Consider the following 41,293-nt stretch of genomic DNA (forward strand, 5'->3'; position numbering starts at 1 on the left):
AGGAACTGCGGGCGAAGGCCGAAGTCGCCGCCGAGATGGCACCCGCCGCCCCGTTGCCGCAGCCCGTGTTCGACGAGGGCCCGGTCGACGCGGAGGTCGAGCCCGAGGGTGGCTGGCCGAACGAGCCCGACCCGAACTGGCCGGCGTCGTGATGGCCGCGAACCTCATCCACCCGACCCGCCCCCGCACGGTCACTCGTCTCGCCGACGCACTCCCGGCCTGGCCGGACGGCTACTCCGAGGCCCCGTGCGCGGCGGAGATGGGCGCGGTCCACCTGCACCGCGACGGGGCGTGCTGCCACTGCCTGGGCCTGGCCCTCGACGCGGCCCTGCACGCCGGGGACGGCGCGTGATCGTCGGCGTCGCGACCGCGAGGGCCCGGTACACGCCGGGCCCTCGCGCCACCCGCGACCTCCGCCGCGAACTCGCCCACGTCGCCACCGACGACGCGATCGACCGCCACCTGCGCGACCTCGACCTGTACGTCCGGCCCGGGACCTGGGCCGCCCGCCTGATCGGAGAGGCATCGTGACCACCCTGATCGTCCTGGCCGCCATCGCGGCCGGAGCCGTCACCATCGCCGCCACCGCACTCGTGCTGTTCCTGCGCGAGGCCCGCCGCCGGGCCGAGCAGTACGTGCCGACCGACCCGGCCTGGGTCGCCGCCTGGTTGCGCGCCAACAACGCGTTCACGGAGGCCGTGGTCGCCGAGATGGCGATCATCGACCACCGCGCCAGCATCGACGCCTGGACGGGGGAGCTGTGATCCGCCTGATCACCACCGGCCGCCTCGCGGACTTGGAGGAGGTCACCATGGAGCGCGACGCCCACGCGGCCGAGAGCCGGCAGCGCGGATGCGACGCCGCCAAGTGGGCCGGACTGTACGAGCAGACCATCGCCGAGCGTGACCAGGCCCGCGCAATCGCCGTCGACTTCGAGCAGGGGCTCGCCGCGCAGGCCGACGTGGTCACCGGGCTCCGTGCGACCATCGCCGCCCGCCTCGAGTCCACCCAGCGCATGGGCGCCGAGTACGACGTGCGGATCGCCACGCTCACCGCCGACCGCGACCGAGCCCTCGCCCAGGCCGAGACCGCACGTGCCGCCGCCGAAGCCGCGGACATCCCGATCGTCGACGGGCTCGACCCCGACGACTACCGGGCCGCCGTCAAGGCCGTCCTCGCCGACATCGCCGCGCGGAAGAAGGTCGCGGCGGACCTGCGCGCCCTCACCGAGACCGACCCCGAAGCCGCATGCCGCGCCGGTGAGGCGATGGCCGACTGGGCAGCACGACCGGAGGCGCTGTGACCACCCGGACCGTCGGCCAGATCCGGTCCGACATTGCCATCCGCGCCGCGGGCATGTCCCGCGCCGCACTCCAGTACAAGACGCAGACCGCCGACCAGGACACGGCCGAAGCGCTCGAGGTGGTCAAGGCCGCGGCCAGGCGCCGCAAGGCGCGCAAGGGCGGTGGGGCGACGCTCGCCGAGCTGGACATCGCGCGCGCCTACGTCGACGCGGCGATCATCGCGGGCGAGTGGCGGTACGCCGCCGAACAGCGGGACTCGGAGCGGAGGGCGGTCGCGTGATCGCCGGACAGCTCGACCTCCTCGCCGAACCCGGCGTCACCACCGTCCGCTGCACCTGCGGCCGGCCCGCGACCCGCGCCCTCGTCTGGGCCACGAACCTCCTCACCGACGCCTACGCCGGACCCCGCGCCCGCGAGGAATACCGGGCCGAACACGGCCACTACCCCGCCCTCGTCGGCGAAGGCCTGCCCGTCTGCGGCGGCTGCGAGCCGTACTACCGCGGCGGGTGGGAACACACCGCCGCCGTCCACACCACCGAGGTGACGCCGTGAGCCGCCTGCCCGCCGTCCGCTACGACACGTCCACGACCTCCACCGACCCCGGCTACCGCTGGTGGGAACACGCCGCCTGCACGGGCGAGTCGCTGCGGACGTTCTACCCCGACCGCTCCGAAGGGACCGCCGACGCCCTCAAGGTCTGCCGGGCCTGCCCGGTCCGCGGCGACTGCCTCGCCGAGGAGATCCGACTCACCGCGCCCCTGGACCGGCACGGCGTCCGCGGCGGCCTGCCCCAGGACAAGCGCCGCACCTACCAGCTCCGAGCCGACACGAACGGAGCGACGCCGTGAGCGGACGACCCACCCACACGCCCCTGCAGCGCATCCTCGCCGCCATCGACACCACCGGCCCCTGCTGGCTGTGGACCGGCCGCCCCTGCAGGCACGGCGGCGGCACCATCTTCATCGACGGCCGCCGGTGGCGTGCGCACCGCGCCGTGTACGCCTGGCTCGTCGACGCCATCCCGGCGGGCCACGACGTCATCCACACCTGCGGCCGGCAGATGTGCGTCACGCCCGACCACCTGCGCGCCGTGCCCCGCTACACCCGCCTGAACACCAGGCCCGCTGCCGAGACCGCGCGGGCGGCCCTCGCCGACGCCACCGGCTCCGGGCCGATGCCCGACGCGGACGCGGACGTCGACTGGCGCCACCGGGCGGCCTGCCGCGGCAAGGACCCGGAGCTGTTCTTCCCCCTCGGCGACAGCCCCGCCGCACGAGCCCAGGCCAACGAGGCCAAGGACGTCTGCCGGCGGTGCCCCGTGATGGAGCGATGCCTGACGTGGGCCCTGGAGTCCGGCCAGGACGCCGGGGTTTGGGGCGGCACGACCGAGGAGGAGCGGCGCGCACGCAAACGCCGCCGTGCCCGTAGCCGCTCCGCCGCCTGACCGCGGGGTCCGGCGGCGGCACCAACCCGCCGGACCCCGCACCAACCACCGACCGACCCGAGTACGAGACGAGCCGCACATGCCCTGGGTCCGCCTGGACGACCGCTTCCCGTCGCACCGCAAGGTCGCGCTGCTCTCGGACAAGGCGTTCCGCTTGCACGTCTCGGCCCTGTGCTGGTGCTCCGAGAACCTGACCGAAGGCAAGATCCTCGACACGGAGTTGCGCGTAATCGCGCACGTTCGCGGCATGAAAGCGGCGGCAAAAGAGCTGGAAAGTCGCCAACTTTGGGACCGTGTTGATGACGGTTGGGTCATCCACGACTTCCTCGTGTACAACCCGGATCGCGTCAAGGTCCAGAACGGGCGTGAGCGCAACGCTACACGTCAGCAGGCATATCGGGACCGGCGCAAGGCGGAGAAGGAAGCCAAGGCGGCGGCCGAAGCAGCCGCCAAACCCCCGGTGCGTAACGGCGTTACGCCCCCTGTTACGTACGCCGTGAGTAACAGTGCCCCCAAGCCCGTCCCCCCTCTTCCTACGGAAGAGGGGAAGCTAGCTGGCCGCGCGGGCGAGACCGACACCGTCGCCCCGAAGCTTCGATCCCTCGCCAACGCCCTCCACCACGCCGGCCTCGTCGGACTCGGCTGGGACCTCAAGGGCGACGAAGCAATCCGCATCGAAGCGCTCATCACGGCCAAAGGCATTCCCGCGATGGTCCAACGCGCCCGCAGCGCCGCCGGCCGAGCTACCCAACCCGTCGGCCACGTCCGCTACTTCCTCGGCCTCGCCGGATCCGGCGGCCCCTGGATGGACCTTCCGACGATCACCGAAGGCCCCGACGCGCCAACCCTGCGCGCCGTCTCCGCCCCCGGCACCTCGAGGTCCGCCGGCCAGCGAGCCGGCCTCAACCGCCTCCGCGACAAGCTCCAGCAGCAAGGAGACACCGCGTGACCCCCGACGAAGTCATCGACCTCCTCGACAAGATCGCCCTCGTCGATCACCGCGTCGTCCGCGAAGACCCCGAAGAGCAGGAAGCCCAGGTCGCCCTGTGGGCCGGGATCCTCTCCGACGTCCCCGCCGCCTTCGCCGGCCAGGCCATCGGCCAGCACTACTCGGCCAGCCCCTACCCCGTGCTGCCCGCCGACATCGCCGCCCGGTGGAAGACCCGCCGCACCGACATCATGCGCCGCGACGCCGAAACCGAAGCCCCGCCCGTCGACCCCGACCGGCCGGTCGACTACGCCCGCGCCCTGCGGGCCGGACGCGCCGCGGTCGCCACCGGCACCGTCCGGCCGCGGGCCATCGAACCCCCGCGCCGGCTCACCGAAGAGGACGCCTACGCCTGCCTCCGCGAAGGAGACATCCGCGAACTCATGCGCCTCGAACAGGCCAACCGGCAGCGCGAGAACGCGTCGAACGCCGCCGCGCTCCGCCGGCACCCCGAGCTGTACCCGCGCCTCGCCGAACCCCCGATCGGATTCACCCAGCCGAAGCTGTGGTCCGGGTTCATCCCCGACGGCAACCCCGCCCGCCGCGACGCACTCAACGCCATCGTCGCCGAGGCCAGGGCGCTGGACCGGTGATCCCGCCCGCGGCGCTCGCCGTCATCCGCGCAGCCCTCCAGGACGCCGCCCGCCTCGGCCAACTCCAGGACCCCACGGCCACATCCCGCCGGATCCTCCACGACCTCCGCCAGGCCGGCTACCACCTCTTGCCCGACCCCACCGCCCAGGACCCGACATGACCAACCACCAGGTGATCCGCCGCGAACTCCGCCGCCCCGGCGGGCCGACCCTTGAGCACCTCGTTGCCTGGAACAAGGCGCTCATTCGCTGCATCGAGCAGCACGTGCCGGCGCTGCTGGCCCTGGTCGCCGAGCAGGCCGCCACGATCGCCCGCTACGACACCGCGCTGATCAAGGCCACCCGCGACGCCGACCAGGACGACGACGGCGAGCCGACCCGCGAGGCGCTGATCGAGACGATCACGGCAACGGACGAGGAGCGGGACCGGCTGGAGGCCGCGCTCGCCGATGCCGAACACCGCGTCGCCCTCGCGCAGCGCCTCGCCCGGCGGGACGACTACGACCTCGACGTCGACCTGGAGGGCATCGTCGGCGACGGCCTGTGCGGGGCGGCCGACTGGGACGGCGACGACCGGCCGCCGCAGTGGCTGGTCGTCCGGGTCGTCGCGATCGTCCGGCCACACCTGGCGCGGGCAATGGAGCGGGCAGCTGGCTTGGTCGAGACGGTCGACGCGCTCCGTCGAGGCTCAGACCGGCTGGACGCAGAGGCCGAGCGGCTCTTCGTCGAGCGGAACGAAGCGCGGGCCGAGGTCGAGCGGCTGCGGGCCGACCGCGACCGGATGCACCTCGCCCTGGCCCGGGAGCGGCACGAGCGGGCCGAAGCGGCGGAGTGGCCGGACGACGAGCCGACCGCGCAGGAGGTGGTGACGATCACCCCGGACCTGAGCCGCTGGGACGCCACGATGCAGCGCTTCCGGGACGACGCAGCACGCCGCAACGCCACAGGTGCCCCTGAGAGCCCCGCAGACGCATCGACCCCCAGCGAGGGACCGACGCCCGCCCCCGATCGCTCCTAGCCCCCGCCACGGCCCGCCGTGACGCCACGGCGGGCCACCGACCAGACCCACCGACAGGAGCACCATGCGCATCACCATCGGCGGAGAGCCCGGCGACCGCTGGTACCCCCGCGAGTCCCGCTCCGCATCCGGCACCCGCCTCGAACCCGGCGACATCGTCATCTGGGACCGCGAACCCCACCACGTCATCGAGATCAAGGAGCGTCCCGACGACCTGTGGGGCGAGCGCTACGAGACCCGCTGGGCCGAAGAGTCCAAGTGGCGGCACGCCACCACCCGGGAGGCATGGGAAGGCCGGCCCCTCGTGTACGTCCTGCGCCACGTCGACCGGCCCCAAGCCGAGTCGCTGCACCTCATCGGGCCCGCTCGCCACATGTGGGACGTCCTGCCCGAGCACTACTCGGTGTGCCGGATCTGCCGCGAACTCCCGCCCTGCCGACACGAGATCACCGAACGCACCGTCGCGTACCAGGTGAAGCGCACCGCCGAGCTCATGGCCATCCCGCGTGGTCACTGCCTGAGCTGCGGCGAGTACGTCACCCCGCGCATGCAGGCCGCCCGGTTCCCCGGGCCGAACCTATGGCGGCCCGACCTCGGCGAGAACAGCGCCCTGTTCCACGCCCGGTACTCCTGCTCAGGCGACGTCGAGCAGTACCGCAGGCAGTGGGAGGTCCGCAACGCCAAGGCGGACGAACAGCTCGCGCTCGACGACCGGCCCTGAGGCCCGCAGCCCCCGCCCCGTCCACGGAGACACCCGACGCCCGATAGGCCCGCAGACGGGCGCACAGAGGCCCGCACGGGCCACACCGCAGCGACAGGAGACGCAACCGATGACCGATCCCACCGCCGCCGACCAGTGGAACGCCCTCCACCCCGTCGGCACCCCCGTCCACGCCTGGCCCGCCCACCGCGACACCGAGCCCGTGACCACCCGCACCCGCACGGCCGCCTGGACCCTCGGGCACGGCACCGCTGTCGTCTCCGTCGAGGGCTACGCGGGCGGCATCAGCCTCGGCCACATCGAACCGCGCAACGCCCCACCGGCGGGCCACGGCCGCACCGCCGACGGCGTACACCTGCTCGACCTCGTCAGCCAACTCAGCCCCGAGACCCGCGCCCGCATCGCCCAGCGACTCGACGACCGGTTCCACGAGATCACCGGCACACCGCGCGACCCGGCCTGACCCACCCGCCCGGCCGGGGCCACGCGCCCCGGCCCCACCACCGGAGACCACCGTGGACCGCCGCCCCCCGCCAATCCGCGTCTACCGCACCCGAGACCCCGAACACCCACGCCCCGCCGGCCGCTGGTCCTGGGCCTGCCGGCCGTGCATCGCCATCGACTGCGCCCCCACCCAGCCCGCCGCGCTCACGGCCGGCCTCGCCCACCTCGCCACCCACGCCTCGGAGCCGCAGCGATGACCGAGCCCGCCGTCCGCCGCTTCCGCCGCGGCCCCGTCACGGTCGACGCCGTCCAGGTCGCAGGCGACGACACCGGCAACACCGCCCGCGCCATTGCCACATGGTGCGACGGCGCCCCCGCCGGCACCTGGGACCAGCCCCGCATCCACGTCTGGGAACACCCCGACGGGCCCGACGACGCCATGACCGCACGCGTCGGCATGTGGATCACCCGGGAGCCCGACGGGCGGTACCGCGTTCACCGGGACGCCGAGTTCCGCGCCACGCACGAGGAGGTCGACATGACCGAGCCCACCTACGGCTGGAGCGGCGACGCCGCCGCCCGCCCCCACGAACTCGCCGTCAACGTCGGCCTGGAGCACGACGGCGCAGAGGCCGGCCACCTCCGGCTCGACCTCGACCAGGCCCGCATCCTCGGCGTCACCCTCCTCGACCTCGTCGCGCCCGACACCGCCCGGCGCACCGCCGACACGATCACCGACGACGACCTCGACGCCCTGTATGCCTCCCGGGACGCCCTGTACGCCGAACGCGACCAGCTCGCCGCCGCCGCACAGCGCGTGCGGGACCTGCACCAGCCCATCGGGGACGGCCTCGGCTACGTAGACGGCGGCAGCGACTACGGCGACATCGCCCCTGCCTGCTCGACCTGCGGCACACACGACGAGTACGCCGTCCCCTGGCCCTGCGCGACCATCCGCGCACTCGACAACCAGGAGCGAGCGTGAGCGGCCCCGTGATCAACCTCGCCGGCCGCCGGCCCCCGCCGGCGACGAACCCGCCATCTGCCCCTGCGGCTCCTGGTACTGGGTCCTGCGGTCCAACCACGAACGCTGCCCCGAGCACGGCGCACTGACCCTCCGCAGCAACGGCACCGTCTCCGGGTACGCCGGCTGGCCGCACTGCCACGCCTACGGGCTGCGCTGGACGCCCGCCTGACACGGCCGAGGGCCCGCGCTCGACCGTGGGGAGCCGGGAGCACGGGCCCGCACCGGCCTGGGGGGGGGTGGGCCGGACCAGGGACAGTACGCCCGATGCCTGACATAAGCCACACCTAGATCGTTTCGAGATCACGCCGAGACAGGAGCGACATGACCCACCTGTGGGAAGTCGACCACCCGTACTACTGCGCCGACGGCAACTACTGGGCCACCGACGGCGCCAACCACGAGACCTACGACTCCTGGGCCGAGTTCACCGAGGAAACGCTCTGGTTCTCCGGCGACCGCGACCTGAACCTGCTGTTCCGCTGGGACTGGAAGTCCTACCGCAACGACCCCGACCCCGACGACCGCAGCATCCCGGACCAGCTCTGCCTGTACTTCGTCCAACAGCGCAAGGCCAACCAGTACAGCGTCGCCATCCAGGTCACCGACGACGACGAACCCGCCATCCGCGCCTGGCTCGACGAGTGCGCCCGGACGATGCGCGCCCTATGGGAACCGCTCGACCTCGCAGCGGCCTGACGCGGCGGCAGCCCCCGGTCACCCGGGGGCCACGGTCCACCACTCACCCCGGACCGTACCGCCCAGGGAGCCGACCATGCAGCACGACACCACCGCCACCTGCCCCAGCCACCCGACCCGGACCGGCGAGCCGGTCTGGTGCGCGGACTGCCGCAACGACCTCGCCACCACCCTCTGGCGGCTGCCCGCACTCCGCGACCGACTCATCGCCGCGGCCGACGGCCAGGCCACCCACACCGCCCTCACCCGCGGCGGCACCCGCATCGACCCGCCCAGCCCCAGCCCCGAATGGGACCAGGCCGACGAGATGGACACCACCCTCGCCGAGTGGGCCGCAGCGTGGCTCGACCACCTCGGCAGCACCGAGGTCCGCGGACGCACCACCGGCTGGGCCGCCCGCGTCCTCGGCGACACCCGCGGCGGCCGCGACGCCTGGGCCTGGCACGAAGCCGAGGGCCTCGGGCGGGCCGTCCGCATCCTCGCCGGCCGAGCACGGCGGCTCCTCGGCGGCAGCGGCGACGTCGAGCACATCCCGCTCGGCACCCCCTGCGGCGGCTGCGGGCGCGGCCTCGTCCGCGAGGACGGCACCGACCGCGTCACCTGCCGCGGCTGCCCGCGCACCATGACGTGGACCGAGTACCAGGGCTGGCTCGTTTGGCTGATCGAGCAGCGCCGGGCGGCCTAGCTCCGCGGCTTCGGCCGCGAGACGCCCTTGGCGATCTGGTCCACGCGGGAGACCGACAGGCCGACCATGTCGGCGATCCGCTGGAGCGTGTGGCCGGCGGCGCGCAGTTCGAGGACGGCGGTCTGCCGGCTCTGCTGGAGGGCGGGGCCGGCGGCGGTCATGGCGTCCAGGGCGGCGGTGACGGCGCGCGCTCGGGCGGCGGGGTCGGCGGTGGCGGCGGCCTGCTCGGCGGCGGTGCGGATGGCCTGTGCGGGGTCGGTGGTCATGGGGTGATCGTAGGCGGTTCCAAGATCTTTTTCCAGGGGCCTTGACATGTCTTTCCAGGGCCCTATAAAGTCTGTCGTGTCAGCAGGGAACACCGACATCGGGGAGCACACCATGCAGACCACCACCGAGATCACCACCCGCATCGCCGAGCTGAAGCAATCGGTCGGCACCCACGAGTTCGCCCCCGTCTGGATCCCCGCCGCCATCCGCGAACTGGAGACCGCCCTCGGCTGGGCCCGCCACCTCGAGCACATCGATACCGCCAACCCCGGCCAGGACACCGCCGAACGCGCCAACGCCGCCCGCTGGATCGCCGACCACGTCGAGCGCGGCGAGCGCATCGCCCGCGAAGCCGGCGCCCACATCCCCCCGGCGGCCACCACCACCGCCGACAGCGAGACGCCCGCCCACCCCGCCGCCATCTGCTGGGACAGCCCCGCCGGCACCCACCGCATCTCCCTCGCCGACCGCACCCTCGACGGCATCCTGCGGACCATCGACATGGCCCGCCGCCAGGCCGCCAAGGGGAACCTCCGCAACCTCCGCATCCACGCGGCCGACGGCACCCCGATCCCCCTCCACCGGATCCCCCAGCCCACCACCGACCCGGCCCCCTACACCGTTACCTACGCCAACCGCGGCGGCCGGCGCACCGAGACCGTGCCGGCCGACCGCATCCGCCAGGCCAGCCGACTCCTCATGCGGCGCGCCGACCTCGGCCACATCTGGAGCATCGAGGCCCACCGCAACGGTCGGGACGTGACGTTCGACATCCCCGCGTTCCGGGCCTGATGCCGGCGTGGCCTCCGGTCCCGGCTCGCATCCGGGGCGGGAGGCCACGCCGGACCAGCCGGCGTACACAGGGGAGCACCATGATCACCATCACCACGTTCGGCTACCTCCACGCGCCGCCACCGGACGCCGAGGTCGTCATCGACCTCCGGCGCCACTACCGCGACCCGCACGTGGCACCCGAACTGCGCTACCTCACCGCCCACGACCGCGCCGTCCGGGCAGCCGTCCTGGGCACGCCCGGCATCCGCGAACTCGTCGCCGCCACAGCCGACATGGCCGTGGCCTTCACCGCCGGACCGAGCGCCGCCGACCACCGGACCCGGGTCGCCGTCGGATGTGCCGGCGGCCGGCACCGCGCAGCCACCGTAGGGATCATGCTCGACGCCGCGCTCCGCGCCCGCGGACACGACGTCACCCTCATCCACCGCGACCTCGCCCGACCGGTCGTCGAACGCTGACCCCCTCCGGGACACTGGCCCCATGCCGCCCGCGCAGCCCGACCACCGCCCACGCGTCCGCGTCACCCTCCCCGACGACCAGGGCGTCATCGTCGCCCGCCTCATGTGGTGGATCCAGCGCGAGCACGGCGGCTGGGAAGCCGTCGTGGCATGGAACCGGTGGGCAGCCACCCACCCCGCCGACCGCGCCGGACCCGTCGTCACCCAGGCCATGGGCGACGTCATGTCCGCCCCGCGGGCCGCCGTCGAGCCCATCCGCGGCGAGGACTACAGCCGTGTCGAGCGCAAGGTCGAGACACCCAGGTACCGCCGCTCCCAGCCCCGTGACGAGCCGTCACGCCCCGGGCTCGGCGAACGCGTCGACCGCATGCGCCGGACCTGACCCGCAGCGCACCCCGTCACACCCACCAAGATCGCCAACTCCCTTACAAGGCACGCCAGGACGGGTGTCACGTCACGCCCGCGAATCCGACACAACTCATGACAGAACGTGATATAAAGACCGGGCACGACAGCAAAACGGCCCCCACCCGGCGCTACCAACGCCGAACGAGGGCCTGACCGCCGCAGGCAGCAACCTGCGGACGGCTACCAGTCCAGAGATCAGAGGTCTCCTTCGTGGCTTCGCTGAAATGTATCCCCAGGTGGATCACCCGGCGCATCAAGGCCCGGCGTGTCCCGCCCACCTCACCCCCGCGTGACACCGTCACGGCCCCGCCGCCCCTGTGGGTTCGCGCGTTCACCGCCGCCGGCCGACCCGCCGTCGCCGTCACCGTCCTCGTCATGTGCGCCCCCGGCGAGCACCACCTCGCCGTCCTCGCCGGATGGGACACCCGCCTCGCCTGGGGCATGGCCGCCGTCCTCGCCGCCTACGCGGGCATCGCCGCCGTCGTCGCCGGCACCCGCCCCCGCAGCGCCCCCGGGCACCGCTCCGCCGTCGCCGGCGCCGCCCTGTCACTCGGCCTCGCCATGAGCGCCCAGCCCGTGTCACACATGTTCGTCACCGGCCACTGGACCGCTACGCCCGCCGCCCCCGTGTGGCTCGTCTGGGTCGTCTCGTGCATTCCGCCGCTTGTCCTGGGCCACCTCCTCCACCTCGCCGCCACGCCCGTCCAGCGGCAAGTGGAGCGGCGCGTGACAGCCGTGACGGCCGACGCCACCGCCGCCGTCACACCCCCGCCACCGGCTGCCCCGGCGCACCGGCCGACCATCCACGGTCCTGCCGCGATCCCGCTGTCCGTCCCGGTGGTCGTCACGCCCCGCGTCACAGCGGCCGCCCCTCAGAGGGCGCTCACGACGGCCATGATCGCCGAGCGGTTCAAGGTCAAGCCGAACACCGTCCGCCAGTGGGTTGCCCGAGGCACCCTCGTGCCGCTGCCGGAACGGGACGCGAATGGCGGCTACCTATTCGCGCCCGATGCAACCCCCAAGCTCACCGTCGCCACCGGCTGATGCCCGCCGCCCTCACGGGCGCGCTCCTGGCCATGCTCGCCCTCATCGGCCTCCTGGCCGTCTCGCCGAGCCTGCCCCCGCGCACCGTCCACCGCCTCGCCCTCGAACTCGCGTGCATCTGGGCGGCCATCGCAGCCGCCGCCGCGCTCTACACCCACTGAGGACCCGCCATGCACCTCTACCTCGTCACCGCCGACATGCTCGCCGCCGCAGTCCCGCCCCAGCAGCAGCCGCCCGCCGCCCCCGGCACCGCCACGCTCAACGGCACCGTCGCCATCTCCGCCGTCGCCTTCGCCGGCCTCGGCGCCGCCGTCTGGTACATCTGGAAGCACAAGAAGGGCCACGCCAGCCACCTCTTCGTCGCCGCCCTGTTCGGCGTCGCCGCCGGCGGCGGCACCGTGATCGGCAACCTCTTCCGCCAGATCATCGCCGCCGGTATCAACGTCGCCGTCACCCTCTCCGGCTCCCTCTGATGCACCCCGTCGACCGCGCCGCGGCACACGTCCACCGGGCGGTCGACGGCCACCACACCCTGCTCGACCGCATCACCACCTGGGTCGCCGCCGAGACAGCGGGCGCCGTCGAGCGGCGCCGGGCCATCGCCACCCGCGGCGGCATCCTCGCCGGCGGCGCACTCCTCGGCTGGCAGCTCGGCCCCGGTGCCCTCGCCGCCGCCACCCCGGCCTGGGTCGCCGCCGCCTGGTGGCACGGCCCGAAGGCAGCGACCGAAGCGACCGACGACCCCAACCCGGCGGCACCGCCGCTCGACCCGGCGGCCGCCCGCCACCGCGACCTCACCGCCATCCGCCGCGCCATCGGCGACCGGCGCGGCATCCACCTCGCCGAGATCACCACCCGCGTCCAGGCCGCCGGCATCGACTGGGACACGGCCGACGTCCGGGCCTGGATCACCGGCCACGGCGTCCCCGTCCGGGCCAGCGTCCGCATCGGCGGCAAGGCCGGCCGGGTCGCTGCCGGCGTCCACGTCGACGACCTGGAGGCCGCGCTCGACCCCGCTCCCCGACCCGACCCCGACCCCTCTCCGGCCGGTGTAGCCGCAGGTCACAACGCGCTACACCCGCCGCTACAGGCAGAGCTACACCCGACCCGACAGCAGTGCTACACCCTGGACGAAGAGCCCGAGTGGCCTGGATCCGCAGCCACCTGACGCCAGGAGACAACGACATGACCACGTACCCCGCAGGCAGCCACCGCGTCACCGTCTGGTTCAAATGGGCGACCGGTGAAACCGGCGACTACGGCATCGACTTGGCCCACGCCGTGGACGTCACCCGCGAGCAGCTCGTTGACGAGGCGCTCCGGGTGATCACGACCGAACGCGGCCACGAATTTCCGCCTGGGCCCTACACCTGGCAGGCCGGGATTCGCTGACCCACCCCAGCCAGTCGGCCCGATACGAGAGGATCTGTCCATGGACACCACCACCCGGTACTCCTGCCCCCTCGACTGCGGCTGGCACCACGACGCCCCCGCAGTCGCCGACCTGGGCGTCCTCGCCGACGTCGAGCGGTGCGCCGCCGAGCACCTGGCCACGCACACGACAGCCCAATGGGCGGCGGAAGTGGGGCGCCTGAAGCGGAAGCTCGCGCTGGCCGAACAGGAAGGGTGGCGACCGTGATCCGCGCTCCTGTGGCGATCATCCGCGACTGGTGGTCCGACCCCGCCTACCGGGCCAGCGTCACCGTCGCGGGCATCATCAGCGTGCCGCTGGTGGTCCTGGTCGTGGTCGGACAGATCCTCGGCCGGTAAGCCCACCCGCGCGGCGACTTGCACGATGATCACGCAAGGGTGCAACATCGGTGCAGCACCACACGTGTGCCCACAGCCACCCGAAGCCCCCTCCCAGCGAGGGGGCTTTCGCGTTGGAGGTGACCCGTGCGCCGCGACATCGACCCCCACGACCTCCGCCCCGGCGACATCACCACCGGCGCAGCATTCGCCCGCCGCCACGGACGCCACCGCTCCGTCGTCAACCACTGGCGCAAGCACGGCTACATCAACGACCAGGGCGAGCGGGTCTACGTACAGCCCATCGCCGGAGCAGGCACCCGGCGGCCCATCTACCTCACCGCCGACCTGGAGGCCGCCGAACTCGCCACCCGGCTCCGGTCGGTCGAGAGCACCAACCCCGCCATCGCTGGCTGGCAGAGGCTCAAGCGGGCCGAACGGCAGCAACGGTCGGAGGCGGCATGAGCGACGACAGCATCGCCAACGTCCTGCCCGAAGGACACATCGCCCTCGGATACGCCGTCTCGATCAAAGCCCTGGACGAGCACGGCGACGTCTGCCTGATCAACTACCGCACCCACGACCTGAACGCCTGGGAGGCCCTGGGCATGCACACAAGCGCGGCCGACGACATCCGCCGGTGCATGCAGGAACGCGAAGGCGACGGATAACCAACGGACGGCGTGTCGAACACCCCGTCACGGATCTGTGAACTCAGCCACCCCGGGCGCCCCGCGGGCGTAGCGTCCCCCGCACTCGACCCGTGGGGGGACCATGAGACACCGCACCACCGCAGCCCTGGCCGTCGGCGCCGCGCTGCTCGCACTCGCCGGATGCTCCGACAGCAGCGGCGACAGCAAGCCGGCCATGCCCGGAGGCCAAGGCGTCGACGCCGTCAACCAGGACGTCAAAGCACCCGCGCCCGTCAAGATCGGCACACCCGTCAAGATCGTGCGCGGAGACTCGGCGATCGAGATGACCGCCGTCCAGGTCGTCGACCCCGCGACCACCACCTCGTTCAGCAAGGTCCTTGCCCCCACCGAGCGCCTGATCGCCGTCCAATGGCGCATCACCGCCCCGGGCCCCGGACCCGTCTCCGAGTACCCCGCCATGCAGTCCGGCGTCTACGACGACCAGGGCCAGCGCTACGGCGCCGACCCCGTCCGCAAGGTCGCCTCCGGCCCGGCGTTCCCCGACGGCACATCCATCCCCGCTGGCGACACCGCACTCGGGTACGTCGCCTACATCGTCCCCGCCACCGCCAAGATCACCAAGATCCAGTTCTCGCCCGGCATCAGCCTCCCGCAGAACGCTGGCACCTGGACCCTCTGACCCCGACGCTCGGGCGGCGTCGGGATGCAGGTGGGGCCGTCGAGCCACGCTCCGGCCCCACCAGCAACCCCACCGGAGGGAGGCGCCATGACCCTCACCTCCGGCAACGTCCCCCGCGTCGACCTCGCCTGCGCCCGCGGCGAAGCCATCACCCGCACCATCCGCATCCGCACCGACGGCACACCCCGCCCCCTCACCGGCGTCGACGTCCAGGTCGTCGTCGAGAGCCACGGCACCGACGCTGCACGGCTCGTCCGCGGCGGCACCAGCACCGGCGGCAGCATCAGCGTCGACGACGCCGCCGGGGCCGTCACCTTCACCGTCAACGCCACCGTCACCGACGCCCTCGACTACACCGCCACCTGGGCCCTGTGGCTCCAACTCGCCGACGCCACCGCGGCCGACGCCATCGTCCACGGCAGCATCCAGGTAGAGGACGTCCCGCGGTGACCGACACCGAGATCATCATCGAGACGCCCGTCACCCAGGTCACCGTCGAAGCCACCGGGCTGCCCGGCCCGGCCGGGCCGACCGGACCACAGGGTCCCGCCGGACCGACCGGTGCAACCGGAGCCACCGGGCCCGCAGGACCCCAAGGCCCCACCGGAGCCACCGGCGCACAGGGGCCCGCCGGAGCGGACGGAGCCACCGGCCCGGCAGGTGCGGCGGGAGCGACCGGAGCCCAGGGCCCAGCCGGCCCGGCGGGCGCTCAAGGGCCACCCGGAGCCGACGGCGCACAAGGCCCCTCCGGGCCAACGGGAGCCACCGGGGCGACCGGGCCGACGGGAGCAACCGGGCCCGCGGGCGCGTCCTTCGCAGCCGCCTGGCGCGGCGACTGGGACAACGGCACCACCTACACGGCCGGCGACCTCGTCCGGGTCCGCGACACCGGCGTCCTCGCCATCGCCCTCCGCGGCAACACCAACGTCGCGCCGCCCACCACCCTGGCCGCCGGCGAGCACGGCGTGTTCTACCCGACCACCCCGACGAGCCCCACCGAGTCCGACCCCGGCGACTACGAACTCGGCACCAGGTTCCGCATCCTGGTGGCCGCCACGATCACCGGCATCCGCTGGTACCGCGGCAGCCCGGCCAACACCGCAGACACCGTCCACCTCTGGCGGCAATCGGACGGCGCCCTCCTCGCCACCGCCGTCACAGCGGCGCCCGTCAACGGGTGGAACCTGGCCACGTTCACGACCCCGTTCACGCCCGTCGTCGGCGTCGACTACTGGGCTTCCTACGCCTGCCCCGCAGGCGCATACAGCGTGACCACCGGCGCCCTGGCCAGCCCGGTCGACAACGGCGTCGTGCGGGCCACGCTCGGCGGATTCAACGCCAGCCCGGGCGGCATGCCCGTCAGCACCGGAACCAACTGGTACGGCGTCGAACCCGTGGCCGCCGTCGAACCCGTTGGCCTGGACGACTGGGACATCCTGGTCAAGGGCAACCCGCTGTAACCCCCTTCATCCGGTAAAGGGGTTCGCATGGCATGGGCAGGCAGCACCAGGCGCGCACGCCTACCCCGCGGATGGACCAGCACCGTGGTACCCCGCATCACCACCAGAGACCGCGGCCTGTGCCAGTGGCCCACCGACCACGGCACCTGCGGCCAGGCCGGCACCGAGGTCGACCACCGCACACCAGGCGACGACCACAGCGACGCCAACCTGTGGCTGCTCTGCCACTGGCACCACGCCCGCAAGACAGCCCAGGAGGCTGCAGCTGCACGCGGACCAGGGGTCACCGAGCGCAGGCCCGCAGAGCGGCACCCAGGGCTGGCATGAGGAGGCGGCATGGACGCGGCACCAGGCGGAGGCGCCGAGCTGAAGGTGTACTGGACCAAGGGCAAGGGCGCGGCCAAGATCAAGTGGGGCACGCCAGGTGACTTCAACCGGTGCGTCAGGCATCTATCCAAGTACTTGGTTGACCCTCAGGGCTACTGCAACGTCCTCCATCGCCTCGCCCTGGGCGTCGCGCCGGGCCAGGAGGGCGGCGGCAGGCGCGGCAGGTAGGCCGGCCGAGCATCCAACCAGGGCGTGCGACGGGTCGACCAACCAACCCGGTCGGGCCGAGCCCAAGGGCACACCCAACCAGTACGACAGGCCAACCGTGTTGGCATATCCAACCGGTCGTTCACGCCAACAGAGGTGGCCTACCCAGGCGGCCACCTGGGGGGTGCCTCCCCGCCCCCCTGGACACGAGGACCGAAGGAATGCTGCGAGGCGCGGCGCCGGCAGGCCTGGGACTTCGGGTCCGAGACGGCATCTGGCCACCCGACTGCGGCGCGCACAGGCGCGGGTTGACCATCGCAGCACCCTCGACCGGCAGATCGGCGTACAGCGAATCGCATTCGAATGGCTGATGTAACGCCTTGACCTGGCATTCTTCGGTATAGTGGGGTTATGGCGGAGCGGCTGTGCGAGCGATGCGGCGGAATGCTGGCGAAGCACGCCAGAGTGGATGCGCGGTACTGCGGCGGTGCCTGCCGGGTGGCTGCCCTCCGAGCCCGCCGTGCCGCTGCGGCTCCTCGATCGACTGTTCCGCGTGAGCTGGCCGAGGCCCCGAGGTGGGTGCGCTACTCCGGCACGAAGGTTCCGCTCCGGTCGGACCGTCGGGGCGTTGCTTCCTCGACAAACCCGCGGACGTGGTCGACCTACGAGCAGGCCCGCACCTCGACCGAGGGCCGTGGCGCGGGCTTCGTCCTGAATGGGGACGGCATCGTATGCATCGATCTGGACCACTGCTTGACCGGCAACGTCCTGGCTCCTTGGGCTCAGCGGATCGTCGATCGCGCAGGCAGCACCTTCGTTGAGATCTCACCCTCCGGCGACGGCCTCCACATCTGGGGGCGCGCCCAACTGACTTCCGGCCGTGTGGTGAACACGGCGGACGGCGGCAAGGCCGAGGTCTACGGCAACGGCCGGTACATCACTGTCACACACCGGCGATTCGGCAACACGCCAGCGGTGCTTGGCGATCTGGCCGACGTCATTGGTGAGTTGATCAGCAGGTAGAGCCGTTTCGGCGGCCGACTCCCAAAGGGGGCGGCCGGTGGATCGACTGTGTTCAGGGTGCGGCTCTCCATTGCCGCCGATGAAATACCAGGGCAATCCACGCAAGTGGTGTAGCCAGGTGTGCAGGCAACGGTTCCTGCGTCATGGCACTGGCTTGGTCCAGGACAAGCGCTGTCGTCAGTGCGACTCGCTTTTTCGGCCTTTCCGCTCCGACCAGAGGTTCTGCTCTGGCAAGTGCTCGCAGGCATGCCGGCGAGCGCCACTGAAGGTCGTCGTGATTGCGCGGCGATGCGCTGGCTGCGGAGTTGAGTTTGTACCGAGTCCGAACAATGCCGCCAAGGCGATGTTCTGCTCGATGCGCTGCTGCCGGCCGTACTACAACCACATTCGACGGGCACGTGAGCGGGCCGCATTCGTCGAGGCGGTCGTGCCTTTGGTGGTGTTCGAGCGTGACGAATGGGCGTGCCACATATGCGGCGATCCGGTAGATCGGTTGCTGTCGTATCCGGACCCCAGGTGTGCCACGGTCGACCACGTGATCCCTCTATCCAAGGGCGGTCTGCATGCCTATGCGAACTGCCGTACCGCTCACATGTTGTGCAATTCGATTAAGCAGGCGCGCGTCAAATACCCGACACGGGTCGTAGGCGCCGTTCCCGACACGGGAGGTGGCCGACATGGCCGGATACGGACCGGCTCCGAAGGCGAAGTCGCATCGGGGCAAGGACAATCAGGGCCTGGAGCGCGTTCGGCTCACTGAGGACAACGAGGTCCGCGGCTTCGAGTTGCCGGACGACATCGAGTGGCATTCCCGCACGCTTGCGTGGTGGGAGACGTGGCGCCGGTCGCCGCAGGCACAGGTGATGACGGCCACCGACTGGGACTTCCTGCTGGACACGGCGCTGATGCACTCGGCGATGTGGACGAAGGAGCAATGGGCGCTGGCCGCCGAGGTGCGGCTGCGGGTCGCGAAGTTCGGCGCCACGCCGGAGGACCGGCTCAGGTTGCGGATCCAGGTGGATCTGCCGGAGGTCGGGACGCCGGAGGATGTGCCTGCGGGCACGGTGACGAGCATCAAGTCGCGGCGTTCGCGGCTGCTTTCGGACTGAGCCCGAGGTGCCGCGCACGTTGGTGCGTGCGCCCGCGCATGACCGGAAGCGGTCGCTTGGTTGGCTCGCCGTGGAGTGGATGGAGTACTTCACGCTGCACGGCCGTGGCGATGTCCGCGGGGAGCCGGTGGAGCACGGCGACGAGATGACATTGTTCGTCGTGGACTGCTACGCGGTCGGCGACTCCGCGCAGAACAACCACCTCCTTTACGACAGCGCGTTCTTCAGCCGGCCGAAGGGCTGCGACAAGTCGGGCCTGGGCGCGCGGTTCGCCTTGTTTGAGGCCCTGGGTCCATGCCGGTTCGCCGGGTGGGCCGAGGGCGGCGAGACGTACACCGACCCATGGGGGTTGGGGTTCGTCTACACCTACGAGCCGGGCGAGCCGATGGGCGCGCCGGTCACGGACCCGTACATCCGGATCATGGCCACCGAGGAGGGCCAGACCGGGAATGTCTACGACTCGATCCACTACAACCTGACGGATGGTCCATTGTCGGGTGTGCCGGGGCTGGATGTCGGGCTGACGCGGGTGATGCTGCCGTTCGGCGGCGAGATCACCCCGTCGACCGCGTCCTCGTCGTCGAAGGACGGCGGGTTGGAGACGTTCGTCTGCTTTGACGAGACGCACCTGTACACGACTCCCGAGCTGCACCGGATGTACGCGACGGTGAAGCGCAACAGCGTGAAGCGGAAGAAGACCGCGGGCACCTGGTATCTGGAGACGACGACGATGTTCGCGCCGGGCGAGGAATCCGTGGCGGAGTCGACGTATGGCGAGGCAGAGGCGATCCGCAAGGCCGGCGAGGCCGGGCGGCAGCGGCCGGTGCGGTTGCTGTACGACCACCGGTGGGGCGAGTGCAAGGACCTCGCGGACGAGCCCGCGCTGCGGGCCGCGTTGGTGGAGGCGTTCGGGGACGCGATCGTTTGGCAGGACCTGGACTCGCTGGTTGCGACGTTCATGGACGTCCGCAACTCGGTCGAGGACAGCCGCCGCTTCTTCCTCAACGCGCGCACGGCGGCGGGCAATGCGTGGATCACGCCGGCCGCGTGGGCGGCGTGCGAGGACGCGGGCAAGGCCCTGCGGCCCGGTGAGCGGGTGACGCTCGGCTTCGACGGGTCGATCAACGAGGACTCCACCGCCCTGGTGGCATGCCGGCTGTCCGACGGCCACTTGGTGCTGCTGGGCTGCTGGGAGAAGCCGGACGGCCCGGACGGTGCTCATTGGCGGGTGCCGAGTCCGGCGGTGGACGCCGCGGTGGCGAAGGCGTTCAAGGACTACGACGTGGTCGGCTTCTATGCGGACCCGGCGTTGTGGCAGGACTACGTGGACGCGTGGACTGCGGAGTTCGGCGAACGGCTCCAAGTGGCGGCGACTCAGCGGCATCCGGTCGAGTGGTGGACGAATCGGCCGACGGCGATGGTGGCGGCTCTGGAGCGGTTCGAGACCGCCGTCAAGACCGAGGCGCTGACGCACGACGGCGGGGCGACGTTGACGTCGCATGTGCTGCACGCTCGCCGTCAGGTGTCGCGGGCGGGTGTGCAGATCCGCAAGGAAACGAAGGACTCGCCGCTGAAGATCGACGCTGCGATGGCGGCGACGCTGGCCTACGAGTGCCGTTCGGACGCGGTCGCGAAGGGCTTGTTGGCGGCGCCGGAGGAAATGCTCGGCTGGACTTTCTGATCGGTGAGGGGGTGGCGTTGTGGCGCTGGAACCCGAACCGGGCTCGCCCGACTGGTGGTTGCTTCGGTTGAGCCGCAAGCTGTGGGCTCGGAGGCGTGTGCTCGATGAGTACTGGGACTGGTACACGGGTAACCATCCGCTTCCGAACGGTCCTGCCAAAGCGGCCCAGGCGTACAAGGACTTCCAGCGGAATTCGCGAACGAACTTCCTCGGCATGGTCGTTGACGCGAGCGTGTTTCGCCTGTTGGCGATCGGGGTCACCGACGCGGACGGGAAGCCGGACGAGGCTGCATGGCGCTGGTGGCAGGCGAACAAGCTCGACTCGAAGCAGAAGCAACTCTTCCGCACGGCGCTAGCGCAGAGCATCGCCTACATGCAGGTCGGTGAGCATCCGACCATCCCCAAGCAGCCCCTGGTGACGGTGGAGCATCCCCGGGACTGCATCACCGAGTCGGATCCGGCGACGGGCCGTGTGCTGGCCGGCCTGAAGGTTTGGTACGACGACGTCCAGGGTGAGGCGTGCGCCTTGGTGTCGCTGGACGACGGGCGCATGGACTACCGGCGCGAACAGGCCGGGCGCCGGTTCTCGATCTCCGCGAAGACGTGGGAGTCGGGCATCTGGACGAAGCACGACTACGGGCGGCCGGCGATCGTCCCGTTCGAGTGCCGGCCGGAGCTGGGCGAAGATCCCCAGCCCGAGTTCTGGGCAGGGCTCCCCGCGCAGAACCGGATCAACCTGGGTGTCCTGAACCGGATGACGGCGGCCAGGTACAGCGCGTTCCGTCAGCGGTACGTGACCGGGCACAAGTTCGCCACACGGACGATCATGGTCCCGGATACGGATCCCGAGACGGGCCTGCCGATCATGCGGGCGAAGAAGATCCCGGACGGCGAACCGTTCGTGCCGGACCCGGCCTCGACCTGGGCGAGTGAAGGGGAGAACACCCGCTTCGGGGAGTTCTCGCAGACCGACCTGCAGGGCTACCTCAGCAGCCACGACGTGGACATCCGCGACCTGCTGGTGCAGACGAACACCCCGACGTACTCGGTCGTGAATGAGCTGGTGAACATCGCGACGGAGACGATCGTCGCGTTGGACGGCCAGCACCTGGCCAAGGTGGCCGAGCACCAGACGCATTTCGGCGAGCAGCTCGAGGAAGTCCTCGGCCTGTGCGCGGTGGTGGCGGGCGAGAAGCGGGACTTCACCTCCCACGAGATCCGGTGGAAGGATCCGCGGTCGCTGAATCCTGCGGTCTTGGCGGACATGGGGACGAAGTTGTCGGCGATCGGCTACCCGCTGGGCATCCTCGCCGAGAACATGGGCGAGTCTCCTCAGCGGATCAAGCGCATCGAGGCCGGCGCCGCTGGCGAGACGATGCTGCGAGCCGGCGCCGAGCAGGCCGCCCGACAACCCGCACCGCCGCAGCAGTTGCAGCTGCCTGACTTCAGCCTGGACGGGGCGTGACGACGCCGGCTCCGCCGCGGACCGTCACGGTGACCGCCGCGGCCGCGTACATCGCCGCTTCGGCGAACCTGCGGGCCGGCCTGCTGGGCTACATCGGGCGGGCGTTCATGCTGCGAGCGGCGTGGAACCGGCCGGACGCCGCGTGGTTCGCAACGACGGTCGCGCCGACGGTGATCGGTTCGCAGCGGTACATGGCCACGTTGACGGATCGGTACATCGCAGCGTCGCTGGCAGAGCAGACCGGCGCGGCGGTGGATCCGGTCGGTGTCGAGTTGCCGGAGGATCTGCGGGGCGTGCCGACACGGGACGTCTACGAGCGGCCCTACGTGCAACTGTGGACGGACCTGAAGCACGGCAAGCCATTTGACCAGGCCCTTGATGAGGCCACGCGCCGGGCAACGGTGCTCGCCGACACGGACCTGCAGATGGCCCGGACGCACGCGTCCCGCGCGGCAATGCAGGGGCAGCCCGGCGCGGCCGGGTGGAAGCGGGTGCCGACGGGGCCTCGCAACTGCCTACTGTGCCTAGTGGCCAGCACGCAGCGCTACAGGCGCCAGGATCTGGCGGCGATCCACCCGCAATGTCACTGCATTGTGGAGCCGATCCCCGGCACGCGTGACCCGGGCCAGATCATCGACCCGGAGTTGCTGGCCAGGGTCCACCAGGCGGTCGAGGACGCCGGATTGAAAGCGGACCGCGGCGGGCGGAACCCGGACTACCGGCAGTTGATCGTCACGAACACTCACGGCGAGCTGGGCCCGGTGTTGTCGCGGCGCGACCAGCAGTTCACCGGCCCCGATGACCTCAACGGCGGCGGCTCCGCCACCTCCTGAGACTTCCGCGACCCGACACGGGCGCGGCACACCCGACACGGGAGATACACGCATGCAGCGCATCACGCGGCTGACGCACGCCCCGGGCACGTTGCTCGGCTACGTCAACGGCCGGCCGATCTACCCGATCGCGGGCGGCTCGGGCGAGGGCGAGGAACAGGGCGGCACCGGCGAACAGAACGACACCGGCGGGGCGGCCGACACGGACGCCGACGCCGACAAGGACTGGAAGGCCGAGGCTCAAAAGTGGCAGGCGCTCTCAAAGAAGCACGAAGCGCGGTCGAAGGAGAACGCCGACGCGGCCCGTGAGCGTGACGAGTTGCGCAAGCAGTCACTCAGCGACACCGAGCGCGCAGTCGAGGAAGCGAAGGCGGCGGGGCGCTCCGAGGCCACCACGACTTTCCGGTCCAAAATCGGCCGCCACGCGATCGCAGCGGCGGCGGCCGAAGCGCGTGTGGTGGTGCCGGCTGCGGCCCTGGACCTGATGGACCTGTCGTCGCTGACGGACGACCAAGGCGAGGTGGACGCCGACAAGGTGGCCGCGCTCGTCACGGGCTTCGCGCCGGCGACCCAGCAGCAGGACGAGCGCAGGCATGTCACGGCGGGCCAGGGCCCGCGCAGCAGCAGCAGGGACCGATCCACGGGGTCGGTCGCCGCCGGGCGGGACCTGTACGCCGAGCGGCACAACAAGACCTAAGACATAGGAGAGGGCATGGACCTCAGCCTGAGGACCGAGACCTGGGGGCAGGACGATCAGTCCTGGCTGGGGTCCCAGCACGGCACGGAAGCGGCGCGGAGCATCACGCTCGACGTCAGCAAGTTCACCGCGAACACGCACTACCCGAACGGGTACTTCCTGAGCGGGATCCCGCTCGGCAAGGTCACGGCGACGGGCCTGTACGGGCCGTATGCGCCGAAGACGTCCGAGGTGCAGACGGTGTCCATCACCGGCGGCCCGACCGGCGGCACGTTCACGCTGACGTACAGCGGCCAGACGACGGCGGCCATCGCCTACAACGCGTCCGCGGCCGTGGTCCAGGCGGCCCTGGAAGCGTTGAGCAACATCGGCGTGGGGGACGTCGTCTGCACGGGTGGCGCGCTCCCGGGCACTGCGGTGACGGTGACGTTCGGCGGGACGCTGGCGTACACGGACGTGGCCGCGATGACCGCGAACAGCGGCAGCCTGACCGGCGGCACGTCGCCCACCGTGGTGATCGCCACGCCCACCGCGGGCGGCGCGGAACCGTCGCTCGGCGGCCTGGAGACGCTGGTCGGGTTCCTGTTCTGCGCGGTCGCCGCACCGTCGGTGTACAGCACGAACACGAAGATCCCGGCGGCGCTGCTCGACCACGGCAAGGTCGTGGCGGCCAAGTTGCCCGTCCCCGTCGACTCCGCTGGCATGACCGATGTCGCCGGCCGTATCCAGTTCCTCTGAGAGGGGTGATCGACCATGTACCTGAACACCGAATACATCACCCCGACCGAGCTCACCGGGTATGCCCGGGAGGCGCTGCGTGATCTGGAGATCAACAGGCTGACGCTGTCGCAGTACCTGCCGTCGGTGCAGGTCGACGACCTGATCTACCGGTTCAACCGGGGCGGCGGGTCGCTGCTGGAGGCGGCTCCGTACCGGAGCTACGACACCGAGGCGTCCATTTCCGGGCGTGAGGGCATCACCCGGGTGACCGGTGAACTCCCGCCGATCAGCCGCAAGATGCGGCTCGGCGAGTACGACCGCCTGCGGCTGCGGCACGCGGCCAACGACGAGATCACCAACGGACTGCTGACCGACGCGGAAAAGATCACCCGCGAGATCGCGACCCGCGTCGAGAAGGCGCGTGCGGACGCGCTGGTGACCGGCCAGGTCGTGATCAACGAGAACGGTGTGCAGGCGACGGTTGACTTCGGCCGGAGCCCGGCGCACTCCGTCTCGGCGGCGATCCCGTGGTCGTCGGTGGCGTCGGCGACGCCGGTCACGGACATGCTGTCCTGGCGTGACACATACGTGGACACCAACGGTGAGGAGCCGGGTGTTCTGCTGACCAGCCGCCGCGTGCTGGCGTACCTGCTGCGGAACGCGGAGATCCGGGCGCTCGTCGCCACGGTGAACGGGGCGCCCGACATCGTCAGCGAGGCGAACCTGCACGCGACTCTCGCGGTGTACGGGTTGCCGGAGATCCGCACCTACGACGCGAAGTACAAGTCGAACGGTGTGGCGACGCGATTCATCGCGGACGATCTGGTCCTGATGCTGCCGTCGGATTCGTCCGAGCTCGGTGGGACGTTCTGGGGCACCACGGTCGAGGCGCTCGACGGGGGCTACAGCCTGGGTGCGGGCGAGGAGGCCGGGATCGTGTCCGGTGTCTACCGCGTGGAGGAGTCCCCGGCGCTGTGGACCAAGGCCGCGGCGATCGTGCTGCCGGTACTCGCGAACCCGGACTTGACGTTCGTTGCCGACGTGGCCTGAGGAGGCTGATCATGGGCAAGAAGTTCACCGCGTTCGTGCACGTCGACAACGGTGCGGGCCGGTCCGGGGTGTTCAGCCCTGGTGACCCGATGCCGGAGTGGGCCGAGGCGCACGTCGCCAACCCCAAGGTGTGGGCCTACGACAACGCGTCGGTCTCGGAGACCCCGCAGGGCGAGGGCCCGGACGAACCTCCGCGGTCCGGCCCGGGGTCCGGCAAGTCGGCCTGGGCCGAGTACGCGCTCAGTCGCGGCCTCGAGGTGACGGACGACATGTCCCGCGAGGACATCATCGCCGCCGTCGACGCGGCCCGGGAGGAGTGACCGTGGCCGCGTTCGCGACCGTCGAGCAGTACGGGGCGCGGTCGGGCGGCACTCCGACGGGTGCGGACGCGGTCAGGGTGCAGGCGATGCTGGACGACGCGACCGCGCTGATCCGGTCACGACTCCCGCGGGGGTTCGCGCCGGATCCGGCGGTTGCCCTGGCGCTGACCGTGGTCGTCGCACGACGGGCGATCACGAACCCCGGCGGCTATCGACAGAGGACGATCGGCCAGTACTCGGAGACGATGGGCGAGGCCGGTGGTTTGTACGTGACGGACGGGGAGATCGAGTCCCTGCTCGGTGACGCGATGGGCGACGGCGACGCCGCCTATTCGGTGATCTGTGCGGACGAGGGCCCGATCTGGTCCCGGCCGCCGCACCATCACCACGGTCGGGGGCACTGGTGATCGGCCCGGACCTGCTGCCGCACACCGTGCTGTGGCAGACGCCGACGATGACCCGCGATCCGCTGGGCAACGACGTGCGGACCTGGTCGACCGGGATCTCGATTCCTGCGTGGGTGCAGCAGTTCAGCACCGCCGAGGACGGCTCGGGGTCGAGCGGTCAGCTGTCGGGGATCGGGTCGAACCAGATGGTCACGTGGACCTGGCTGATGATCTGCAACACGGACGGCATCGGGGCAGGCGACCGTATTACCTGGCGGAGCACAGTGTTCGAGGTCGACGGCCTCCCCGCTCCCGTGTTCACACCGGCCGGGTTCCACCACTGCGAGGCCAAGCTGAAGGCGGTGACCGGCTGATGGCGCATCGCTCAACCTTCAGGATGTACCCGACCGGCATCTCCGCGCTGTTGGCGTCACCGCAGATGATCGCCGGGATCCGGCTCATCACCGAGACGCACCTCAAGCCGACCGCCGAGTCGATCGCTCCGATCGGCACGCCGCCGGACGACCCGCATCCGACCTTGTATCAGAGGTCGTTCCGGGTTGTGGACAGGTCCCATTGGGTTACCCGGACCCGGTACTACGGGTCCCAGCCTCGCGCCCAGATCTCCTTGATCAACACGGCGCCGCACGCGCTCGGGATCGAGTTCGGGAACCGGAACATCACGGCCCGGCACACGATCCAGCGGGCGTGTGCGCTTGCGGCGGTGACGCCGTGAGGACGCGGCCGATGGTGGACGTGGAGCTGCTGCTTACCGGCTGGCTCGGCACGCAGCTCGATCCGATCCGTGTGCTCACGAACACGCCGGCGGACCTGGAGCGGATCCTGCCGGTGGTGCAGGTTCAGCGGATCGGCGGCCCGACGCTCCGGTTTCGGGACGGGCCGCTGGTGGACGTGTACACCTACGCGGCCGACCGCGTCTCGTCGCAGGCGCTGGCGATCCGCGTGCAGGACCTGATGCTGCATTACCTGCCGGGCGTGACCGCCTCGGGTGGTCGTGTGCAGCGGGTGGAGTGCACGGTCGGCCCGCAGTGGCTGCCGTATGACGACCCTGCCGTGAGCAGGACCCAGGCCACGTATGCGCCGGCCGTATGGCCGGTCGCTACCGGCTGACTGACCCCCTTCTTCCGCTTGGCCTCCCGCGTGGGGGCTCAGTCACCCATGGAGTGAGTGACGCATGACCGATACCCGAAACGCGGATCTTTCCTACGGCGCCGATGACTTCTTGGTCTTCGTCGCGCCGCTCGGGACTCCGAAGCCGACCGACTTCACCGCGCTCACCTCGCCCTGGGTCAACCTGGGCTGGATGGCGAAGAGCGGCGGAGAGTGGACGCCGAACGAGGAGCGCAAGGAATTGGAGGCGGCCGGCTCGCTCGGCCCGATCGCCACCAAGATCACCAAGGCTGACAGGACCATGAAGTTCGTTGCCGAGGAGGCGATGAACCCGCTGGTCCGGGCGCTCTACGACAACGTGTCACTGACCACCCTGGCGCCGGGCACGGGCGGGTTCATCGCCTATGACCTGCCCGACCGGCCGTCGCGTCACCGCTACGCGTTCCTGTTCTGCTCCGAGGAATCCGGCGGCAAGCGCATCTGGCGGTACATGTCGAGTGGTGAGGTCACCGGCCGCGGTTCCGACAACAACCCGACGGACGACTACACCACGATCGAGCTGACGATCACCGGTTACCCGGGCGCGGGCGGTGTCCCGGCGGTGTCGACGCTGATCGACCTGGCGGGTGCCGACATCGGGCCCTTCTTCACCAGCGAGGTGCAGACGGTCACGATCACGGGCAGCCCCACGGGCGGCACGTTCACGCTGACCTATGACTCGCAGACCACCGGGGCGATTGCGTACAACGCGACCTCGACGGTCCTGAAAGCGGCCCTGGAGGCGTTGTCGAACATCGACGTCGGGGACGTGACCTGCGCGGGCGGTCCTCTGCCTGGCACGGCGATCACCGTGACGTTCGGCGGTGGACTGTCGGGTACGAACGTCGTGCAGATGACGGCGTCCGGCGTGGGGCTCACGGGTGGTACGACCCCGGCGGTGACTGTGACGACCACGACCGGCGGCGGTACGCCGGGCCTGGTCTGATCCCTACGACTGGTGGGCGGGTCGCTTCTGCGCGGACCCGGCCCGCCCACCTACTCCAGGTCCGCGCAGAAGAAAGAGGTCCGCGCATGGACGCGATCGAAGGCAAGGTCGTCAACAGGGGCGACGAGGACGACGGGGTGTTCGACCTCGACGTCTGGCTGCGCGAAGCGGCCGAGGATGCCGAGGATTCGGCGTACTCGTTCTCGCTCGGGGGGCGGATCTACACGCTGCTGTCGCCGGACGATTTCGATTGGCAACAGCAGTCGAGGGGTGCCGCCGACCCGAACAAGGGTGACCTGCGGCCGTTCGTGCAGATGCTCCTGGGTGAGGAGCAGTACGAGGAGTTCTGCACGAACAGCGTGCCGGCCCGGGGTATCGAGAAGATCGTCTCCGACTGGCAGGATCACCACGGCATCACAGCCCCGGAATCCAGGGCCTCGCGGCGCGCCTCCGAGCGCACCACAAAGAAGCCGAGGCCGACCTCCAGGAAGCGTTCCAGGTAGACATCCGGGACCTGTACCGGCCGGGCCAGCGGCTGACGTGGCGCCGACTGCGGGACCTGCTGGATCAGTTGCCGATGGAGTCGCGGTGGCAGACCGCGCTCCGGGTGAGCATCCCCGATGCAGTCCTCGCCGAGATGGTCAGCGATGCCCGCCCTGAGGACGCGCGTTGGTCGCAGGTCGAAATGCTGTTGTCAGCGGTCGCTGATCTCCAGCAGCAGATCCTGCACGTGCTGATCGCAGCGAATGGCGGGACGCCGCCCGAGTTCAGGCCCATCCGCCGCCCCGGGCATGTCCCGTCCGAGGGGCGCCGGCAGCCCGAGACGCCCGACGAGAAGGCCGAGCGGCGGGCAGCGATGCGGGCCCGGATCGACGGGACTGGCTCCGCACCGACATAGCCGATGGGGGTGACCATGCCCTCGATCATCCCCATCGGTTCGGTGGGTGTCGATGTTGTCCCGAACGCTAAGGACATTTACAACCGGCTCGCCGCGCAGATCCTCCCGGACGCGGACCGGGTGGGCACCGACGCCGGGAAGCTGATCGGCCAGCGAATCCGTGAGGGCATCCGCGGCTCGCTCACGGACCCGATCCGCATCGAAGGCAAGCTCGCGACGGTGCAGGCCGGCCGGGCGGGCGGCGACGCGGGCGGCGCGTTCGGCCGGCAGATGCGGACCCGCCTGGAGGCGGCTCTGCGGGCCCTGCCGGACATCAAGGTCGGCGCGAACACATCCGAGGCCGACAGCGATTTGCAGGCGCTTCGCGTCCGCCTCGAATCCCTGCGCAACAAGCGCATCGGCATCGATATCGACACCGAGGCCGCTCGCGCCGAGGCCGAGGACATCGAGCAGCAGCTCCGCCGGATCGGCGCGATCAGCCCGAACGTGCAGGTGCGGGTGGACACGGCGGCGGCGATCGCCGAGCTGGAGCGGATGCGCGAACAGATCCGACAGGCAACGCTGCGGCCGTGGGAGGTCAAGCTCGAAGTCGATGGCTCCTTCGGCGCCCGGCTGCGGGCTGCGGTCCAGGCGGCCCAGGAGTCGCTGCCGAACATCAACATCGACTCGAACACGGACCCCGCGCGCGCCCGCATCCAGGGGCTTCGCGCAGAGCTGGATGCGCTGCGCGACGTGCGCATCGGCATCGACATGGACGCAGGCACGGCCCAAGCGAAGATCGACTTCATTCGCGCGGAGCTGGCCAAGCTTGCCCGAGACACGAACATCGACATCGACATCCGCGTGGATGCGAGGCGAGCGCGGACCGAGCTGCGGGCGGTTCAGGTCCAGGCCGACATCCTCGACCGCAAGCGGATCAACATCGAGGTCAGCACCGGCTCAGCGATGTCCAACATCCTGGGCTTGGTCGCGATCCTCGGAACGCTGATCGTGCCACCGGCGATCGGGGTGACAGCGGCCGCGTTGGGCGCGTTGACCGCCGCCACGGTGACGGCCGCCGTCGGGTTCGGCGCCCTGGCGCTGGTCGCCGTCCCGTCGATCATCAAGATCACCAGCGCGTTGCAGGCACAGAAGGCCGCCACCGACGCCGCCTCGACCGCGACCGAGAAGGCCGGCCGGTCCGGTGCGCAGGAGGCAGTCCAGGAGGCACAGCGGGCCCTGCAGATGGAGGGCGCCCAGCAGTCCCTGACGCAGGCGTATCGGCAGGCCGCGACCCAGCGCACGCAGGCACTGCGCGCGGTGGCCGACGCCCAGCAGGGGCTCGCCGATGCCCAAGCTCAGGCGGCGGACCGGCAGCAGCAGGCCATCGCCCGCGTGAGCGAGGCCGAGCGCAAGGCCGCGAGCGCCGACGAGGACGCGCGCATCGCCCAACTCGACCTGACGAAGGCCCGCAAGGACGCCGCGGATCAGCTCCAGGACCTGAACGACCAGCTTGCCGGGTCGGAGATCTCCCAGCGGCGGGCGGTGCTGCGACTCCAGGATGCGAAGGCGGCGCTCGACAAGGTCCTGGCGCCAGGATCGAAGGCGTCGCAGCGCGACCGTGACGAGGCCCAGCTCGACTACGACGAGGCGGTACAGCGCCTCAAGGAGCAGGCCAAGGACACCGAGCGCCTGAAGGCGCAGACCACCGAGGCGAACCGGGTCGGGGTCGACGGCTCGGACCTGGTGACCGAGGCCCAGAAGCGGCTGGCTGCGGCTCAGCTCGGTGTGGTCGACGCGAGCCGGGACGTCAAGGCGGCTCAGGTCGACGCGGCCAAGGCTCAGGCCGAGGGCGCCAGGTCGATCGCGAAGGCCCAGCGGCAGGTCGCCGACGCACAGCAGCATGTCGCGGACGTCGCGGTGCAGTCGGCCGATCAGATCGCCTCGGCTCAGCGGGGCATCCAGTCGGCCCAGCTCTCTGCGGCGGCTGCGGCGGAGTCGGCGACGGGCGGAACGAATGCGGCGGCCACGGCTGCCGCGAAGTATCAGCGCGCTCTGGCGGACATGAACCCGGCGACGCGCGCAACGTTCGACGCGGTTCTGAGGTTGAAGGACGCGTTCAAGCAGTGGTCGGACTCCTTGAGTCCGACCGTGATGCCGCTGTTCACGCGTTTCATCGAGGGCCTGATCAGGTCTCTCCCGGCATTGACGCCGATCGTGCAGGCCGCGGCCGGTGCGGTGGGCGAGTTGATGGATCGGGCATCGCGCTCGTTCCAGTCGCCCTGGTGGGTGCAGTTCAAGTCCGACTTCGTCGACGCGATGCCGGCGGCGATCGTCGGCATGGGCGTCAGCTTCGGCAACCTGTTCCGGGGTATCGCCGGGATCATCGGCGCCTTCCTGCCGCACATGGATTCGATCTCCGAGCGCATGCAGCGGATTACGGGGAGGTTCGCGAACTGGGGCGCGAACCTGAAGGGCTCGCCTGCGTTCGAGCAGTTCTTGGACGATGCGGCGAAGAGCGCGCCACAACTGGGCGAGGCGTTCAGCTCGATCGCCCACGCGTTCGCGGACATCTCGCACGCCCTGGCGCCGTTCCGCGGGCCGCTGCTGACCGTACTCACCGTCTTTGCCGACACGATCAGTTGGATCGCTCGCGAGGCGCCCGCCCTGGTGCAGGGGCTGTTCCTGGCGGCGATCGCGTTCCGTGCGGTCAGCATCTCGATCGCGGCGATCAACGCAGCATCCCTGGCCAACCCGTTCGTGCTGCTCGCGGCGGCGATCATCGCTGCGATCGCCCTGGTCGTCATCTACTGGGACGAGATCGAGGCCGGGCTGAAGTGGGTCTGGGAGAAGGCGATTCGACCCGTCTTCGACGCCGTGGCCGCCGGGGCAATGTGGCTGTGGCGCAACGGGATCGAGCCCGCGTTCGAGGGGATCTCGACGGCCGCGCGCCTCCTCGCGGCGATCGTGCTGACGGTCCTGATCACGCCGCTGCTGCTGGCGTGGATGGCGCTGTCTGCGGCGGCGACGTGGCTGTGGCGCGAGGCGATCGGTCCCGCGTTCTCCGGGATCGGCGCGGCCGCGATGTGGCTGTGGGACAACGCCCTGGGGCCGGTGGTCGGCTGGATCGCTGACGGGTTCGGCTGGCTGGGTGATCGGGCCGAGTCGCTGTATCGCGATTGGATCGAGCCCCAGTTCCGGGCGATCGGTGCGGTGATTCGCTGGGTCTACGACTGGATGATCCAGCCGGCGGTTGACCTGGCCACGGACGCCTTCCGGGGCCTCGCGTCGTGGGCGACATGGCTGCACGACAAGATGATCAAGCCGATCTTCGACAAGATCGGCAGCGCGGTTGGGTCCGTTTTGGACGGGATCGTATCTGCGTTCGATTCCACGAAGTCGGCCGTGGAGAAGACCTGGGGCGGCGTAAAGGAGATCGCTGCGGCGCCCATCCGCTGGGTGATCGACACCGTCTACACGAACGGGATCAAGAAGGTCTGGGACAAGGTCGCGGACGTCGTGTCGCTGCCGCATCTACCCGAGGTGACCGCTGGGTTCGCGTCAGGTGGCATCATGCCCGGTTACACCCCGGGCCGCGACAACCAGCTCATCGCGGTCGGCGGCGGCGAGGCCATCCTCCGCCCGGAGCTGACCCGGGCACTGGGCGCCGACTGGGTCCACGGCGGCAACGCGGCGGCCCGCTCCGGCGGCGTCGCGGGCGCGCAGCAGTGGCTGACCGGCATGCAGTTCGGCGGGGCGTTCTCCTGGGGCGGCATCGTCGACTCAATCAAGTCGGGGATCAGCTCCATCCCCTCGCCGGGCGATGTGGTCAAGGGTCTCGGCGAGCTGGTGCGCGGCGGTTTGGCCGCCGCCGCCGAGCTGGGGTTCAAGCCCATCAAGGCGTTGATCGACCGAATCCCCGGAGACGGCAATTGGTCGAAGCTCGCGCGCGAGGTGCCGACCCGGGGCATCGACTCGCTGATCGACAAGCTCCGGGGTGACGACCTGCAGTACCACACGTCGATTCTCTCCGGGTTCGGCGGCGTCATGGGCGGCATCCCCGGCCCAGTCCTGGACTACGCGCGGCGGTTCGAGGGGACGCCGTACCTCTGGGGCGGCACGACTCCGAGTGGGTTCGACTGCAGCGGCCTGACGCAGTACGCGTACACGCGCGCCGGGCACTACCCGCTCGGGCGCACAACCTACGACCAGGTCAAGCAGGGCCGGTCGATCGGCATGTCCGATGCTCGCCCGGGTGACTTGGTCTTCGAGCACTTCGGCGGGGCTTCGCCGTCGCACGTCGGTTTCTTCCTCCGGCCCGGCTGGATCTATGACGCGCCGAAACCGGGCGATGTCGTGGGTCCGTCGCCGATGGCCAACGTGGTCGATGTCCGCCGGTACCTCTCGCCCGAGTTGCTGGGCGGGCAGGTCACCGGGGCGGGCGTGCTGCGGTGGGCGCCGGTCGTGCAGCAGGCGCTGGCGATGGTCGGGCAGCCGGCCGGGCTGCTCGCCAGCACGCTGCGGCGGATGAACATGGAGTCCGGAGGCGATCCGAACGCCGTCAACCGATCGGATGCCAACTGGCTGAGGGGCACGCCGAGCGTCGGCCTGATGCAGGTCATCGGCCCCACGTACCGCCAGTACGCGGGCCCGTTCCGGGACACGCCGCCGCAGTTGTACGGGGTGAGCACGGCGCCGCTCGCGAACGTGTACGCGAGCATGCGCTACGCGCTCGGCCAGTACGGCTCGCTGTCGCGGGCCTACGACCGGGAGGGCGGGTACGCGCTCGGCGGCATCGTGCCGCGCCTGTACGACCAGGGCGGCCCGCTGCCTCCGGGGGTGACGCTCGCCTACAACGGCACCGGGCGGCAGGAGCAGGTGTACACGGCTCAGGTCAATCGGGCGCTCCTCACGCTGGCCAACCGCGGGGCGAACGCCGCCGCGGCTCCGGCCGGTTCGGCGTCCGGCGGTCCGGCGCTGAACATCGAGAACTGGCACGCGGCGTCCGCCGAGGATCCCCGCCGGACGGCCGAGGAACTGCGGGCGCTGGCGCGGGTGCGGGGGAGGTGACGGGTGGCCGGTGAGCTGATCGTGACCGACGACCAGGTGCAGTACGGGTCGCTGCTGCTGGGCGGCGGCAGCCCGTATGTGATCACCGCCGACGGGATCGAGGGCTGGGAGGACATGCCGGGCCTGGACTCGACGGACCAGGCCCGGCCGTCGCAGGACGGCCTGTGGCCCGGGGCGCGGTACCTCGGCGCCCGGATGGTGACGATCCCGGTCAGCATCTATCCCGACTGGGACGCCGGCCGCCGCACCGGCCTGGCGTTGTTGCGCGAGTTGCAGCGGCAGATCCGGCCGCACGCGGACGAGCAGCCGCTGGTGATCCGCATCGGCGGCGAGTCCCTGATGTGCTGGGCGCGCATCAACACGAGGGTCACCGAGCGGCTGTCGACGACGTGGATGGCGGCGGGCGAGCTGGACCTGACGTTGCAGTGGGTAGCAACGGACCCGCTCAGGTACTCGATCGTCGAGTCCGTCGCCTCGACTCCTCTGCCGCAGCGATCGCAGGGTCTGCTGTGGACGGCGGTGTCGGGCACGGACCGCCTGGACTGGGTGACTGCGGGCAGCGTCTCGGTCCTGGACTGGGGCACCGAGGGCACGCCGGGCGGGCTGGTGGTGGTCAATGACGGCACGGAGGACACCCGGCCGCGGTTCACGATCACCGGCCCGGTGACGACGCCGGCCGTGATTCGCACGGACACCGGCGACCGCCTGGAGTACGACATCGCCCTGGCTGCGGGTGACACGCTGACGATCGACACCCGTTGCGGCAGCGTGTTGTTGAACGGCACGGCCAGCCGAGACCATCTGGCGACCGGACGCAGCGTGCTCCTGGAGGAGTTCGTGTGCCCACCGGGCAGCACGGCCCTCGCATTCGGCGCCCTCGACGGCGCATCCCCCGCGACCATGACCGCCGTGTGGCGGTCCGCCTATCTGTAGAGGAGGCCACTGATGGCTACTCGTGCTGCGTGGCTCCTGCCGCGGACCGGATCCGACGGTCAGACCCGCGAGGACACCCGACTCGCCCTGTCCGGCGGGATGACCCCGGCCGCCGCGACCACCGCGCGGTCGGGTGTGATGGCCGGCGGCACCCCGTTCGACCTGGTCGGCGGCGGGGCGATGACGTTCACAATCGGCGGCGGTCGCGCATACATCCAGGGCACCTCGGCCCAGGGCGCGTATCCGGTGGTATCCACGTCGACGACCGCGTTCACCGCGGTGGACGGTCATGCGACGAACCCCCGGATCGACCTGTATGTCCTCCGCGTGTACGACAACTTCATCGACAGCTCCGGCTCGACTGTGGCCCAGATCGAGCGGGTTGGTGGCACGGCGGCGAGCGTGCCGGTGGCGCCGTCCGTCCCGGCCGGGGCGATCCCGCTGTGGGAACTCCGCGTCCCCGCAGGGGCGTCGGCGGGCGGCGGCGGGATCCAGGGCAGCCCGGGTTGGTCGACCGCGCGCACGGACCGCCGCTACTACACGGCCGCGGCGGGCGGCATCGTGCCGTCGGGCGGGCCCGCCTGGTCCGGGGTGTACGACGGCCAGTACCGCGACAGCCCGACGACGGGCCGCCCGGAGCGGTGGTCAACGGGGTCGTCGACGTGGGTGGACATCCTGTCGGGCGCCGCGTGGGGTCGGGTCGGGTACGCCTACCAGGGCACCGGTACGGGGCCGATCACGGACACGACGCTCCTGGACGATTTGACGTTCACGGCGACGGTGAGCACCGCGCGCCGGTACAGCGTGCAACTGGTGGTGGCCTGGTACGCGTCGGCCAGCAGTGTCGCCGCCGACTTCACGATCAACTACGTGGCCGGGACCGGGCCGATCAACTCGTCGGGCTCGGGGACGACGGAGATCACCGCCGTCCTCAGTGACCCGTTCGCGGCCGACCGCATGATCAACACAACCGCTTACGCGGAGATCAACGGCCCCCGGAACGGCGCCATCACGGTGGGTGCGTTCGTGCTGGACACCACGGACACCGGGACGATCCGCCTGCCGCCGAGCAGTGGGCACTCGCTGGCGATGCACGACATTGGTCCGGCGATCTGATGACGTACCAGGTGGTGTTCGCCGACCTCCTGACCGACGAGACCATCGCCCGATTCGCGGCGGACGGGCTCAGGTTCGGGCGGCGGATCGGCGAGGCGGAGGAGATCTCTGGCAGCATCCCGATCCGGGACGCCCCCACCGCCGAGCGGCTGCGGGCGCTGGTCGCGAAGCGGACCGCAGTGTACGTGTACCAGGGGCAGACGATTCTGTGCGGCGGTGTGCTGTGGACGCCGACACCGAAATGGTCGAAACGGTCCGCCGAGACCTGGGAGTTCAGCGCCTCCACGTTCGAGTCCTACTGGGACCGGGTCGTCATCTCGGACGACATCCCCGAGCTGCTGGGCGTCGACCAATTCGTGATCGCCCGGTCCCTCGTCGACCACATGCAGGCCGACCCGCACGCGAACATCGGCGTCCTGACGCATCTGAACCCTGCCATGGCCGAGCCACTGTCCGGAGTGACGCGCGACCGCACCGAATACCTGGCCAGTGCGAACAAGAGCTACGGCGAGGCGTTGGCCGAGTTGGGCAAGGTGCTCGACGGGTTCGAGTGGACCATCGACGTCTGGGCCGACCCGGTGTCCGGCATCCGCACCAAACATTTGCGGCTCGGACATCCGACCATCGGCCGCCCGGACGGCGCCCTCGTCCTGGAGAGGCAGGACCTCGAAGCGTGGGAGACGCCGCCGGACCCCACGGCCGGCACGCGATTCCGCGCTCGCGGCGGCACACCCCAGGGCTCGGGCGCCGGCCAGCAGCAGCCGCTGCTGTCGGACATCCACTCCCGGGATGACCTGCTGTCGGCAGGGTGGCCGCGGCTCGACGTCGTCGAGGACCACTCGACGGTCGAGGACGTGGACGTCCTGAACGACTACGCGGCCAAGGCGGTGGCCACCTTGGGCGGGCCGGTCGCCATTCCCCAACTGGGCATCAACCTCGGCCGCGCTGCGATCTCCCCACTGAACCTCGGCGACACGGTCCGGCTGCGGATGCGCACGGTCTACGCCGGCCTGGTCGACGTCCGGTACCGCATGGTCGGGATCACCGTGCAGGCGGGCGGTCGGACGAGTCCGGGGACCGCGCAGTTGACCCTGGAGGAGGTGGCGACCTGATGGCCCGACAGCCCGACGATCTCGGGTCGTGGATGGCGTCGGTGGACAAGCGGTTGCGGGACATGCTGACGCGGGTGGGGTCGATCACCGGCGGGACCGGCGGGGGCTCCGGGCCGATCGACGCGGGTGACATCACCACGGGGACGCTCAACATTGCCCGGTTGCCGTCGATCCCGGCCTCGCAGATCACGTCGGGAACGCTCGACATCGCACGGGTCCCGTCGCTGCCTGCCTCCCAGGTGGCCTCGGGCACGTTCGACGTCGCGCGGGTCCCGTCCCTGCCGGCGTCGCAGATCACCTCGGGCACCCTGGGCGCGGCCAGGGTCCCGTCGCTGCCCGCGTCACAAATCACATCCGGCGTGCTCGACCCGGCCCGGCAAGCGCTCAGCAACCAATTCGGCCCGGAGGACGCGGGCTTCATTGCCTGGTCCCATGACCCGGCCGCGTGCAGCAGCGTCGCCGCAGGTCCCGCCACCCAGCGCGCCTACTTCGCGGGCATCGTCCTGCGCAACGCGACCACCCTCAACAGGGTTCACGTGTTCAAAACGAACGACACCGCCCCCGTGCTGACCGGCGCCTATGTCGGCCTGTACGACACCGGCGGCAACCGGGTGGCGGTGAGCGCCAACAGCACCGGCTCGTTCACCACGGGCGGCCAACTCCAGACGGTCAGCCTCACCGGCGCCTATTCGGCGGCTGCGGGCTACTACTGGGCTGCGGTCCTGCTTGTCGGCACCACAATCCCCACCCTGGCGATGGGCTCCTCCGCGTCCGTCAACGGACCGACGGCCGGCGGCGGCGCGGTCTACGGGAGCGGATTCAAGCGCTACAACCGCCTGTCCGCCACCAACAGCACACTGCCGACCTCGTTCAACACGACCTCAGGCGTGAGCAACGACGCGAACGCCTTCTGGATGGCGGTCAGTTAGGGGGACACGTGCCCACCGGCATCGACTTCAGCTTCTCCCGCGTCCCGCCCGATGTCGCCCGCACGGCCGGCCACAGCTTCGCGGCGTCGTACCTAACGGACCTGGACACCGCGCACCGGGTCAAGGCGTGGACCGCCGCCGAGGTCGCCGCCTACCGCGCTGCGGGCCTGGGTGTGGTCGCGGTGTGGCAGGGCGGCGGCTCGGATCGCACAACGGCCTGGCGCGGCGGCTACGACCGCGGCCGCCGTGATGCCCGCCTGGCCGCGCAGCAGTCGGGCGTGCTCGGTCGGCCGGAGGGTGCCGGCGGAAGGCCGGTGTACTTCGCGGTCGACTACGACGTGGGCCCGGCCGATCTGGCGGCGGTGGCCGCCTACTTCTCCGGCGTCGCGTCCGTGTTCGACCGCCGGAACATCGGCATCTACGGCGGCCGGCGCGTCATCGAGTGGGCGATGTCCTCGGGCGCCGCCTCCTGGTGGTGGCAGACCGGCGCCTGGTCCAGCGGCTACCGAGTGCCCGGCATCCACCTGTATCAGCGGGTCCCGAGCACGCGTCTCGGGTCCTACGACATCGACATCGACGACGCCATGCGGCCGGACTACGGCGCCTGGTTCGAGGGAGGTTCACCCGTGACCTGGTGCCCATTTGCCGAGCGCATGGAGCTACAGCCCGAGTCCGACAGCCAGGTGGCGATCCGCCCGACGCAGTTCATCCTGCACTCGATCGCGGCGCCGTGGACCCCGAAGCGGATCTACGAGTACTGGCGGGACTCGACGAACCTGGAGTCGCACTTCGGCCTGGGGTTCGACGGCAGTCTCGCCCAGTTCATCGGCACCCAAACCCGTGCGGATGCCAGTGCCCAGGCGAACTCTCGGGCGATCAGCCTGGAGTCGGCGAGCAACCTGCAGCACACCGATCCGTGGACGGACGCCCAGGTCGCGATGATCATCCGCCTGGGTGTGTGGCTGTGCCAGACCCACGGGATCCCGGCTCGCCGGCCGCCGACGTGGGACGCGCCGGGGATCGGCTATCACCGCTTGTTCCGCGAGTGGTCGACCGACGGCACGGCGTGCCCGGGTGACGCCCGGGTGCGGCAGTTCGACGAGGTCATCCTGCCCGGCATTCAACGCGCCCTCGCGGGCGCCCCTGTTCCCAGCAACTCCTCTGGAGGATTCATGGCCACCCCGATCGAAGTCTGGTCGTACGCCAACCCGAACGACGGCCCCGATGCCTACCAGCGGCTGAAGGACGCGAGCGAGAACACGCCCCTCGCCGTGTGGTCGTACAAGAACGAGGACGCGGGCGAGGACGGGCCCGACGCCTACGCGCATCTGCGCGAGACGCGACGGCTCGTCGGCGAACTGTCGGAGGCCATGGCGGCGCTGACGGCGAAGGTCGACAAGCTGGCCGTACCGGCGAAGGAGGCGGGCAAGTGAGCATCAAGGGCCGGTTCTTCCTCGACCTCGTCGAGCGCACGCTGTTCACCTACGCCGAGGTCGTGCTCGGCCTGATGATCGCGTCGGCTACGACGTCGGCGATCGACCTGTCGGTGGCGAAGGCTGCTGCGATCGCCGGGATCCCGGCTGCGTTGGCGGTGGTGAAGGGCGCGTTGTCGAGCATGGTCGGTACGCCGGGGACGGCGTCGGTGCTGCCGACCGGGTCGGAGCCGACGCGGTGAGGCTGGCGGCGGCCCGGCTGCGGCAGCGTCTGGGCCGCCGCGGCGCGTTCCTCGGCGGCATGGGCACACTGTGGCTGCTGTACGGCTACGGCCTCCTGGTGGAGCCGATCGCATCCACGGCCAGCTACCGGCTCCTGCTGCACGTGATGCCGATGGACGGCTGGGCGGTGGCGTGGGTCGTGGCCGGGGTGGTGGCTCTGCTGTGTGCGTGGACCCGGCCGCCGTGGGATTGGCCCGGGTTCGCCGCTCTGTATGCGACGGCGATTCCGTGGGGTCTGTCGTCGCTGATGTCGTGGTGGCCGCTTGACGACAACCCGCGGGGTTGGATCGGGGCGGCGATCTGGGGTGCGCTGGGGGGCGCGATTTGGGTGGTGGTCGGATGGCCGGAGCCTCCGCGAGGTGAGAGAGGCGGCCGCGATGCCGAGCGCTGAGATGGTGACCGCGATATCCGGGCTGGTTGTCGGCCTGGGTGGGATCAGCGGGACGGTGGCGGTGGCGCGGGCCGGGCGAAGGACGCCGGGGCAGGAGCGCCGGGACGATTTCACGGCGATCACGAACAGCCTGCAGACGCAGCTCGACGGGGTGAAGGAGGAGCTGGGCGAGCAGAAGGCCGAGGCAACGCTGTTGAAGGAGGGGCGCCGCCAGGATTCGCGGACGATCAATGCCCTGGTGCGGTATCTGCGGGCGACGTTGCGGACGTTGCGGGAGCACGACATACCGCCGCCGGTGCCGGATCCGAACGACGCGCTCGAACTGTCCACGCACGGTCTGCCGTAGCCGAACGACGAAGCCCCCGCCGCGCCTTCGGGCTGCGGCGGGGGCTTTCGTGCGTCCGGCCTCAGCCGATGCTGCCCTGGTAGTACAGCCGCCCGTCGTCCGGGTCCGGCCCCGGCTCGTAGTTGTGCAGGCGGTCGTCGTGTCCCTCGGTCTGCGCGAGGAGGACGCCGTCGTTTCCGCCGCCCTCGGCGATGGCGGTGGCCAGGTCGATGACCTCGCCGTCGAGTGGTCCGCCGGTGAGGGTGCGTTTCGTGTCGGTCATGGGCCCAGGCTGCCGGCCGCCACCCACAGGGGCGGGGTTATCCACAGATCCGCCGCTGCCCTCTCGCCCGGCCCCTGCCACCCGCCACGCTCTCCTCGCGGGCCGCCCGGCCCACGAGGGAGGCGTGATGTGGGATCTGCTGTCCGCGCTGGTCGGCGCGGCGGGCACGGTGATA

62 protein-coding genes are annotated in these 41,293 nt (G+C 70.9%); 60 read left to right on the forward strand and 2 right to left on the reverse strand.

Going from position 1 to position 41,293, the window contains the following annotated elements; genetic code table 11:
• Positions 1-151 precede the first annotated feature (151 nt).
• The 18 genes from ACFRCG_RS41630 to ACFRCG_RS41715 all read left to right on the forward strand — a co-directional run bounded on the left by ACFRCG_RS41630 (position 152) and on the right by ACFRCG_RS41715 (position 8,920).
• Positions 152-352 (forward strand): hypothetical protein, encoded by a 201-nt coding sequence (locus ACFRCG_RS41630; protein ID WP_380041411.1) that lies wholly within the window; start codon positions 152-154, stop codon positions 350-352.
• A complete protein-coding gene (locus ACFRCG_RS41635) occupies positions 349-531 on the forward strand; it encodes a hypothetical protein (protein ID WP_380041413.1) in 183 nt (60 codons plus the stop codon). The genes ACFRCG_RS41630 and ACFRCG_RS41635 overlap by 4 nt, the downstream gene beginning before the upstream one ends.
• Positions 528-764 (forward strand): hypothetical protein, encoded by a 237-nt coding sequence (locus ACFRCG_RS41640; RefSeq protein WP_380041415.1) that lies wholly within the window; start codon positions 528-530, stop codon positions 762-764. Before ACFRCG_RS41635 ends, ACFRCG_RS41640 begins: the two co-directional genes overlap by 4 nt.
• A complete protein-coding gene (locus tag ACFRCG_RS41645; protein WP_380041417.1) occupies positions 761-1,303 on the forward strand; it encodes a hypothetical protein in 543 nt (180 codons plus the stop codon). Before ACFRCG_RS41640 ends, ACFRCG_RS41645 begins: the two co-directional genes overlap by 4 nt.
• On the forward strand, positions 1,300-1,584 hold the full coding sequence (locus ACFRCG_RS41650; RefSeq protein WP_380041419.1) for a hypothetical protein: 285 nt from the start codon (positions 1,300-1,302) through the stop codon (positions 1,582-1,584). Before ACFRCG_RS41645 ends, ACFRCG_RS41650 begins: the two co-directional genes overlap by 4 nt.
• Positions 1,581-1,856, forward strand: a complete 276-nt coding sequence (locus tag ACFRCG_RS41655) for a hypothetical protein (RefSeq protein WP_380041420.1) — start codon at positions 1,581-1,583, stop codon at positions 1,854-1,856. The genes ACFRCG_RS41650 and ACFRCG_RS41655 overlap by 4 nt, the downstream gene beginning before the upstream one ends.
• A complete protein-coding gene (locus tag ACFRCG_RS41660; protein ID WP_380041422.1) occupies positions 1,853-2,152 on the forward strand; it encodes a WhiB family transcriptional regulator in 300 nt (99 codons plus the stop codon). Before ACFRCG_RS41655 ends, ACFRCG_RS41660 begins: the two co-directional genes overlap by 4 nt.
• Before the next feature lie 326 nt (positions 2,153-2,478).
• Positions 2,479-2,748, forward strand: coding sequence for a WhiB family transcriptional regulator (locus ACFRCG_RS41665; protein ID WP_380041528.1), 270 nt, complete (start codon positions 2,479-2,481; stop codon positions 2,746-2,748).
• Between the two features lie 79 nt (positions 2,749-2,827).
• The gene (locus tag ACFRCG_RS41670) at positions 2,828-3,697 is read left to right on the forward strand and encodes a hypothetical protein (RefSeq protein WP_380041424.1); all 870 of its coding nucleotides are present in this window, start codon (positions 2,828-2,830) and stop codon (positions 3,695-3,697) included.
• A complete protein-coding gene (locus ACFRCG_RS41675) occupies positions 3,694-4,329 on the forward strand; it encodes a hypothetical protein (protein ID WP_380041426.1) in 636 nt (211 codons plus the stop codon). The genes ACFRCG_RS41670 and ACFRCG_RS41675 overlap by 4 nt, the downstream gene beginning before the upstream one ends.
• Entirely contained in the window at positions 4,326-4,490 is a 165-nt protein-coding gene (locus ACFRCG_RS41680) for a hypothetical protein (protein WP_380041428.1), read from the forward strand. The genes ACFRCG_RS41675 and ACFRCG_RS41680 overlap by 4 nt, the downstream gene beginning before the upstream one ends.
• Positions 4,487-5,347, forward strand: a complete 861-nt coding sequence (locus ACFRCG_RS41685) for a hypothetical protein (RefSeq protein ID WP_380041430.1) — start codon at positions 4,487-4,489, stop codon at positions 5,345-5,347. Before ACFRCG_RS41680 ends, ACFRCG_RS41685 begins: the two co-directional genes overlap by 4 nt.
• 64 nt (positions 5,348-5,411) lie before the next feature.
• Positions 5,412-6,068: a hypothetical protein gene (locus ACFRCG_RS41690; RefSeq protein WP_380041432.1), complete on the forward strand. Its 657-nt coding sequence runs from the start codon at positions 5,412-5,414 to the stop codon at positions 6,066-6,068.
• 109 nt (positions 6,069-6,177) lie between these two features.
• A complete protein-coding gene (locus tag ACFRCG_RS41695) occupies positions 6,178-6,531 on the forward strand; it encodes a hypothetical protein (protein ID WP_380041434.1) in 354 nt (117 codons plus the stop codon).
• A 52-nt stretch (positions 6,532-6,583) separates the two neighbouring features.
• Positions 6,584-6,769: a hypothetical protein gene (locus ACFRCG_RS41700; RefSeq protein ID WP_380041436.1), complete on the forward strand. Its 186-nt coding sequence runs from the start codon at positions 6,584-6,586 to the stop codon at positions 6,767-6,769.
• On the forward strand, positions 6,766-7,497 hold the full coding sequence (locus ACFRCG_RS41705) for a hypothetical protein (RefSeq protein WP_380041438.1): 732 nt from the start codon (positions 6,766-6,768) through the stop codon (positions 7,495-7,497). Before ACFRCG_RS41700 ends, ACFRCG_RS41705 begins: the two co-directional genes overlap by 4 nt.
• A 363-nt stretch (positions 7,498-7,860) precedes the next feature.
• Positions 7,861-8,235: a hypothetical protein gene (locus ACFRCG_RS41710; protein WP_380041440.1), complete on the forward strand. Its 375-nt coding sequence runs from the start codon at positions 7,861-7,863 to the stop codon at positions 8,233-8,235.
• A gap of 76 nt (positions 8,236-8,311) precedes the next feature.
• Positions 8,312-8,920, forward strand: a complete 609-nt coding sequence (locus tag ACFRCG_RS41715; RefSeq protein ID WP_380041442.1) for a hypothetical protein — start codon at positions 8,312-8,314, stop codon at positions 8,918-8,920.
• Here the strand turns inward: ACFRCG_RS41715 and ACFRCG_RS41720 are convergent.
• Positions 8,917-9,186: an RNA polymerase subunit sigma-70 gene (locus tag ACFRCG_RS41720; protein ID WP_380041444.1), complete on the reverse strand. Its 270-nt coding sequence runs from the start codon at positions 9,184-9,186 to the stop codon at positions 8,917-8,919. The two genes, ACFRCG_RS41715 and ACFRCG_RS41720, sit on opposite strands and share 4 nt — an antisense overlap.
• Positions 9,187-9,262: 76 nt before the next feature.
• Between ACFRCG_RS41720 and ACFRCG_RS41725 the strand changes: the two genes are divergently transcribed.
• The 42 genes from ACFRCG_RS41725 to ACFRCG_RS41930 all read left to right on the forward strand — a co-directional run bounded on the left by ACFRCG_RS41725 (position 9,263) and on the right by ACFRCG_RS41930 (position 40,856).
• On the forward strand, positions 9,263-9,979 hold the full coding sequence (locus tag ACFRCG_RS41725; protein ID WP_380041446.1) for a hypothetical protein: 717 nt from the start codon (positions 9,263-9,265) through the stop codon (positions 9,977-9,979).
• Positions 9,980-10,059: 80 nt separating this feature from the next.
• Positions 10,060-10,440 carry an ATPase gene (locus tag ACFRCG_RS41730; protein WP_380041448.1) on the forward strand — a complete coding sequence of 127 codons (381 nt, stop codon included), beginning with the start codon at positions 10,060-10,062 and terminating at the stop codon, positions 10,438-10,440.
• A gap of 22 nt (positions 10,441-10,462) precedes the next feature.
• Entirely contained in the window at positions 10,463-10,822 is a 360-nt protein-coding gene (locus ACFRCG_RS41735) for a hypothetical protein (RefSeq protein ID WP_380041450.1), read from the forward strand.
• A gap of 236 nt (positions 10,823-11,058) precedes the next feature.
• Positions 11,059-11,892 carry a hypothetical protein gene (locus ACFRCG_RS41740; RefSeq protein ID WP_380041452.1) on the forward strand — a complete coding sequence of 278 codons (834 nt, stop codon included), beginning with the start codon at positions 11,059-11,061 and terminating at the stop codon, positions 11,890-11,892.
• Positions 11,892-12,053 carry a hypothetical protein gene (locus tag ACFRCG_RS41745; RefSeq protein WP_380041454.1) on the forward strand — a complete coding sequence of 54 codons (162 nt, stop codon included), beginning with the start codon at positions 11,892-11,894 and terminating at the stop codon, positions 12,051-12,053. Before ACFRCG_RS41740 ends, ACFRCG_RS41745 begins: the two co-directional genes overlap by 1 nt.
• A 9-nt stretch (positions 12,054-12,062) precedes the next feature.
• On the forward strand, positions 12,063-12,365 hold the full coding sequence (locus ACFRCG_RS41750) for a hypothetical protein (RefSeq protein WP_380041456.1): 303 nt from the start codon (positions 12,063-12,065) through the stop codon (positions 12,363-12,365).
• Positions 12,365-13,060: a hypothetical protein gene (locus ACFRCG_RS41755; RefSeq protein ID WP_380041458.1), complete on the forward strand. Its 696-nt coding sequence runs from the start codon at positions 12,365-12,367 to the stop codon at positions 13,058-13,060. The genes ACFRCG_RS41750 and ACFRCG_RS41755 overlap by 1 nt, the downstream gene beginning before the upstream one ends.
• A 17-nt stretch (positions 13,061-13,077) precedes the next feature.
• On the forward strand, positions 13,078-13,284 hold the full coding sequence (locus tag ACFRCG_RS41760; RefSeq protein ID WP_380041460.1) for a hypothetical protein: 207 nt from the start codon (positions 13,078-13,080) through the stop codon (positions 13,282-13,284).
• Positions 13,285-13,324: 40 nt separating this feature from the next.
• Positions 13,325-13,531 carry a hypothetical protein gene (locus ACFRCG_RS41765; RefSeq protein WP_380041462.1) on the forward strand — a complete coding sequence of 69 codons (207 nt, stop codon included), beginning with the start codon at positions 13,325-13,327 and terminating at the stop codon, positions 13,529-13,531.
• Positions 13,528-13,662, forward strand: coding sequence for a hypothetical protein (locus tag ACFRCG_RS41770; RefSeq protein ID WP_380041464.1), 135 nt, complete (start codon positions 13,528-13,530; stop codon positions 13,660-13,662). Before ACFRCG_RS41765 ends, ACFRCG_RS41770 begins: the two co-directional genes overlap by 4 nt.
• A 126-nt stretch (positions 13,663-13,788) precedes the next feature.
• Entirely contained in the window at positions 13,789-14,106 is a 318-nt protein-coding gene (locus tag ACFRCG_RS41775) for a hypothetical protein (RefSeq protein WP_380041466.1), read from the forward strand.
• Positions 14,103-14,312, forward strand: a complete 210-nt coding sequence (locus tag ACFRCG_RS41780) for a hypothetical protein (RefSeq protein WP_380040766.1) — start codon at positions 14,103-14,105, stop codon at positions 14,310-14,312. Before ACFRCG_RS41775 ends, ACFRCG_RS41780 begins: the two co-directional genes overlap by 4 nt.
• 103 nt (positions 14,313-14,415) lie before the next feature.
• Entirely contained in the window at positions 14,416-14,973 is a 558-nt protein-coding gene (locus ACFRCG_RS41785) for a hypothetical protein (RefSeq protein ID WP_380041468.1), read from the forward strand.
• Between the two features lie 87 nt (positions 14,974-15,060).
• Positions 15,061-15,423 (forward strand): hypothetical protein, encoded by a 363-nt coding sequence (locus ACFRCG_RS41790; RefSeq protein WP_380041470.1) that lies wholly within the window; start codon positions 15,061-15,063, stop codon positions 15,421-15,423.
• Entirely contained in the window at positions 15,420-16,433 is a 1,014-nt protein-coding gene (locus ACFRCG_RS41795; protein WP_380041472.1) for a DUF4082 domain-containing protein, read from the forward strand. Before ACFRCG_RS41790 ends, ACFRCG_RS41795 begins: the two co-directional genes overlap by 4 nt.
• Before the next feature lie 336 nt (positions 16,434-16,769).
• Positions 16,770-16,988, forward strand: coding sequence for a hypothetical protein (locus tag ACFRCG_RS41800; protein ID WP_380041474.1), 219 nt, complete (start codon positions 16,770-16,772; stop codon positions 16,986-16,988).
• A 390-nt stretch (positions 16,989-17,378) separates the two neighbouring features.
• A complete protein-coding gene (locus ACFRCG_RS41805; protein WP_380041476.1) occupies positions 17,379-17,990 on the forward strand; it encodes a DNA primase in 612 nt (203 codons plus the stop codon).
• A 355-nt stretch (positions 17,991-18,345) separates the two neighbouring features.
• Positions 18,346-18,750 carry an HNH endonuclease gene (locus ACFRCG_RS41810; protein ID WP_380041530.1) on the forward strand — a complete coding sequence of 135 codons (405 nt, stop codon included), beginning with the start codon at positions 18,346-18,348 and terminating at the stop codon, positions 18,748-18,750.
• Complete coding sequence (locus tag ACFRCG_RS41815; protein WP_380041478.1) at positions 18,668-19,099, forward strand: hypothetical protein; 432 nt, start codon at positions 18,668-18,670, stop codon at positions 19,097-19,099. The genes ACFRCG_RS41810 and ACFRCG_RS41815 overlap by 83 nt, the downstream gene beginning before the upstream one ends.
• A gap of 79 nt (positions 19,100-19,178) precedes the next feature.
• Entirely contained in the window at positions 19,179-20,780 is a 1,602-nt protein-coding gene (locus ACFRCG_RS41820; protein WP_380041480.1) for a terminase, read from the forward strand.
• 19 nt (positions 20,781-20,799) lie between these two features.
• Complete coding sequence (locus tag ACFRCG_RS41825) at positions 20,800-22,245, forward strand: phage portal protein (protein WP_380041482.1); 1,446 nt, start codon at positions 20,800-20,802, stop codon at positions 22,243-22,245.
• A gap of 29 nt (positions 22,246-22,274) precedes the next feature.
• Entirely contained in the window at positions 22,275-23,078 is an 804-nt protein-coding gene (locus ACFRCG_RS41830) for a hypothetical protein (RefSeq protein ID WP_380041484.1), read from the forward strand.
• A gap of 52 nt (positions 23,079-23,130) precedes the next feature.
• Entirely contained in the window at positions 23,131-23,775 is a 645-nt protein-coding gene (locus ACFRCG_RS41835; protein ID WP_380041486.1) for a hypothetical protein, read from the forward strand.
• A gap of 15 nt (positions 23,776-23,790) precedes the next feature.
• Complete coding sequence (locus ACFRCG_RS41840) at positions 23,791-24,513, forward strand: hypothetical protein (protein ID WP_380041488.1); 723 nt, start codon at positions 23,791-23,793, stop codon at positions 24,511-24,513.
• Between the two features lie 15 nt (positions 24,514-24,528).
• Complete coding sequence (locus tag ACFRCG_RS41845) at positions 24,529-25,545, forward strand: major capsid protein (RefSeq protein WP_380041490.1); 1,017 nt, start codon at positions 24,529-24,531, stop codon at positions 25,543-25,545.
• Positions 25,546-25,556: 11 nt separating this feature from the next.
• Positions 25,557-25,865 (forward strand): hypothetical protein, encoded by a 309-nt coding sequence (locus ACFRCG_RS41850; RefSeq protein ID WP_380041492.1) that lies wholly within the window; start codon positions 25,557-25,559, stop codon positions 25,863-25,865.
• A gap of 2 nt (positions 25,866-25,867) precedes the next feature.
• Positions 25,868-26,272 (forward strand): hypothetical protein, encoded by a 405-nt coding sequence (locus ACFRCG_RS41855; protein ID WP_380041494.1) that lies wholly within the window; start codon positions 25,868-25,870, stop codon positions 26,270-26,272.
• The gene (locus tag ACFRCG_RS41860; protein ID WP_380041496.1) at positions 26,269-26,625 is read left to right on the forward strand and encodes a hypothetical protein; all 357 of its coding nucleotides are present in this window, start codon (positions 26,269-26,271) and stop codon (positions 26,623-26,625) included. The genes ACFRCG_RS41855 and ACFRCG_RS41860 overlap by 4 nt, the downstream gene beginning before the upstream one ends.
• The gene (locus ACFRCG_RS41865) at positions 26,625-26,987 is read left to right on the forward strand and encodes a hypothetical protein (protein ID WP_380041498.1); all 363 of its coding nucleotides are present in this window, start codon (positions 26,625-26,627) and stop codon (positions 26,985-26,987) included. The genes ACFRCG_RS41860 and ACFRCG_RS41865 overlap by 1 nt, the downstream gene beginning before the upstream one ends.
• 11 nt (positions 26,988-26,998) lie before the next feature.
• Positions 26,999-27,382: a hypothetical protein gene (locus ACFRCG_RS41870; RefSeq protein WP_380041500.1), complete on the forward strand. Its 384-nt coding sequence runs from the start codon at positions 26,999-27,001 to the stop codon at positions 27,380-27,382.
• 64 nt (positions 27,383-27,446) lie between these two features.
• A complete protein-coding gene (locus ACFRCG_RS41875; RefSeq protein ID WP_380041502.1) occupies positions 27,447-28,367 on the forward strand; it encodes a hypothetical protein in 921 nt (306 codons plus the stop codon).
• 86 nt (positions 28,368-28,453) lie between these two features.
• Positions 28,454-28,870 (forward strand): hypothetical protein, encoded by a 417-nt coding sequence (locus ACFRCG_RS41880; RefSeq protein ID WP_380041504.1) that lies wholly within the window; start codon positions 28,454-28,456, stop codon positions 28,868-28,870.
• A gap of 104 nt (positions 28,871-28,974) precedes the next feature.
• Positions 28,975-29,265 carry a hypothetical protein gene (locus tag ACFRCG_RS41885; protein WP_380041506.1) on the forward strand — a complete coding sequence of 97 codons (291 nt, stop codon included), beginning with the start codon at positions 28,975-28,977 and terminating at the stop codon, positions 29,263-29,265.
• 15 nt (positions 29,266-29,280) lie between these two features.
• Entirely contained in the window at positions 29,281-34,314 is a 5,034-nt protein-coding gene (locus ACFRCG_RS41890; RefSeq protein WP_380041508.1) for an NlpC/P60 family protein, read from the forward strand.
• A 3-nt stretch (positions 34,315-34,317) separates the two neighbouring features.
• Positions 34,318-35,247, forward strand: a complete 930-nt coding sequence (locus ACFRCG_RS41895) for a phage distal tail protein (RefSeq protein WP_380041510.1) — start codon at positions 34,318-34,320, stop codon at positions 35,245-35,247.
• A 12-nt stretch (positions 35,248-35,259) separates the two neighbouring features.
• Positions 35,260-36,363: a hypothetical protein gene (locus ACFRCG_RS41900; RefSeq protein ID WP_380041512.1), complete on the forward strand. Its 1,104-nt coding sequence runs from the start codon at positions 35,260-35,262 to the stop codon at positions 36,361-36,363.
• Positions 36,363-37,475 (forward strand): hypothetical protein, encoded by a 1,113-nt coding sequence (locus tag ACFRCG_RS41905; RefSeq protein WP_380041514.1) that lies wholly within the window; start codon positions 36,363-36,365, stop codon positions 37,473-37,475. The genes ACFRCG_RS41900 and ACFRCG_RS41905 overlap by 1 nt, the downstream gene beginning before the upstream one ends.
• Positions 37,475-38,404 (forward strand): hypothetical protein, encoded by a 930-nt coding sequence (locus ACFRCG_RS41910; protein ID WP_380041516.1) that lies wholly within the window; start codon positions 37,475-37,477, stop codon positions 38,402-38,404. Before ACFRCG_RS41905 ends, ACFRCG_RS41910 begins: the two co-directional genes overlap by 1 nt.
• A gap of 8 nt (positions 38,405-38,412) precedes the next feature.
• The gene (locus ACFRCG_RS41915) at positions 38,413-39,837 is read left to right on the forward strand and encodes a glycoside hydrolase domain-containing protein (protein WP_380041518.1); all 1,425 of its coding nucleotides are present in this window, start codon (positions 38,413-38,415) and stop codon (positions 39,835-39,837) included.
• Positions 39,834-40,079 (forward strand): hypothetical protein, encoded by a 246-nt coding sequence (locus ACFRCG_RS41920; RefSeq protein ID WP_380041520.1) that lies wholly within the window; start codon positions 39,834-39,836, stop codon positions 40,077-40,079. The genes ACFRCG_RS41915 and ACFRCG_RS41920 overlap by 4 nt, the downstream gene beginning before the upstream one ends.
• Positions 40,076-40,510, forward strand: a complete 435-nt coding sequence (locus ACFRCG_RS41925; protein WP_380041522.1) for a hypothetical protein — start codon at positions 40,076-40,078, stop codon at positions 40,508-40,510. Before ACFRCG_RS41920 ends, ACFRCG_RS41925 begins: the two co-directional genes overlap by 4 nt.
• Positions 40,497-40,856 carry a hypothetical protein gene (locus ACFRCG_RS41930; protein ID WP_380041524.1) on the forward strand — a complete coding sequence of 120 codons (360 nt, stop codon included), beginning with the start codon at positions 40,497-40,499 and terminating at the stop codon, positions 40,854-40,856. Before ACFRCG_RS41925 ends, ACFRCG_RS41930 begins: the two co-directional genes overlap by 14 nt.
• 61 nt (positions 40,857-40,917) lie before the next feature.
• Here the strand turns inward: ACFRCG_RS41930 and ACFRCG_RS41935 are convergent, their stop codons facing one another.
• Positions 40,918-41,118, reverse strand: a complete 201-nt coding sequence (locus ACFRCG_RS41935; RefSeq protein WP_380041526.1) for a hypothetical protein — start codon at positions 41,116-41,118, stop codon at positions 40,918-40,920.
• Positions 41,119-41,293: the final 175 nt, after the last annotated feature.

The sequence above is a fragment of the Embleya sp. NPDC056575 genome (assembly GCF_042793325.1).
In the GTDB taxonomy this organism is placed as follows: Bacteria; Actinomycetota; Actinomycetes; order Streptomycetales; family Streptomycetaceae; genus Embleya.

Bases quoted from the DNA above. Each gene is read 5' to 3' on its own strand.
- ACFRCG_RS41630 (WP_380041411.1), top strand. From the start codon at position 152: ATGGCCGCGAACCTCATCCACCCGACCCGCCCCCGCACGGTCACTCGT.
- ACFRCG_RS41665 (WP_380041528.1), top strand. From the start codon at position 2,479: ATGCCCGACGCGGACGCGGACGTCGACTGGCGCCACCGGGCGGCCTGC.
- ACFRCG_RS41670 (WP_380041424.1), top strand. From the start codon at position 2,828: ATGCCCTGGGTCCGCCTGGACGACCGCTTCCCGTCGCACCGCAAGGTC.
- ACFRCG_RS41685 (WP_380041430.1), top strand. From the start codon at position 4,487: ATGACCAACCACCAGGTGATCCGCCGCGAACTCCGCCGCCCCGGCGGG.
- ACFRCG_RS41690 (WP_380041432.1), top strand. From the start codon at position 5,412: ATGCGCATCACCATCGGCGGAGAGCCCGGCGACCGCTGGTACCCCCGC.
- ACFRCG_RS41695 (WP_380041434.1), top strand. From the start codon at position 6,178: ATGACCGATCCCACCGCCGCCGACCAGTGGAACGCCCTCCACCCCGTC.
- ACFRCG_RS41705 (WP_380041438.1), top strand. From the start codon at position 6,766: ATGACCGAGCCCGCCGTCCGCCGCTTCCGCCGCGGCCCCGTCACGGTC.
- ACFRCG_RS41710 (WP_380041440.1), top strand. From the start codon at position 7,861: ATGACCCACCTGTGGGAAGTCGACCACCCGTACTACTGCGCCGACGGC.
- ACFRCG_RS41715 (WP_380041442.1), top strand. From the start codon at position 8,312: ATGCAGCACGACACCACCGCCACCTGCCCCAGCCACCCGACCCGGACC.
- ACFRCG_RS41720 (WP_380041444.1), bottom strand. From the start codon at position 9,186: ATGACCACCGACCCCGCACAGGCCATCCGCACCGCCGCCGAGCAGGCC.
- ACFRCG_RS41730 (WP_380041448.1), top strand. From the start codon at position 10,060: ATGATCACCATCACCACGTTCGGCTACCTCCACGCGCCGCCACCGGAC.
- ACFRCG_RS41735 (WP_380041450.1), top strand. From the start codon at position 10,463: ATGCCGCCCGCGCAGCCCGACCACCGCCCACGCGTCCGCGTCACCCTC.
- ACFRCG_RS41745 (WP_380041454.1), top strand. From the start codon at position 11,892: ATGCCCGCCGCCCTCACGGGCGCGCTCCTGGCCATGCTCGCCCTCATC.
- ACFRCG_RS41750 (WP_380041456.1), top strand. From the start codon at position 12,063: ATGCACCTCTACCTCGTCACCGCCGACATGCTCGCCGCCGCAGTCCCG.
- ACFRCG_RS41755 (WP_380041458.1), top strand. From the start codon at position 12,365: ATGCACCCCGTCGACCGCGCCGCGGCACACGTCCACCGGGCGGTCGAC.
- ACFRCG_RS41760 (WP_380041460.1), top strand. From the start codon at position 13,078: ATGACCACGTACCCCGCAGGCAGCCACCGCGTCACCGTCTGGTTCAAA.
- ACFRCG_RS41765 (WP_380041462.1), top strand. From the start codon at position 13,325: ATGGACACCACCACCCGGTACTCCTGCCCCCTCGACTGCGGCTGGCAC.
- ACFRCG_RS41780 (WP_380040766.1), top strand. From the start codon at position 14,103: ATGAGCGACGACAGCATCGCCAACGTCCTGCCCGAAGGACACATCGCC.
- ACFRCG_RS41785 (WP_380041468.1), top strand. From the start codon at position 14,416: ATGAGACACCGCACCACCGCAGCCCTGGCCGTCGGCGCCGCGCTGCTC.
- ACFRCG_RS41790 (WP_380041470.1), top strand. From the start codon at position 15,061: ATGACCCTCACCTCCGGCAACGTCCCCCGCGTCGACCTCGCCTGCGCC.
- ACFRCG_RS41800 (WP_380041474.1), top strand. From the start codon at position 16,770: ATGGACGCGGCACCAGGCGGAGGCGCCGAGCTGAAGGTGTACTGGACC.
- ACFRCG_RS41805 (WP_380041476.1), top strand. From the start codon at position 17,379: ATGGCGGAGCGGCTGTGCGAGCGATGCGGCGGAATGCTGGCGAAGCAC.
- ACFRCG_RS41810 (WP_380041530.1), top strand. From the start codon at position 18,346: ATGCGCTGCTGCCGGCCGTACTACAACCACATTCGACGGGCACGTGAG.
- ACFRCG_RS41815 (WP_380041478.1), top strand. From the start codon at position 18,668: ATGGCCGGATACGGACCGGCTCCGAAGGCGAAGTCGCATCGGGGCAAG.
- ACFRCG_RS41820 (WP_380041480.1), top strand. From the start codon at position 19,179: ATGGAGTACTTCACGCTGCACGGCCGTGGCGATGTCCGCGGGGAGCCG.
- ACFRCG_RS41835 (WP_380041486.1), top strand. From the start codon at position 23,131: ATGCAGCGCATCACGCGGCTGACGCACGCCCCGGGCACGTTGCTCGGC.
- ACFRCG_RS41840 (WP_380041488.1), top strand. From the start codon at position 23,791: ATGGACCTCAGCCTGAGGACCGAGACCTGGGGGCAGGACGATCAGTCC.
- ACFRCG_RS41845 (WP_380041490.1), top strand. From the start codon at position 24,529: ATGTACCTGAACACCGAATACATCACCCCGACCGAGCTCACCGGGTAT.
- ACFRCG_RS41850 (WP_380041492.1), top strand. From the start codon at position 25,557: ATGGGCAAGAAGTTCACCGCGTTCGTGCACGTCGACAACGGTGCGGGC.
- ACFRCG_RS41865 (WP_380041498.1), top strand. From the start codon at position 26,625: ATGGCGCATCGCTCAACCTTCAGGATGTACCCGACCGGCATCTCCGCG.
- ACFRCG_RS41870 (WP_380041500.1), top strand. From the start codon at position 26,999: ATGGTGGACGTGGAGCTGCTGCTTACCGGCTGGCTCGGCACGCAGCTC.
- ACFRCG_RS41875 (WP_380041502.1), top strand. From the start codon at position 27,447: ATGACCGATACCCGAAACGCGGATCTTTCCTACGGCGCCGATGACTTC.
- ACFRCG_RS41880 (WP_380041504.1), top strand. From the start codon at position 28,454: ATGGACGCGATCGAAGGCAAGGTCGTCAACAGGGGCGACGAGGACGAC.
- ACFRCG_RS41890 (WP_380041508.1), top strand. From the start codon at position 29,281: ATGCCCTCGATCATCCCCATCGGTTCGGTGGGTGTCGATGTTGTCCCG.
- ACFRCG_RS41900 (WP_380041512.1), top strand. From the start codon at position 35,260: ATGGCTACTCGTGCTGCGTGGCTCCTGCCGCGGACCGGATCCGACGGT.
- ACFRCG_RS41905 (WP_380041514.1), top strand. From the start codon at position 36,363: ATGACGTACCAGGTGGTGTTCGCCGACCTCCTGACCGACGAGACCATC.
- ACFRCG_RS41910 (WP_380041516.1), top strand. From the start codon at position 37,475: ATGGCCCGACAGCCCGACGATCTCGGGTCGTGGATGGCGTCGGTGGAC.
- ACFRCG_RS41930 (WP_380041524.1), top strand. From the start codon at position 40,497: ATGCCGAGCGCTGAGATGGTGACCGCGATATCCGGGCTGGTTGTCGGC.
- ACFRCG_RS41935 (WP_380041526.1), bottom strand. From the start codon at position 41,118: ATGACCGACACGAAACGCACCCTCACCGGCGGACCACTCGACGGCGAG.